A 50300-nucleotide genomic window follows, 5' to 3' on the forward strand; every position below is an offset into this window, starting at 1 on the left:
GCTCATCTAGGAGCGGAAGCAAGACCCCATACCTCGCCTGAAGCCGCTCCTCAGTCCATCTCTCAATCACCGTCACAGCTGGCCGAACAGCCAACACGCCCCGAAAATTCCTTACAGGCCCTTAGTGTTGCCCCATGACCAAGTGGGAGTACGTGACGGTGCCCGTTCTGGTGCACGTGACCAAGCAGATCCTCGACCAGTGGGGTGCCGACGGCTGGGAGCTGGTGCAGGTGGTTCCGGGCCCGAACCCGCAGAACCTGGTGGCCTACCTGAAGCGTCCGCTGGAGGACGGGTGAACGAGGAGGTCGCCGGTCCGTCGCCGTCGCAGCGGCTGGCCGAGCTCGGGCTGAGCCTGCCTCCGGTGGCGGCGCCGCTGGCCGCCTACATTCCCGCGATCGCGTCCGCCGGGCAGGTGTTCACCTCCGGCCAGCTGCCGACCGTGCAGGGCGTCCTGGTGGCGACCGGCAAGGTCGGCGCCGAGGTGAGCGTCGAGCAGGCGACGCAGGCGGCGCGGGTCGCCGTGCTGAACGCGCTGGCCGCCGCGGCGTCCGAAGTGGGCGGCATCGATCACATCCGCCGGGTGGTCCGGATGGTCGTCTACGTGGCCGGCACGCCTGAGTTCACCGCTCAGCCGCAGGTGGCCAACGGCGCCAGCGAGCTGCTCGGCGAGATCTTCGGTCCGCTCGGCCGCCACGTCCGCTCCGCGGTCGGGGTGGCCTCGCTGCCGCTCGACGCCCCGGTCGAGCTGGAGCTGGTCTTCGAGGCCAGCGCGGCGTCCTTCTGATGGCCGGTGCTCTCGTGGAGTCTCGGACGGCGCTGGTGCGGCGGGCGCGGGCGATCAACCGCACCCTCGCCGAGACCTACCCGGACGCCCGCTGCGAACTGGACTTCGGCAACCCGCTGGAGCTGCTGGTGGCGACGATCCTGAGCGCCCAGTCCACCGACCGCCGGGTCAACTCGGTCACCCCGGTGATCTTCGCCCGCTACCCGGACGCCGCCGGCTACGCGGCCGCCGACCGCGCCGAGTTGGAGGAACTGATCCATCCGACCGGGTTCTTCCGGGCCAAGACCGATTCGCTGATCAAACTGGGCGCCGCTCTCGTCGAGCGCTACGGAGGCCAGGTTCCGGGCACGTTGGAAGAGCTGGTCACCTTGCCCGGAGTGGGGCGCAAGACCGCCAACGTGGTGCTCGGCAACGCCTTCGGCGTGCCCGGCATCACCACCGACACTCACTTCATGCGGCTGTCGGCCCGCTTCGGCTGGTCGGCGTCCGCGAAACCCGAGGTGGTCGAGGCCGAGGTCGGGTCGCTGTTCCCCCGCAAGGACTGGACGCAGCTGTCGCACCACGTGATCTGGCACGGACGCCGTCGCTGCCACGCGCGGCGTCCGGCCTGCGGGGCCTGCCCGGTGGCGAAACTCTGCCCCGCCTACGGGGAAGGCCCGACCGATCCGGCGGTGGCCGCCACGCTGATCCGGGAGCCGCGCGGATGAGGCGCCTCGGGGTGCTGGTCGCGATCGTCGGCCTGCTGCTGGGCGGCTGCACCGCCGCGCCCGCGGAGTCGCCCACGCCCAGCTTCGCGCCGGTGGAGCCGGCGGCGGTCGTCGCCGCCCGCAAACAGGCCGGCATCGCCGACTGCCCGAAATCGTCGGCGACCGTGCCGGCACGCGCCGACGGGCTGCCCGACCTGGTGCTGGAATGCCTCGGCGGCGACTCGACCGTCCGGCTCGCGGGTCTGCGCGGCAAACCGATGGTGATCAACCTGTGGGCGCAGTGGTGCCCGCCGTGCCGCGAGGAATCGCCTTATCTGCGGCAGTACCAGAAGGCCGCCAAGGGCAAGGTGCTGCTGCTCGGCCTGAACTACAACGATCCGCGCCCCGAACTGGCCGTCGAGTTCGCGTCCCTGGTGGGCTGGACGTTTCCCCAGCTGGCTGACTCCGACACCCGGCTGGCAACGGCGATGACCGTGCCCGGACTGCCGACCACACTGTTCGTGGACGCCGACGGCAAGCTGGTGCACACCGTCCCCGGCAAGCTGCAGTCGTACGACGAACTGGTCCAGCTGACCCGCGACAAGCTGGGTGTGACGGTGTGACACCCGCCGAGCTGGAACGGCTCCGGACGGCGCTGGCCGGCCCGGATGCCGCGGCCCGGGTCGCCGGACGAGCCGCCACCAGCGGACGTCCGGCGGCGGTGCTGATCGCGCTCGCCGATCACCCCGAGGGCGCCCGGATCGTGCTGGTCGAGAAGGACGCCCGGTTGCGCACCCATGCCGGCCAGGTCGCGTTTCCCGGCGGGGCGATCGAGGCATCCGATGCGTCGCCGGTGGCGGGAGCTCTGCGGGAGGCCGATGAGGAGGTGGGGCTGCCGCCCGGCGAGGTGCGGGTGCTGGGCGTGCTGCCGCCGGCCTTCGTCCGGGCCAGCGATTTCGCCGTGACGGCCGTGGTCGGGCATTGGCCGACGCCGCGTCCGCTGGTGCCGGTCGACGTCGGCGAGATCGCGGCAGTGCATTCGGTCGCGGTGGACGTGTTGCTCGACCCGGCGAACCGGCTCACCTGGACCCATCCGGCCGGATTCCGCGGGCCCGGATTCGTGGTCGGCGACCTGTTCGTCTGGGGCTTCACCGCCTACCTGCTGGACGGCCTGTTCGACCTGGCCGGCTGGACGGTGCCCTGGGATGTCGGCCGGACGTCCGATGTTCCCGAGCGGTTCAGGATCGGACGCCGCCGCTGAACCGGATCAGCCGAGAGGCGCTCCGGAGGTGATGCTGGGGGCCTCCTTGCGGGCCTCCTTGCGTGCCGCGGCCTCGGCCTCGGCGTCCGAGATGCCGCGTCCGACGGCCTGCTGGACGGCCTCCACCGACTGCTGGCCCTGGGCCACGGTCGCCTGCGGACCCTTCACCGACACCTTGTTCTTGCCGATCAGCGCGAGGGCGCCGGCGATCAAGAACATCGCCACGGCCACGATCACCAGGCCCATGAATGCCGCCAGCAGTGGGTCCCAGCCGAGACCGCCGCTGGCGAAGAAGTAGCCGACCAGTGCGGAGAGGCCGAGGAACAGCAGCGAGATGCCGTTCATCGCGAAGTAGCCGGCGCCGCCGAACAGGCCGGCCCCGATGCCCACCGATTTCACCTGCGGCACCAACTCGGCTTTCGCCAACTCGATCTCGCCCCGAACGATGGTGGTCAGGTCGGTCTGGATCGCCTTGACGGTGTCCGCGATGTCTGCCTGGTTCGCCATGATGGCTGCCTTTCGTCGCTGTCGCTTCAGCCTAGTGCTCGGCTCTGACGTTGTCTGGATCCCAAAGGGGGGTCGCCCCTAGAGAGTGATGTGCAGGCCGTCGTCGGGCAGGTCGAGCGGCGCGGTGAGCTCGGTGTGGTCGACCTCGGCCAGCCAACAGGTCACCCGGTAGGGCAGCAGCAGGGGTTCCGGACGCCGCGCGGAGTTGTCGTAGACGGCGCCAACCTCGGCCAGCAGGGCGCGGCGGTCCTCCTCGCCCAGCCGGCGGGCGGACGGCGTCCGTGCCACCATGTCGATCATCGCCGGACGGTCGATCGGCACCCAGTGCCGGAATCCGCGGGTCTCGACGTGCGGGAAGTAGGCGCTCTCGTCGAGGGCGGTCAGTGCGTCGGTGCCGTACGCGCCGGACATGGCGTGCGGGTCGTACTGTCGGACGACCGTGATCAGGCGTTTCACCCACGGAACGGAGTCGTCCCGGACGGTGTAGGCGATGCCCAGCCGGCCGCCGGGACGCAGCACCCGGGCGAACTCGGACAGGGCCAGTCCGGGTGCGTAGGCGTGGAAGCTCTGTGCCAGCAGCACCCGGTCGAACGAACAGGGTGCCAGCGGCAGGGCTTCGGCGGCGGCGACCAGCGGCAGTCCGGACGGCGCGCGGCGCAGCAGCATCGAGACGGCGTCCCGGTCGCGGTCGACGAGAGTCAGCCGGTGGCGGCCGCGCAGGCCCGAGGCGAAGGCGGCGGATGAGCGGCCGAGGATGAGGGTGGGGCCCTGCGAACTGCCCACCAGCCAATCGAGGGCGCCGGCCAGGGTCGAGGTGCTCACGGAGGCATCGTACGGGTCTATCCACAGGCTTCGACGATTCTGAACACTTCCCGGAAGGCGGGCAGACACTGGGGGCGTGGAAGCGACGCAGGTGCTGGTGGTATCCGACCGCGACGAGGTGTGCGAGGTCGTCACGACGGCCGCGGCCGCGCTCGGGCATGAGGCGACGGTGTGCGAGCCCGAAGCCGTCGCCGGGCATTGGCGAACGGCGAGCACGGTGTTCATCGGCGTCGACAGCGCGGCCGAGATGGCCGCCCTGGAGCTGCCGCGACGCGAACAGGTCTACCTGGTGGGTGCCGACACCGGTGCGGCCGCGCTCTGGTCGGTGCCGCTCGGCGCCGAGGTGATCGTGCTGCCGCAGGGTCGCAACTGGCTGTCGTCGGTGCTGGCCGGGCAGTTGGGCGGTCCGGGCGAGGTGGTGGCGGTGCTGGGCGGGTCCGGCGGGGTCGGGGCGTCCACACTGGCCGCGGCGCTGGCCTGGCGAGCGGCCGACCGGGGCCGGCCGGTGGCGTTGGTGGACGCCGACCGGTTCGGCGGCGGCATCGATCTGTTGCTCGGCGCCGAGCGGGTGCCCGGCTGGCGATGGCCGCGATTCGCGACCGCCGACGGGGTGCTCGGCGACCTTCGCGAGTTCCTGCCGGTGGTCGACGGCGTCACGGTGTTGTCGATGGCGCGGGGGCCCGATCCCGACCTCGGTCGTGAGCCGACCGCTGCGGTGTTGGGGTCGCTGCAGCGGGTGTTCGACCTGATCGTGGTCGATCCGGGACGCAGCGGGCTGCCGGCCTGTCGGGAGGCGCTGCGGCAGGCGGCTCGGACGCTGCTGGTGGTGGGCGGCAGCGTCCGCGGGGTCGCGGCCGCCGCCCAACTTGTGCGGGTGCTGGCCCCGCAGTCCGCCGACGTGGTGGTGCGAGGGCTGCCGAGGGTGCGGGTGCCCGACGACGTGGTGGAAGACTCGCTGGGCCTGCCGGTGCGGGCGCGACTTCGGCACGACCCGACTTTGCCGGTCGCCGCCGAACGCGGTGAGCGTCCCGCCTTGTCCCGGTGCCGCGGTGGGCTGGGCCGGGCCTGTGATCTGCTGCTCGAGGCATCGTGAGCGAGCCTGCCGCGCCCGGGGTCCGGCTGGCGGACGTCCGGGCGGTGCTGGGGCGGGCGGGTGCCGCGCCGGGGCCGGTCGAGGTTGCAGCGGCGCTGCGGAGTCTGGGCGCGCTGGTGTCGGAGGGCAACGTCCGCGAGACGGTCGCGGCACTGCGCCGGGAGAGTGCCGGCGCCGGACCGTTGGAGCCGTTGTTGGCGTTGCGGGGCGTCACCGACGTCCTGGTCAACGGCTGCCAGCAGGTGTTTCTCGATCGCGGTGTCGGGCTGGAACCGGTGGAGGGCGTGTTCGCCGATGAGGACGAGGTGCGGCGGTTGGCGGTCCGATTGGCGGCGGCGGTCGGACGCCGGCTCGACGAGAGTTCGCCGTTCGTCGACGCACGACTGCCCGACGGCACCCGGGTGCATGCGATTCTCGGCGTTCTCACCGATGTCGGCACCTGCCTGTCGCTGCGGGTGCCGTCCCGGCGGCCGTTGACGCTGGACGACTGGGTGGCCGGCGGCACCATGCATCCGCGGGCGGCCGAGTTGCTGCGCCGCGTGGTCGAGCGACGGGTGGCATTCCTGGTGTCAGGTGGCACGGGTTCGGGCAAGACCACCTTGTTGGCGAGCCTGCTCGGCCTGGTCGATCCGAGGCATCGCATCGTGATCGTGGAAGATTCGCGTGAGTTGGCGCCGGTGCATCCGCATGTGCTGCGGCTTGAGGCCCGGCCGGCCAACGCTGAGGGTGCCGGGGCGGTGCCGCTGGTCGCGCTGGTGCGGCAGGCGCTGCGGATGCGGCCCGACCGGCTGGTGGTCGGCGAGGTGCGTGGTGCCGAGCTGACCGATCTGCTGACCGCGTTGAACACCGGCCACGAAGGCGGGTGCGGCACGTTGCACGCGAACTCGGCGGCCGACGTCCCGGCCCGGTTGGAGGCGCTCGGCGCGCTGAGCGGGTTGCCGCGCGCCGCCTTGCATGCCCAGGCGGCGGCCGCGCTCGACGTCCTGGTGCACATCGGACGCCTGTCCGACGGCACCCGCTGGGTCGAAGAACTGCATCTGGTGACCTGGGACGAGGCGTCCGGACTGTGCCGGCCGATGCCCGCCTGGCGGTTTCCGGCCGGTGGCGATCCGGTGGCCGGCGCGGGCGCCGTCCGGCTTGAGGAGTTGCTCCGATGCTGACGCTGGCGGGCCTGTTGGCCATCGGAGCGGTCTGGCTGTGCTGGACGCCGGCGTCCGTCCAGCGGCTGCGTCCGGCGCCGCCGGCTCGATCGGGGATGCGTGTCCGGCCACCCGCGGTGCTCGGACTGGCCGCGACCGGGGCCGTTGTGGTCGGCGGGCTGCTGGACGGCGTCCGGGGTGCGGTGCTCGGCTGGGCGGTCGGGGTGACGGCCGCTGCCGCCGCCTGGACGGTGCTGCAGGCGCGGACGGCCCGGCGGCGGGTGCGGACCCGCGATCAGGTGGCGAGCGGCTGCGGCGAACTGGCCGGGCTGCTGCGCGCCGGATACGTACCGGTCCGGGCACTCGAACTCGTCGCTCGCGACGCACCGCTGTTCGCCGAGGTCGCCGCCCACCATCGCGTGGGCGGCGACGTGATCGAGGCACTGCGCGGGGCGGCGCGGCGTCCGGGGGCGTCCGGACTGCTCGCGTTGGCGGCGAGCTGGCAGATCTCCGAGCGGACCGGGGCGTCGATGACCACCTCCCTCGATGACTTGGCGGCGAACCTGGCAGCTGAGCGTGAACTGGCCCGCACGGTGACCACGGAACTGGCCGCGGCCCGGCTGACCGGGCGACTGCTGGGGATGCTGCCGATGATCGGGCTGGTGCTGGGCTACGCGGTCGGCGGTGACCCGCTGGGCTATCTCACCGGATCGGCGGCCGGCCTGGCCTGCCTGGCCATCGGCGCCGGACTGGCGGCCGCCGGGGTGGTCTGGAGCGAGGCGCTGGCAGAGCGAGCGGGGAGGTTGCGATGACCGCCGACGGGCTGCTGGTGGTCGCCGTCGCGGCGTCCATGGCCGCGGTGTTCGTCACCGTCGTGCCCGATCGGCTGCTGCCGCCACGGGAAGGGCCGGTCGCCGGCAGGCCGAGCCGGCTGGGCCTTCGGGTCGCCGCTCGCCGACGATCCTCAGGTGCGGGCGCGCGGGCCGAACTGGCGTCCGCGCTTCCGGTGATCTGCGCCCAACTGGCGGTCTGCCTGGAAGCCGGTCTGCCTTTGCGCGGGGCTGTCGCCGCGCTCGCCGAGGGGTTGGACGGCGCACCCGCCGCCGCGCTGCGCCGGTTAGACGCCGCCGTCCGGCTCGGGGTGCCCGAGGACACCGCGTGGGCGGAGCTCGCCGAGGCGCATCCAGCGCTCGCCTGTCTGGTGCGGGAACTGCGGCACGCGTCCTCGTCCGGCGTCTCGCTCGGGCCACTGCTGCGCCGCCATGCCCGCGAGGCTCAGGAAGCGGTCCGCGGCGCGGCGCAGTCCCGTGCTAGGCAGGCCGGGGTGGGCATCGTGCTGCCCCTGGTCGCCTGCTTCCTGCCCGCGTTCCTGCTGGTCGGCGTTGTGCCGATCGTCGGAGGCGTCCTGGGACGACTGTTCGGCTGAGCTCCGGCTGAGCCCGAGTTATCCACAGCGCGCCACCGATCTGAACACTTTCCGGCCGTGGTGCCCATGGTGAGGGTGAACCCGGCGACAGCCGGGTTGAGAGGAGAGAAACCATGTCCAAGAAATTGCCGGTCCGCCCCCACGACGAGCGGGGAATGACCACCGCCGAGTACGCCCTGGGCACGATCGCCGTGATCGCGCTGGTCGCTGCCGTCATCGCCTACCTGACCGGCGACCAGTTCGACCAGCAGATCACCACGATCTTCAAGCAGATCACCAACTGGATTCTGAGCTTCGTCGGTTCGGGGGCGTGAGCCGAGTTGTGGCGGGCGGCGGGCAGCTGCCCGCCACAACCGTCGACCGGCGATGGCCGAAGGGAGAGAGCATGCGGAGCGAACGGGGCATGGTGAGCGTCGAGGTGGCCTTCGGCGCGATGCTGTCGGTGCTGGTGGCGTTGGGGTTGTGCTACCTGATCGCGATCGTGGTGCAGCTGGGCCAGTTGCAGTCGGTGGCCGGCGAAGTGGCGCGCCAGCGGGCCCGTGGCGATCTGCCCGCTGCCGAGCGGGCGCAGCGCGACGCCCCCGGCGGCACCAAGGTTCGGGTCCGCGAGGGCGGTGCCGACGTGGTGGTCGAGGTGGAGCTTCAATCCCGGCCGTGGGGCGGCGTGATTCCCGCGGTGGCGCTGGCCGCCCGTGCCGTGGTGGCGAAGGAGGGGTGACCGATGCGTGATGGTCGGCAGCGGGTCCGCGGCGAGGCGGGAGCGGCGGCGCCGTTGGTGGTGCTCACCGTGATGGGTCTGGTCATGGTGGCCGCGATCGGTGTTTTGGGACTCAGCTATTCGGCGGCGGCGCGCTCGGTGCGGGCGGCCGCCGATCTGGTGGCGGTCTCCGGTGCGCAGGCCCAGGCCCGCGGGGCAAACGCCTGCGCTGAGGCCCGGCGCCTCGCGGACCGCAACGAGGTGTCGATGGGGGCCTGCGAGGTGACCGGCGACCTGATCGACTTCGTGGTCGAAGTGCGGGTGTCCCGCGAGGTCGGCTGGCGCTTGCCCGGCCTTCCCGCGCAGGTCGCGGCCGTCGCCTACGCCGGCAATGTGACGGGCATCGGATGACCGGCCAGCAGTTTGCGCAGCACGGCCAGGGCGGCTCGGCGATCCAGCGGCTGATTGCCCGAGCCGCAGCGTGGCGAGACCACGCAGCGTGGGCAGCCCTGCTCGCATTCGCACGCGGCAAGCAGTTCCGTCGTCGCGGTCAGCCAGCGTTCGGCGAGACCGTAGGCCTGGTGGGCGAAGCCGGAGCCGCCGGCCAGGCCGTCGTAGACGAACACCGTGGGGGCGCCGGTGTCGGGGTGATGGGTGATCGACAGCCCGCCGACGTCGCCGGAGTCGCACGCGGTGAACCGGGTCAGCAGGGCGATCGAGGCGTGCTCGGCGGCGTGCAGGCCACCGGCCAATTCGCGCTCGGCCAGATCGGCGGCGTCCGGCAGCGTCCACCACAGGGCACAGGTGCGGAAGGTGCGTGCCGGCAGTTCGAGCGGGGTCGAGTCCCACACCGTCCCGGTGGCGGTGTCGCGCCGCAGGTAGCCGGTGACCTGCGAGGTGAGCTCGACGGTGCCGGCGCACAGCGTGCCGCCGGCCAGTTGACGACGCCGGTCGGTGCCGAGAATGCGCACGCTCAGCTGGGTGGACGGCTGGGTGAACCATTCGGCGCGGACCTGGTGGCACAACGCCACCCCGGCGTCCAGCTCGTAGTCGTCGACCAGCCATTGCTCACCCTGATGCAGATAGACGGCGCCGGCGTGCACCGTCCGGTCGGCTGCCGCGGTGTCGACCTGGCCGATCACCCGGCCGGTGGCGGACTCGATGATCTCGACGCCGCTGCCGGCGATCGAGCGCAAGTCGATCTGGTCGACCGCGCGGCTGGGCGCCGTCCAGTACCAGGAGGTTCCGCGCCGGCGCAGCACCCTTGCGGCAACCAGCCGATCCAACAGCCCGGTCATGGTCGGGCCGAAGAACTCCTCGTCGCCGGCGGTCAGCGGCAACTCCTGCGCGGCTGCCGCCAGATGGGCGCCGAGGACGGCGGGCTGCTCGGGGTGCAACACGGTGGCCTCGACGGCGGTCTCGAACAACGCCTCCGGGTGATTGCACAGCCAGCTGTCCAGCGGGTCGGGCTTGGCCAGCAGCACGGCCAGCGCGTCGCGCCCGTCGCGGCCGGCCCGCCCGGCCTGCTGCCACAGGGCGGCCAACGAACCGGGGTAGCCGACGGTCAGCACCGCGTCCATGCCGGCGATGTCGACGCCGAGCTCGAGCGCATTGGTGCACGCCACCCCACGCAGCCGTCCCGACGACAGGCCGGCCTCCAGCTCGCGGCGGTCGGCGGCCAGATAGCCGGCCCGGTACGAGGCGATCTCGTCGGGGACCATGCAGTGCCGCCGGGCCTGTTCGGCGACCAATTCGGCCTGGACACGGGAGGTGGTGAAGGCCAACGCCTGAGCCCCGGAGTCGACCAGCCGGGCCAGCATGCCGGCGGCCTCGCGGTGCGGGTCGCCGTCGCCCTGCCAGACCACGAAGTCGAGGGCCGGACGGGTGGAGGTGTCGGTGTCCACCGCGAGCACGTCGTCGAGGGCGGCCAGCCGGGCCAGATGGTTCGCCGGTTCGGCGATCGTGCCGGACGCCGAGATGAAGACCGGATCGGTTCCGTAGTGGCGACAGATCCGCCGCAGCCGGCGCAGCACGCAGGCCACATGGGCGCCGAACATGCCCCGGTAGCGATGCGCCTCGTCGACCACCACATAGCGCAGCGAGCGCAGCACCCCCTGCCAGCGCTCGTGGGCGGGAAGCACGCTGCGGTGCAGCATGTCGGGGTTGGTCAGCACGAAGGTGGCGAAGTCGCGGGCGAACCGACGCTCCGCAGGCTCGGAGTCGCCGTCGAGGGTGGAGATCCGCCACGAGGCGCCACCCAGTGCGGCCGCCCGCCGGGCCTGGTCGTGGGCAAGCGCCTTGGTGGGTGCCAGATAGAGGGCGGTGTGGGCCCGGTCGGGGCGGGCCCACCGATGCCGCCCGGCGTCGGTGCCGATCCGGCCCTCGGCGGTGGCGGCGATGATCGGCAGCAGATAGGCGAGCGACTTCCCCGAGCCGGTCGAGGTGCTGAGGGCGACATGGCGACCGTCGAACGCCGCCTGGGCAGCCAACCGTTGGTGCTGCCAGAGCGCGGTGACGCCCTGGCCGGCCAGGGTGTCGCGGACGCCCTGCGACACCCAGTCGGGCATAGTGGCGAGCACCCCTGGGCGTGCCGGACGGCGATGGACATGACGCACCTGCGCCTGTCCCTCGATCCACTCCGGCACGGCCATTGCATCAGGCTGCCACGACCGGCCGACAGAATCGTCAGCGCAACGCGTGCGTCACCGATCCGGCGCAGATTGTCAGCGCCACCGGCATGGTGCGCAGCCTCGCCGCCGCGTCGGCCGGTGATTCGGCAGGGGCGAGCTGGTCGGCGTCGAGCAGCACCAGATCGCCCGGACTGCCGGGTCGCAACCGGCGCTCGTCCACCGATGCAGCGAGCGCCTCCCGCACGGTGAGCGCCTGTTCCGGGTGCCAGGCGGGCCGGTCGTCGCCACTGCGATGCACGGCGCAGGCCATCGCCAACCAGGGGTCGAGCGGGGCCACCGGGACGTCCGAGCCGAGCGCCAGCTGGACGCCGGCGTCCAGCAGTCCGCGCAGCGGGAACGAGCGGGCAGCGCGTTCGTCGCCCCACAGTCGGTCGGTGAGGTCGCGATCGTCCACCAGATGGGCCGGTTGGACGCTGGCCCGCAGGCCGAGGGCGGCCATTCGTTGGGCGTCCGCCGTGGTGATCAGCTGAACGTGTTCCACCGAACCGCGACCGCCGCCGGCGGCGAAGGCGTCCAGCACCGCGGCGTTGGCGCGATCGCCGATCGCATGCAGGGCCACCTCGAGGCCGGCACTGGTCGCCCGGCGCACCAGCTCAGTGAGCTCGGCGACGGAGTAGTTGGCCTGCCCGCACGGGTGTTCGGTGGTGGCGGGGCCGTCGGCGTACCGATCGTGGGTCCATGCCGTCCGGCTGCCCAGCGAGCCATCGGTGATCACCTTCAGCGGTCCCATGGTGGCCAGGCCTTCGGTACCGGGCAGTGGGTCGCCGGTCCGCCATCCCGCGGCGATCACCTGGTCGAGCTGATGCGGATAGGTGGCGGTACGCACCCGCAGCGGTCCGACCCCGGCAGCCATCCGAAGCGGCCAGTCGACGAAGCTGTCGGCGAACTCGAAGTCGATCAGGCCGGTGACGCCGCGGGCGGCGAGCCTGGCGACGGGTTCGATGAAGTCCGCCGGCTCCGGGACGGCGCCGGGCAGTTCGTCGAGCCGACGGAGCAGGGCGAACCACTCGCCTTCGCTGATCGCGCCCTCGCGGGCAGGGACGCCGAGCAGCGCCATCGCGGCCGAGTTCGGCCAGCCGTTGTGCGCGTCGCCGGCGATCAGCACGACCGGTATGGCGCTGCTGACGGCGTCCAGTTCGGCCACGGTGGGTTGCCTGGGCCAGCCAGCCGACCGGAAACCGAACCCGAACAGGGTGTGCAGCGGCCCTCGCCGGCCGGCCAGGCCCGCGAGCGGCGCACGGAGCCGGTCGAGCGCATCCTCCGCGCACGTGCTGCCACCCAGCTGCACCATGCGGGCCGTCCGCACCCACTGGGAGGCATGGACATGCGCATCCCACACGCCGGGAATCGCCCAACGGCCGTCGCCGTCGATCTCCTCGACGCCGGGCACGGACGCCAGCCGCTCACCCACCGCGGCGATCACGCCGTCCGAGATCCACACGTCGCGCACCAGCGGAGACGACGACTCCGAGTCGCCGTCGAGATCCACGATCCGCACCCGTCGCACCAGCAGCGATCCGTTCACCGGCAGCAGCGTAGGGCGTCCGAGGGAGCGTATGGCAGGCTGCCGCTGTGCTCGAACCCTCCGTCGCCCAGGATCTCGCCGGCCGGCTACGGGACGCCGGCTACAGCTACGACGCCGTCGCCGACCGGCTCGGCCCGTCCGGCCTGGACGGGCTGGCCCGTAACGCCACCGTGCCCGCCGACCGGGCACTCGGCGGCGCGACCGATCCGCAGGCCACGCTGGTCCGTGCCTTCGCACTGCAGCAGGACGTCCCGACGGCCGATCTCGCAGCCGCACTGGGCGACCTCCACCGGCTCACCCCGATCCTGGCCGCCGGCGACCCGGCCGGCACCGTCCGGGCAGCCATCGAGATCCGGCCCTACGCGTTCACCGACGACGCCGGCGAGCATGCCGGCTGGCTCGCCTCCGACCTCACCCCGACCCTCGACGGACGCATGGGCGAGCCCTCCGACGACTTCGTCCTCGGCCTCTCACCGGCCTCGGTGACCCTGGCCCAGCTCACCATGCGCACCCCGCGCGGACGTGCCCTCGACCTGGGCTCCGGCTGCGGCATCCAGTCGCTGCATCTCGCCACGCACACCGAGCACGTCGTCGCCACCGACCTCAACCCGCGGGCCTGCGCTATGACTGCACTGACCGCGGCGCTCAACGGCATCGCCGTCGACGTCCGGCAGGGTTCGCTGTACGAGCCGGTGGCCGACCAGCGCTTCGACCTGATCGTCACCAATCCGCCCTACGTGATGGCACCGCCGGACGCCTCGCGACTGGTCTACCGTGAGGGCTTGTTCACCGCCGACGGCCTGGTTCGCGCCGTCGTCACCGGTGCGGCGACACAGCTCGATCCCGGCGGCGCGCTCCAGGTGCTCGGAAACTGGGCGATCACCGCCGATCAGCCCTGGCAGGAACGGCTCGCCTCCTGGATCGCTCCGACCGGCTGCGACGCCCTGGTGCTGCAGCGGGAACGGCTCGACCCCTACGAGTACATCGAGATCTGGCTGGCCGACGCTGGCCTGGTCGGCACCCCCGAATACCGCCCCTGCTACGCCGAATGGGTCGACTACTTCGACGCCCTCGGCATCGTTGGGGTCGGCCTGGGCTGGCTCACCCTCTACCACACCGGCAACGCCGACCCGGAGCTCCGCTTCGACGACTGGCCGCACCAGGTGCAGGGCGGGCTGGGTGAGGCGTTCGCCGAGTTCCCGTACGCCGTCCGCGCCGCGAAGCTGCCCGACGACCAGCTGCTGGGTGTCACCTTCACCCTCGATCCGGCGGTCACCTCCGAAGCCCTCGGACGCCCCGGCGCCGCCGACCCCGAGCACCTCGTCTTCCGCCGCGGCACCGGTTTCGGCCGGGCCGTCGAGGTCGACACCGGACTGGCCGCCGTGGCCGGCGCCTGCGACGGCGACCTGCCGCTCGGCGTCCTGATCGACGCGGTCGCCGAGCTGCTGGTCGTGGACGCCGACGAACTGCGGGCCGACCTGCTGCCCCGGCTGCGTCCGCTGATCGCCGACGGCTATCTGCGGAACGAGTAGCCGAGCGATCGCGCTTTGTGGTTACCATTCCCCCCTAGGCCGCCTTCGCGGTCAGCAATCCCGCGCATCGAGGAAATCCACGTGGCAACAGCAGGCAAGAACCGACTCGTGATCGTTGAGTCACCCGCCAAGGCGACCAAGATCGCCAGTTTCCTCGGCAACGGCTACATCGTGGAATCGAGCCGCGGTCACGTCCGCGACCTGCCCACCGGCGCCGCCGAGGTGCCCGCCAAGTACAAGGGTGAGAAGTGGGCGCGCACCGGCGTCAACGTCGAGAACAACTTCGAGCCGCTCTACGTGGTGGCGGCCGACAAGAAGGGCACCATCCGCGACCTCAAGGCGAAGCTGGCCGGTGCCGATGAACTCCTGCTGGCCACCGACGAAGACCGCGAGGGCGAGGCCATCGCGTGGCACCTGCTGGCCGAGCTGAAGCCGAAGGTCCCGGTCCGCCGGATGGTGTTCCACGAGATCACCCCGCAGGCCATCGCCGAGGCGGTCGCCAACCCGCGCGAACTCGACACCGACCTGGTCGACGCCCAGGAGACCCGCCGCATCCTCGACCGGCTGTACGGCTACGAGGTCTCCCCGGTGCTCTGGAAGAAGGTCATGCCGCGGCTGTCGGCGGGCCGCGTCCAGTCGGTCGCGACCCGGCTGGTGGTCGACCGGGAACGGCAGCGGATGGCGTTCCGTTCCGCCAGCTACGCCGGCGTCGAGGCCAGGCTCAACGCCGGTGCGGATGCCGAGCCGCCCGTCTTCGGCGCGAACCTGCAGCAGATCAGCGATCTCCGGGTCGCCCAGGGTCGCGACTTCGACCCGCTGGGCAACCTGACCGGCAAGGGCCTCTTCCACCTCTCCGCCGAGCAGGCCGAGACCCTGGCCACCGCCCTGGAGCAGGCCGCGTTCGCGGTGGCCTCCGTCGAGGCCAAACCGTACACGCGGCGTCCGTACGCGCCGTTCCGGACCACCACCTTGCAGCAGGACGCCGGGCGCAAGCTGGGCTTCACCGCCGAGCGCACCATGCGGGTCGCCCAGGACCTCTACGAGCGCGGTTTCATCACCTATATGCGCACCGACTCGGTGACCCTGTCGGCGACCGCGATCAATGCCGCACGGGCCCAGGTCAAGCAGCTGTTCGGCGGCAAATACCTGCCCGAAAAGCCGCGCGTCTACACCTCCAAGGTGAAGAACGCGCAAGAGGCGCACGAGGCGATTCGGCCGGCCGGCGAGACCTTCCAGATCCCGGCCGAGACCGGGCTGAGCGGCGACGGCTTCCGGCTCTACGAACTGATCTGGAAGCGCACCCTCGCCTCGCAGATGGCGGACGCGGTGGGCGAGACGGTAAGCGTCCGGATCGGCGCGACCCTGCCGCAGCGGATCGCGGTCACCGACGCCACCACCGGTGAGATCACCGAGACCGGACGCTGCACCTTCGGCGCCTCGGGCCGCACCATTACCTTCCCCGGCTTCCTCAAGGCCTACGTGGTCGGCGTCGAGGACGACGAGACCTCCGACGACGCACAGGCCCGGTTGCCGCAGCTGGTCGCCGGTGCCGCCCTCACCCCCGAGGAGCTGAAGGCGCTCAGCCACGACACCCGTCCGCCGGCCCGCTACACCGAGCCGTCGCTGGTGGCGAAGCTGGAGGAGCTGGAGATCGGCCGGCCGTCCACCTACGCATCGATCATCCGCACCATCACCAGCCGCGACTACGTGTTCAAGAAGGGTTCGGCGCTGGTCCCGACCTGGCTGGCGTTCGCCGTCACCAGGTTGCTCGAAGAGCATTTCCCGCGGCTGGTCGACTACACCTTCACCGCCGCTCTGGAGGAGACCCTGGACGACATCGCCAGCGGCCAGGCGGCCCGGCTGCAGGTGCTCAACGACTTCTACTTCGGCGCCGAGGGTGCCACCCACGAGGGCCTGCACGCGCTGGTCAACGAGCTCGGCGAGATCGACGCCCGTGGACTCTCCACCTACCCGCTGGGCGATTCCGGCATCGCGGTGCGGGTCGGCCGCTACGGCACCTATGTCGAGGACGCCGAGGGTCGCCGCGCCAACGTCCCCGAGGATCTGCCGCCTGACGAGTTGACCATCGAGCACGCCAAGGAGTTGCTCGACCAGCCAGCCGGCGAGGAGCGCGAGCTGGGCGTCGATGAGGCCACCGGACGCCAGATCGTCGCCAGATCGGGCCGCTACGGCCCCTACGTCACCGAGGTGCTCGAGGAGGGCGCGCCGAAGTCGGCCAAGCCGCGGACCGGTTCGCTGTTCGCCTCGATGAGCCTGGAGACCATCGGCCTGGACGACGCGCTGAAGCTGCTCAGCCTGCCGCGGGTGGTCGGCACCTCCGCCGACGGGGTGGAGATCACCGCCCAGAACGGACGCTACGGGCCGTACCTGAAGAAGGGCACGGATTCCCGCTCGCTCACCTCCGAGGAACAGATCTTCGACATCACCCTGGAGCAGGCCGAAGAGATCTACGCCCAGCCGAAGACCCGGGGACGTGCCCGTGCCGCCGCCGGCCCGCTCAAGGAGCTGGGTGCCGATCCGGCGACCGGCAAGCCGATGGTGATCAAGGACGGCCGCTTCGGCGCCTACGTCACCGACGGCGAGGTGAATGCCACCCTGCGCAAGACCGACTCGGTGGAGGCGATCACCGCCGAGCGGGCCGCCGAACTGCTCGCCGAGAAGCGGGCCAAGGGCCCGGCGCCGAAGCGCACCACCACCCGCCGGACGACCACGCGCGCCACCACGACCAAGCGGGCGCCCGCCAAGAAGAGCTGACCCGTGGGGCGAGGGCTGCTGCGGTTCGACCTGCCGGTGGCCGCGGAGGTCGCCGGCCTGACCGGTCCGGCGACCAGCATCCACCGGTTGGTCGGACGCCCGCCCGTCGAGTCCACCGCGACCGTGATCGACACCGCCGACCACCGCCTGCTGTCCTGGGGCCTGGAGCTGTCGCGGGTGGCCGAGACTGGCCGCTGGACGCTGCGCGCCGCCGGGTGGGAGCCGCTGCTGAACGCCGAACGGACCATGCCGCAGGCCGAGGACGACATTCCGCAGGAGTTCGCCGGACTGCTGGTGCCGTTCCGCCGCGGCGGCATCCTGGGACCCAGCCTGGAGGTGGCGTCGGTGCGGCGCCGCTTCACGCTCACCGACGAGTCGGGGCGTCCGTTCGGCGACCTGACCGATGAGCGGGTCCGGATCGGCCACCATCCGGGTCAACTCCGCGCCTTCCGCTGCGTCACCCTGCAGACCCCCGACGAGCTCGAGCCCGACATCCGGGACGCCGTGGTCGCGGCCTTCGCGGCGGCCGGCGGCACCCGTGTCAAGAATCTGCCGACGCTGGCCACCCGGCTGGGGCTGACCAGCCACGCCGACCGGGGCGCCCGGCTGTCGGCCCGGACCCCGATCGAGGACTTCGTCAGTGCTCACCTGCAGGCCCGCTGGCGGGGGCTGCTGCGTGCCGATCTGGCCGTCCGGACCACCGGACGCGACGACGCCGAGTTACGGGCCGGCGTCCGGTTGCTACGGCAGGAACTCGCGGCGCTGGGTCCGCTGCTGACCGCCGACTGGCTAGGATCGGCGCGACGATTGCTGGATGCCGCGCTGGCCGACCCCAGGACGTTGCAGAACACCGAACGCTGGCTGCGCATTCTCGACCTGCTCGCCGATGGTGTGGCCGAGCCGCCGCTGCTGCCGCATGTGGCCGGACGGATCACCGGCCCGGTCCTGGCCCAGGAGATCGAGGCGGTGGTGCGCACCATGCGCGACCAGTGCCGCACCCTCGACCCCTACAGCGACGACGTCCGCTGGGTGCAGGCCCACGAGGTGGCGAATCGGGCCTGGGCGTTGAGCACGCTGTCCTGCGATGTGTTCGGCAAGCCCGCCCGGCGGTTGCGTAAACGCCTGACCGCCATCGCCACCGCGCTGCACCGCACGGTGCGGCCCGAACCGAGCAGCCTGGCCCGCGACCTGCACGACCTGACCGCCACGGAGATCTTCGAGGCCGGACGCGCCTACGAGCGAGCCATGCTCTCGGTCGACTACGCCCGCGAGCAATTCCTGCGGGAATGGCCGCTGCTGTGGGATAATCTGCGCGCCCGGGTGATCCGACCAAGGGTTCCGCACCAGCGGGCACCACTGACCGAGGCGGTGGTCCCGTGACCGGCCGGTTCGTGGTCTTCGAGGGCGGCGACGGGGTGGGCAAATCCACCCAGTGCCGACTGCTCGCCGCCTGGGCTCGGACCCACGGTGTCCCGGCTCGGCTGACCTTCGAGCCCGGCGACACCGCGACCGGACGGCAGATCCGGCAGATCCTGCTCGACCCTGCCACCGGTGACCTGGACGCTCGCGCCGAGGCCCTGCTCTACGCCGCTGACAAGGCCCATCACCTGCATGAGGTGGTGCGTCCGGCACTGGCCCGCGGCGAACTGGTGGTCTGCGACCGCTACGTCGACTCGATGCTCGCCTACCAGGGCGCCGGACGCGTCCTCAACCTGGCCGAGGTCTCCGAGATCGCCCGCTGGGCCACCGTCGGGCTGGTTCCCGATCTGACCGTGCTGCTCGATCTGGAGCCGGAACGGGCGGTCGGCACCATCGCCGAACCGGACCGGCTGGAGAGCGCCGGCGCCGACTTCCACCAGCGGGCACGGGCGCTGTTCCTGGAACTCGCCGCACAGGCGCCGCAACGCTACCTGGTGTTGCCGGCGCGCCGTCCGGCCAAATGGATCGCCGACCAGGTGCAGGCACGGGTGGCGGCCATGCTGCCGAAAATGTCGGAGCCGGCTGACAGGATCGGCTCATGACGGTGTGGGCCGACCTGGTCGGGCAAGAGCGGGTGGTCGAGGTGCTGCGCCGTGCCGTCGCCGGCGACGCCCACGCGATGACCCACGCCTGGCTGGTGACCGGTCCGCCGGGTTCAGGCCGGTCCAACGCGGCCCGCGCCTTCGCCGCCGCGCTGCAATGCGAACGGGGCGGCTGCGGCGAGTGCTCGGCCTGCCGGACGGCCTTGTCGGGCGCCCATCCCGACGTCACCCTGGTGCGCACCGAGCAGTTGTCGATCGGCGTCGACGAGGTGCGCGAGTTGGTCCGCCGGGCCGCCATGTCGCCCACCCTGGGCCGGTATCAGGTGCTGGTGGTCGAGGACGCCGACCGGGTCACCGAACGTGGCGCCGACGCCCTGCTGAAGAGCATCGAAGAGCCGGCCGCGAAGACGGTGTGGCTGTTGTGCGCGCCGACCCCGGACGAGGTGGTGGTGACCATCCGGTCTCGCTGTCGCCGGGTCGAACTCGCCACCCCGAGCGCCGCGGCGGTGGCCGAACTGCTGGTGCGCCGCGACGGGGCGTCCCCGGAACTCGCCGAGTTCGCCGCCCGCGTCGCGCAGGGGCACATCGGCCGGGCCCGGATGCTGGCCCGCAACGAGGCGGCCCGCACTCGCCGCGCCGAACTGCTCGAGCTGCCCGGACGCCTCACCTCGCTGTCCGGGTGTCTGCATGCGGCTGCCGGCCTGGTCGATGCGGCCGCACAAGAGGCGTCCGCGACCACGTCCGAACTGGACGACCGCGAGAAGACCGCGCTGTCCGAGGCGCTCGGCTTCGGCGCCAAAGGCGCCCGGCCGCGCAACGCGCAGGCGGCCCTGCGCGAACTCGACGAGCAGCAGAAGGCGCGCGCCAAACGGCTGCAGCGCGATGCCCTCGACCGGGTGCTGACCGAGCTCACCACCTACTACCGCGACGTGCTGCTGGTGCAGGCGGCGGTGTCGTCGGAGCTCATCAACGCCGAGTTGCGATCCGAGATCGAAGAGGTCGCCCGGCGCGACACACCCGAGGCGACATTGCGCCGGATCGACGCGATCCTGGCCTGCCGCGAGGCGCTGGAGGGCAATGTGGCGCCGCTGCTGGCGATGGAGTCGCTGCTGGTCTCGGTGGCGTCGGTGCGCTGATCGCTGCCGAGCCAATCGGCGTCCGGCGAGTGTCGGTATGGGGTGCGGGTGGCGGCCGGAGGCACGATGGAGGTCACCCCCACAAACGAAACCAAGGAGGACCATGACTGAGTCCACCGCGCCCACCGTCGTCTTCGAGACCCCGGCAGAGCCGTCTGAGGAAGAGCGCAAGCTCGCCGCCGAGCGGGCCGCCCGGCGCGAGGCCCGCGAGGCCGCGCTGGCCGCACCGGACGTCCGGGCCGTGCCGAAACCGGTGCCGGTGCTGATCACCCAGCGCACCACCGACCGGTTCCTGGGCGGCTTCGGCCTGTTCCTGCTGCGCCTGGTGGTGGCGGTGATCATGACCGTGCGCGGACTCGACATCGTGATGGACCCGGCGGCGGCCCAGCAGCTGTTCGCCAGCACCGTCCTGCCCGAGCCGGGGATCACGGCCATGGTGACCGGCATCGCCGGTCTGGCGATCGCGGTGGCGCTGGTGTTCGGGCTGCTCACCCGGGTGGCCGGTGTGGCACTGACACTGATCGCCGCCGGTGCGCTGGTCTTCGTGCAATGGGGCAATTGGAGCCCGTTCGTGCCGGGCCATTCCGGCTTCCTCGGCGAATTCGAGTTGCTGCTGGCGGCTGTCGGTGTGCTGCTGGCGTGCCTCGGTGGCGGCGGCTTCAGCCTCGACCGCAGCTTCCGGGCCAGCCGCGAGCGCAGCCGGCAGGCCGACGCCGACCTCTGACGAACACCACTAGATTGGGTGGGTGCGCACTCCGTCCCGCTGGATAGTCGGCGTTGTCGCGTTGTTCGCGTTCGCGGGTTGCCTGCCGGGCACCGCTCCGAGCCAGTCGGCGTCCAGTCCGCCGGCCGTCGCGTCGTCCGCGTCGCCGACCCCGACCGGACCGCTGATCGGCATCTCGCAGACTCCCGGTTTCGAGATCGACCGGCTACGGCTTCCGGCCACCACGGCGCGTCCAGACGGCGTCGTCGACCCGCCCTCCGGCGACGGCCTCAACGCCTACCTGCGGCAGACCATCCAGTGGCGGCAATGCGCCGAGCGGTACCAGTGCGCCACCATCCTCGCCCCGCTCGACTACGCCAACCCGAATCGTGAGGCGGTCACCTTGGCACTGGCGCGGAAGCGGGCCACCGCTTCGCCGAAGCTCGGCACCCTGTTCGTCAACCCCGGCGGACCGGGCGCCTCGGGCCGCAACCTGGTCACCTACTTCGCCTCGAAGGGTCTGGAACAGTACGACATCGTCGGCTGGGATCCGCGTGGCACCAACGCGTCCACCCCGGTGACCTGCTTCGACGACGCCGCCACGGACGCCTTCAACCAGCTCGACTCCTCGCCGGACGACGCCGCCGAGACAGAGGCGCTGATCGCCGGCACCTACGAGTTCGCGAAATCGTGCTGGGAGCACAGCGGCGAACTGCTCGAGCACATCTCCACCATCGACACCGCCCGCGACCTCGACCTGATGCGGACACTGGTCGGCGATTCGACGCTGTCGTATCTCGGCTACTCCTACGGCACCCAGATCGGTGCCGTCTACGCCGACCTGTTCCCGCAACGGGTCGGACGTCTGGTGTTGGACGCCGCCGTCGACATCACCGACGACGACACCGTCATCCAGGCGCAGGGCTTCGACCTGGCGCTGGGGAATTTCGCCTCCTGGTGCGCCCGGCAGAACTGCGGACTCGGCACCAGCAAGGACGAGGTGCTCGGCACCATCACCGGCTTCCTCGACCGGCTGGACGCCCAACCGGTGCCGGCCGGCGTCCGGAAGCTCACCCAGAGCCTGGCCGTCACCGGGATCGCCGGCTACCTGTACGGCGGAATTCCGTCCTGGCAGGCGCTGGCCAGGGACCTGCAGGCTGCGATGGCCGGGAACGGCGTCCGGCTGCTGCGGTCGTCCGACGGCCTCAACGGTCGCGGGGACGACGGCCACTACGGCTCGCTGTTCTACTCGTTCCCGGCGATCGGATGCGTCGATTCGAAGGACGAGGGGGTCGTCGAGGCCGAGCAGCGCTGGCTCGCCGATCAGCAGAAGGCGCCGATCTACGGCAAGTACTTCGGCCCCATCTACACCTGTGCCCTGTGGCCGGTGCGCAGCGCCCCGCAGTTCCAGCCGACCGGCGATGGCGCGGCCCCGATCGTGGTGGTCGGTGCCACCGGCGATCCGGCCACCCCGTACCAGAACGCGGTGACCATGGCGCAGCAGCTGACCTCGGCCGTCCTGCTCACCTACGAGGGTGAGGGCCACGGCACCTTCGGCGGCAAATCGGAGTGCATCGACAGCGCGGTGATCGCCTATCTGACGCAGGGCACGGTTCCCGCCGACGACACTCGATGCCAGTAGCTCTCGTGGAACGCCGGGACGGGTCTCCTCGGTCCACTCGTCGCTGCGCCGAATCGCTTCGGAACAGGCTGCTGGCCTATAGTGGGACGTCGCCGGCGCGTCCGGCATGCCGCCTTAGCTCAGTTGGCAGAGCGATTCACTCGTAATGAATAGGTCTGGGGTTCGACTCCCCAAGGCGGCTCCACCAGTTGGATTTCCGCACATCACGGGTTGATCGTGTTGTCGGCCACCTCCAACGGTCCGGCGTCCTGTTCGTCGATCGTCGTCTCGACCTGGACGGTTCCGGACCTGGTCAATGTGTTCCCGGTGATCGTGGTCGCGCCCGGGCCGGCTCGCAGCACGAAGATCCCTCCGTCGCCGAACAGGCCGGCGGCGTTGTCGACCAGGTCGGAGTTGGTGACGCGGAATGTGGTGTCGACGCCAGGGGCGGAGACGATTCCGCGTCCGTAGCGCAGGGTCAGACCGGTCACGGTGATCGAGGCGGGGCCGTTTGCGATCTGGCCCCGTCCGGCGTTGAACAATCCGGTGACCATGACGCCTCCCCAGTCGCCGGCCTGGGGGCTGGTGGCGTTCCCGTCGCCATTGGTGTCGCCTCGCACGGAGTCGTCGCGAATGCTGGTGAAAACAGCGGGCGTATCGGCCGTGCCATTCGCCACTAGCGCACCGTTGTAGCCGATCTCGAGGCTCCCGGCGAATTTGAGGACGGCTCCGGCCGGAACGGTGAGGGTGCCGAGCACCGTGACCGGTCCGCTGACGACGTATTGCAGTCCGGTGGTGGGCACCGTCCAGCTGCCGATCCGGCCGCTGATGCCAATGGCATTGACCTTGTTGTCGCTGCCGGTGTTGCTGCTCAGGCTGGCGGGATCGAAATCCTGCTCGGAGTAGAAATAGGCCGGTTGGTCCGTGGTGTTTCCGGTGACATGGTTCCCGGTGACCTGGACCGCGGTAGCGTATCCGTCCAGCCGGGGATCCGGGGGATAGGATTCGACAGAGATGCCGCCGGAGGACGTCAGCGTGTTGCCGACGATCACGATCTCACCGGCGACGCTGAACCCCATCCACAGGCTCCGGTCGGCGGTGATGCCGCCGCTGTTGTCGCTGAGGGTGGAGTTGGTCAGCCGGAAACCCGCCGCGCTGGACGAGGTGATCCCTGAACTGTAACGCTGGTCGAGTTCGTTCGCCGTGAGCGTGCCCGTGGTGTTATACGTCTGCGTATCGGTCGAATAATTGCTGCTGGACACACTGAGGCCACCCCAGCTTCCCGGCTCGGGCGAGGTGCCGTTGCCGTTGCCGTTGGTGTCGCCCCCGGCGTCGTCGTCGTGAATGCTGGTAAAGATCACCGGTTGGGTTTGGGTGCCGTTCACAATGAGGGACCCATCGGTCACATCCAGACGTGCCCCGTCGTCGAATTTGACGATCGCACCGGCCGGAATGGTGAGGGTCGCCCGCGGCGTCAGCGGAAATCCGGGGATCCCGCCGAGTTTGAGACTACCCATGATGTACGGCAGGCCGGTGGTGGGCAGCGCCCAATCCTCGACGAGGGTGCCGCAGAGTCGGATGGCGTTCACCGTGTTGTCGCTGCCGGTGTTCCCGGTGAGCAGGGACGGCTGCAGCGTGCCGTCACAGATCGAATACGCGGGTTGGGCGCTCGTGGCGCCGCTCACCGAATTGCCCGAGACCTGGACCGGAACGGGCACGTCGTTGGGGGTGGCGGCGTTGTAGCTGCCCATGCTGGAAACAGCGATGGTGCCTGAATCGACGAGCGTCGTCCCGGTGATGGTGATCGCGCGCTCCGGGTCCACATTCTCGTCACTGTGGTAGGCGACGACTCCCGCGGTGTTGTGCGACAGCGTGGAATCGGTCAGCTCGAACACCGACAGATCCGCATCCTGACCGGCCACACCACTGCCGTCGATCCCGCTGCCGTAGCGCACGGTCAGTGCGTTCGCTCGGAGGATCGCGTCGTCGTTGAGTCGGATGCTGCCCCAGTCGCCGGCCTTCGGGCTGGTGGCGCTGCCATCGCCGTTGGTGTCGCCACCGAGTGAGTCGTCGCGGATGCCGGTGAAGACGGCCGGGGCGGCCGTGGTGCCCTCGACCACCAGTGAGCCGTCCACCGACATCGACGCCTGGCCGTCGAATTTGACGACGGTGCCTGCCGCGACGGTGAGGGTGGCACTCTTGGCGACCGTCACCGTGCCGCTGACCCGGTAGACCGTGCCGCAGCCAGCCGGCTGCCAGGTGGTGTCGGCGGCAATGGTGCCGCTGACCGGGACCACCGTCGGGACGCAGGTCGAGGCGTAGCTGTAGCGGGCGGCGACGTGGGGCTTGCTGCTGCCGTACCGGCCGGTGACCACGACGTCCGCGGTGGTGCCGGGTTGGCCGGCCGGCGCGGTGACGGTGAGCTTCCGGTCGGTGAGGACTTTCAGGTTCGCGGCGGGTGTGCCGCCGAAGGTGACCCGGGTCGCCGTGCTGAATCCAAGGCCGACGACGGTGACGGTGGTGCCACCCGCGGCTGGACCGGTGGTGGGGGAGATCCCGGACACCCGCGGTGATGCGACGAAGGTGAAACGGGCTTGCCTGCCCGACTTGGAGCTGCCGTAGGCGGTGATCACCCGGACGGTGGTCGTCCCCGCCTCGCGCGGCGGCGTGGTCACGGTGAGCTTGTGCTCCGACCACACCCGGAGGTCGGTGCCTGCGGAGTTGCCGAACATCACCGTGGAGACGTCGAGGAAGTTGTCACCGACGATGGTGACCTTGGCGGGGTTGTCTGTGCCGGCCGAATCCGGACGCAGCGCGAACACCCGCGGTGCGGCGACGTAGCGGTACCTGGTGTGTTCGGAGACCTTCGAGATGCCCCTGTCGGTGACCACGCGGACGCCGACGGTGCTCCATCCCGGTGGCGCCGTCACGGTGAGCCGGGTGTCGGTGAGCACCTTCAGGTTCCAGCCGGTCTTCCAGCCGAACAACACACGTTTCGCGCCGGTGAACCCGCTGCCGGTCACGGTGATCTGGGTCCGGCCAGCCACCGGTCCGCGCGCCGGGGTCAGGGCGGTCACCGTCGGTGCGGTGGCCGGTGTGGCAGTCGGGGACGGCGTCGGTGTCGACGTAGACACCGGAGTCGGTGCCGGCGACGGTTGTGGCTCAGCCCACGCCGTAGACGAACTGGCCACGCCGCTCAGGGAGATCGCCACCGCGATCACACTGGAAAGCCACACTCGTACTTTGGATGACCGCATTGTCGTTCCCCCTGAGGTAATGCACGGCCCCGGGAACATCTCGGTGCCGAAGCGTCCCGACGACGGTGTGGGGGCGCCTCGGATAAAGATAGTGGAACTAGAGCACCGGTGGAAGAGGGTCGGGATCTCGGGAGAGGAGGTGCCGCCGGGATACTGGTTCTATTCGAAGGACCCCGCCGGGTCGGTGGCGAAGCGTTCCGAATATCCCGCGGGTGTACTCACCTTTTTTCAGCACCCAAGGAATTGTCTTCGTGGCGAAGGTGCACGTCGTCGAGTCGATCATCCGCAGCTGCTGGAAGAACACCGGTTCAACTCCGCCGTTGGGTTCGGCCCGCTGGTGGCGCTGGAGCAGACGACGGTTCCGCCGGGGCCCACGCCGAAATGAGCGTTATCGGCGGTCGCCGTGTCCGGAGATGACTTCCTCGCCCCGAAACGAGCGTTATGCCCGTCCGGTGACCGTGGGATAACGCTCATTTCGCCGCGGATGCGCCGGCGTTCGGGATGGGGCGCACTTTATAACGCAGGTCTCGGCGCGTGCCAGCAGAGCGGGGCAGTCCCGACAACCAGTTTGGGCCTACTCGGCGTCGTGGTAGGTCAGGTCGGTCTCGACCAGGTCCTCGGGGAAGACGTGCGCCGGGTAGCTCACCGGACGGGCCGGAACCCCGGCCACTGTGGTGAACGGGGCCACGTCTTCGAGCACTACCGATCCGGCGCCGATCTTGGCACCCTCGCCGACCTCGATATTGCCCAGCACCTTGGCGCCGGCGCCGATCATCACGCCGCGACGGATCTTCGGGTGCCGGTCGCCGCCCACCTTGCCGGTGCCGCCCAGGGTCACCTCGTGCAGCATCGAGAAGTCGTCCTCGACCACCGCGGTCTCGCCGATCACGATCGAGGTGGCATGGTCGAACAGGATCCCCTTGCCGATCCGGGCGCCGGGGTGGATGTCGACCGCGAACACCTCGGAGATCCGGCTCTGCAGGTAAAGCGCCAGCGATTGCCGGCCGGCCAGCCAGTAGTAGTGCGCCACCCGGTACGACTGCAGCGCGTGGAAGCCCTTGAAGTGCAGCAGCGGGATCGAGTAGCCCCTGCATGCAGGATCGCGGCTGAGCACGGCCCGCAGGTCTTCGCGGAAGGCCAGCCCGATCGTCGGATCGTTGGCGAATGCCTCGTCGATCAGCGAGCGCAGGCTGAGCGAGGTGATGGTGGGGCTGCCCAGCTTGGACGCCAGCAGGTAGCTGAGCACGTCTTCGAGCCGGTCGTGAGCCAGCACGACGGTGTGCAGGTAGCTGGCCAGTGCGGGTTCGCTGTCGGCGGCGGCGGTGGCTTCGGAGCGGATACGGCGCCAGATTTCATCGGTCGGCATGGCATGCCTTTCACGGGAGAAGTTGCGGTTGGAGAGGGTGAACAGGTGAGAAACGGTCGTTCAGCCGAGTCGACAACAGCAACACATGCACATCAGCACGCGGGTGTCGCGCGCAGTGATCATCGTCACGTTCGTGTGCATGGCGGCCAATCTAGCAGCGGAAGCCCGGAAAGCCGAGAGTCGGGCGACCCTCGCCTGCGACAACGCCGCGATCGGCCGGGGTATTTCCTGGTCATGCGGGGGAGGCGATCCGATCGGTTCAGCGGGTGATCCGATCGGCGCTCTCCAGGTACAGCCGGCCGCGGCCAGCGGACGCCCGCGACAGCCAGGCGTCCTCGATCACCTCGGCCAACTCGTCCCGGCTCAACTCGGGCAGCCGGCTGAGCCGCAGCAACACCGACGGGTGCCCGTCGAAGTGTGGCGTGGTGAAGAACGGGGTCGATTCGTCCTGGACCAGTGCCTCCTTGGCGGCCAGGTCGGGCACCCAGAACACCACCACGTCGTGGTAGCGCTCGCCGGTGACCGGGTCGACGGCGACCGGCCGCGGCGTCCGGAAGAAGACGAACGACTTGCCACCCACCTGGTAGACGGGGGTGGACGAGTCGGGGTCGTAGACCGTCACATAGGGCAGGGCGGACGCCAGCGCGTGAATGTCGGCGACCCGAGCCCGCCGGCTGTTCATCGCAGTTCCGCCAGTGCGCCGGCCACCCGCTCAGCCACTCCACCGATCACCACGTACTCGGTGTTGCGGGTGTGCGAGACCTTGCCCACCTTCTCGCCGAGGTGGTTGTAGATGCCGATCCGGGAGCCGATGTAGCGCCGGGATTCGAAGGCGAGCAACTCGACCGTCTCGTGCCCGGCGTCGGTCAGCCAGCCGACGATCTGTTCCGGCGTGACCCAGGCCTCGTCGTTGTAGGAGACCATCACCACCTCGGCGCGGGCGGCACCGATCACCGTGGCCAGCGCGTCCGGCATACTGCGGCGAGAGTTGAAGGCGCTGGCGTTCTGGCGGCCCTTGGCGTCCGCGCGCTTGCAGGCGATCCCGTAGTGGTCGGGCGAATCCCAGCGGACCAGCGTCTCCCAGATGTGGTAGTAGCTGAAGTAGCGGTGCTGGTTGTACGGCGGATCGAGGTAGATCAGGTCGACCGGCGGCAGCGTCCGCACCACGTCGAGGGCGTCGCCGCGCACCGCCTGTCCGGTACCGGTGAGCAGCACGGGCGCCCGCAGTCGCAGGTGATTGGACGCCCGCGGCGCCCACGACTTCAGATACGCCATGTGCTGGCCGGTGGTGTTGTCCACCCGGTCGGCGGCCTCCATCAGGGCGGTCAGCAGCACCGGGTACAGCGGGTGCCCGTCCCACTCGACCAGGTGCTCCCGGATCGCGTCGATCCGCTCGCCGTTGTGCGGCTGGAAGAACCGGGCGTTCTCGCAGAAGGTCTCGGTGACGTAACCACGGCGTCCGGGCAGGGCGTTGAGCTCGGCCAGCAGGGCGTCCAGCTCGTCGGCGTCGACCGCGTCGGCGTCGGTGGTGATGTAGCAGTGGGCCAGCACCTCGCTGTAGCTGGCCAGGTCGGCCGCGATCACCGACAGCCCGCGCCGCTTGAACTCCTGCGCCACCCGCGTGGTTCCGGTGAACAGGTCCACCGCCGTCCGGGCACCCGCACCCTGGGCCAGCGTCCCCAGGACGCCGGCCAGGGCCCGTTTGGAGCCCAGGTACTTGATCACAGCCGAAACCCTAACCCGGGTAACCCATTGGACGTTCAGACCACCTCGACCGATATCCCAGGAAGTCCGGCGGCGAGCGCATCAAGATCGTCCGGGTCGCCGGTGGCGATGACCCCTCCGCCGGCGGCGAGCGCGGTGGCCACGACGGCGGCATCCACATGGTCGACCGAGCCTCGACCGGCTCGCGCGAGGAGATTGCCGATCGTGCGGGCGAGAGTCCGGGTCGTGTCGACGACATCGATGCCGCTGTGGCGTCCGAGGCAGGAGTCGACGATCTGATCGTGCCGTCCGCCGCGATACTACCCGGCCAGCACCGCCGCCGGCACGTGGACGTCGATGCCGCTCAGCACGGCTGCTTTGAGGGCTGCGTGGACGGCGCCGGGCGCCTGTCCGGAGCGGCTGCGGGCAAGTTGTGAGAACGCCTCGGAATCGAGGATCAGCGCGGTCATCCGAGTGCGCGGCGGAATCGCTCGACGTCGGCGGGGTCGGGTTCGCCGAACTCGGCGTCCAGCGTGGCGACGAAATCAGCCAGAGCGGCGTGACGGGCCCGCCGCTCCATCTCGGCGCGCAGCACCGCGTTCACTGTGGCGGAGAGTGCGGCGGCATCGTCGCCGAAGGTTTGCACCACGTCGGGGTCCAGGGTGAGGGTCTTGCGGACCTTGCTGCTCATACTGCGATCCTACTTCTCGCACGTCGTGGACGTCTTGCCACGAAATCAAACTGAACCGTACAGTTTGATCCGTGGAGGAGTTGAGCCCTCGAGCCCAGGCCAAGCGTCGGCAGATCACCGACGCCGGTCGTGCGCTCTTCCTCAGCCAGGGCTACGCCCGCACCTCGATGGACGCCGTCACCGCCGCGGCCGGGGTCAGCAAACAGACCCTCTACGCCTACTTCCCGAGCAAGGACGAGTTGCTGATCGCGATCCTGGCCGAGGCGCTGCAGGCGTTGGGCCCGCAACGCGGCATCGAACCTCCACGGACCCGCGCCGAGCTTCGGGACGCCCTGATCGGCTTCGTCGGGCGGCTGCTCGACACCATGCTGCGCGACGAGTCGATCGCCATTTTGCGGCTGCTGGTCGGCGAGGCCGTGCACGTCCCCGAACTGCGTCACACCTTCCTGGAAGCGTTGCCCTATCAACTGCTGGAACGCGCCACCGCGATCCTCGCCGGGGCCGCGGCCAACGGGGTGATCGTGCCCGACCATCCCGAGATCAGCGTGCGGCTGCTGGTCGGGCCGTTGATGAGCTACGTCGTCTTCGGCGGTCTGATGAGCAACGACGCCCCCGAACATCCGGGCACGGGGACCATCGAATGGCTGGTCGACGCCTACCTGCGCACCCTCGACTTCGGCGGTGACGCATGAGTTGCCGACAGCTGGCCGTCCTGGGCGTCGCCCTTGGTCTGGTGCTCACCGGGTGCGCGCAGCCGTCCGAGACCATCGCGGTCACCGGACGGGTCAGCGCCGACATGCTCACCGTCCAGGCCCCGACCCTGGCGATTCCGGCGGGCACGTCGCCGCGGGTCGTCGCCGTGCCGGTCCGGCTCGGCGACCAGGTGAAGGCCGGCGACGTCCTGCTCCGCTTCGACGACACCACGCTGGCCGCCAAGCTGACCATCGCCAAGAAGAACGCCGCGGTCGCCAAGGTGCAGGTTGGGGTGGTCGACGCCGGCCTCGACACCCTGGCTGACAAGGAACGAGACCTGCGCGACAAGCGCAGCGAGGTCACCGACGGCATCGCCAAGGCCACCAAGGCGCGCAAGGACCTGTCCGGCAAGCTGGCCGACGCCCGCAAGGCGTCCGGCACCCTGCCCAAGCAGCTGGCCACGGTCGAGAAGAACCTCAGCGAGCTCAGATCGAAGCTGGCTGGGGTCGAGCAGGAGCTCGCGCAGGTCACCGCCGCGCTGCAGGCTTTGCCCCCGGACGCCGGACCGGAGGTTCGCGAACCGTTGCTGCAGGCCAAGCAGCAGCTCACCGCGGTACGGGCTCAGCTGACCGGGGGCATCGCCACACTCAGCACCGCCCGCGCCAAGCTCACCGCCGGCATCGCCGCGCTGAAGAAGGGCGTCCGGCAGTTGGGCAAGGCGATCGCCACCATCGACGCGAACCTGGTCAAGGCCCGTGACGGATTGCGGAAGATCGATGACGGCCTGACCAAGCTCAGCGACGCCCGCGCTGACCTCAACCGTGCCCGCACGCTCGCCGTGATCGCCGCCGCCGACACCACCGGCGTCGACACCGCGACCCTCGAGCGCACGCAGGCTGTCGTCCGAGCCCCCGCCGACGCTCTGGTGACCGCCGTCGCGCACGTCGGCGACGTCGTGGCACCCGGCGCCATGATCGCCGAGCTCGCTCGTCCGGCATCGGTGGTGACCACCTGGCTGGCGCCCGAACAGGTGGCCCAGACCTGTCTGGACGCCCCGGCGACGGTCAGTCTCGACTCGCTCGCCATGCCGGCGTCCGGTCGGGTCAGCCGGATCGTTCCGGCCGCGAACTACCCGCCGACTTACCACACCACCGACCAGGTGCATCTGACCCGCGCGGTTCCGGTGGAGGTCACCGTGACCTCCCCACTGCCGCCCGGCGTGCCCGCCGACCTCCGAATCTCCACCTGCCCGACCGAGGGGTGACCATGAAGTCTCACAAGCGTCCGCCGATCCCGGTGATCGTCGTCGTGCTGCTGCTCGTCGGTCTGGGCGGCTGGTGGTGGTGGAGCGCCACCCGGCCCGCGCCGGACGCCGGACTGACGCTGACCGGGCAGGTCGAGACAAGCCAGATCGCCATCGCCCCCGCCACCGCAGGCCGGATCACCTCGATGAAGGCGTCCGAGGGCGACCAGGTCAGCAAGGGTCAGGTGCTGGTGCAACTCGACACCGCCGCGCTGAAACTGCAAGTCAGCCAGGCCAAACGGGGCGTCACCGCGGCGAAGGCGGCGGTCACCAACGTCGAGAACGACGACGACGCCACCAAGGCCGACCTGAAGGCCGCCAACGCCCGGCTGGCCCAGGCCGAGGCCGCCGTGAAGCTGGCTCAGGTGCAGCTCGGCTACGCCACCATCAAGGCGCCCAGCGCGGGCACCGTGATCAACGTGGTCGGCAACGCCGGCGGCAACGCGGCCCCCGGCCGCACCCTGCTGACCATGACCGACCCCGCCGATCTGTTCGTCCGGGTCTTCATCTCAGAGCCCCGGATCGGCCAGGTCAGCGTCGGCGGAACCGCCACGATCACCACCGACTCGGCCACCGGCAGCTTCACCGGCACGGTCTCGTTCGTCTCCGACACCGCCGAGTTCACCCCGAACACCATCGACACCCCCGACCAGCGCACCAAGCTGGTGTTCGCCGTCCGGATCCGGATCGACGACCCGTCCGGCACCCTGAAGTCCGGCATGCCGGTGGACGTGCGACTGTCATGACCGCCGACCAGGCCGCACCCGCGGCCATCGAGGCGTCCGGTCTGCGCCGGACGTTCGGCGACGTCGTCGCCGTCGACGGGGTCGACCTTGAGGTGCCGACCGGCGCGGTGCTCGGCCTGCTCGGTCCGGACGGCGCCGGCAAGTCGACGCTGATCCGGATGCTTGCCACGGTGCTCCGGCCGGACGCAGGCGATGCTCACGTCCAGGGCTTCTCGGTGACCCGGCAGCCCGGCAAGGTCACCCCGCGGATCGGCTACATGTCCCAGAAATTCGCGCTCTATCCCGACCTGAGCGTGGCCGAGAACATCGAGTTCTTCGCCCGGCTGCGCGGCGTCCCGGCCGCTGAACGCAAAGAACGGTCGCGGGCCTTGCTGACCGGGATGGGGCTGGCCGACTTCCTGGACCGGCAGGCCGGACGGCTCTCCGGAGGCATGAAGCAGAAGCTGTTCCTGGCCACCACGCTGATGCACCGGCCCGAGGTGCTGCTGCTCGACGAGCCGACCACCGGCGTCGACCCGGTCTCCCGGCGCGAGTTCTGGCGCATCCTGGCCGACCTGCGCGGGGCCGACCGGCATGGGGCCGGCACCACCGTGCTGGTCGCCACACCGTACATGGACGAGGCCGAGCGCTGCACCGACGTGATCTTCCTGGACGGCGGACGCGTCCGGCACCACGGCAGCCCGGCCGAGATCAAGGCGCTGGTGCCTGGACGCCTGTTCGAGTTGCGCGCCGCCGAGCCGCGGACGGCGCTGGGGGCGGTCGAGACGGTGCCGGGCGTGCTGGCCGCGCATCTGTACGGCGACATCGTCCGGGTGCTGGCCGACACCGGGGACGCCGCCGAGGTGGAGGCGCGGTTGGCCGCCGCCGGCGTGCTGGGCCGCGTCCGGGCGGTCGCCGTCGACATGGAGACCGCGTTCGCCGTCCTCGCCGAGCTGAACCGGGCCGGATCGAACCGGGCCGAATCGAACCGGGCCGAACCGAATCGGGAACGGACGGCGCCATGAACGCGTGGAACCGGATCGGCGCCCTGATCGCCAAGGAATTCCGCCACCTCGGACGGGACCGCCGCACCCTCGCCGTGGTGCTGGCGCTGCCGGTGCTGCAGATGATCCTGTTCGCCTACGCGATCAGCTTCGACGTCAAGAACGTCTCCACCATCGTCATCGACCAGGATCGGACGCCGGCCAGCGCCGCCTACCTGCGCAGCTACGCCAGCTCGGACTTCTTCCGCGTCGTCGGCAACGCCGACAACCTGACCGACGTCGACGAGATCTTCGACCGCAACGAGGCCCGGATTGCCGTAGTGGTGCCGGCCGGCTTCGGGCGCAGCCTGGCCGCCGGCGAGCAGGCCCCGGTCGCGGTCTACCTGGACGGCAGCGAACCCACCGCGGCGCGGGTCGGGCAGGCCTTCGCCACCGCGCTCAACCAGTCCTACGGGCAACAGGTGACCATCGAATGGGCTGACCGCCAGGGCCTGGACGTCACCGCCGCCGGCCAGCTCGAACCGCGGGTGCGCACCTGGTACAACCCGGAAAGACGAAGTTCGGACTTCCTGATCCCCGGCCTGATGGTGGTGATCATCATGGTGGTCGCCGTCCAGCAGACCGCGGTCAGCCTGGTCCGGGAACGGGAACAGGGCACCGACGAACAGCTGGCGATCAGCCCACTGGCCGGTTGGGAGACGATGATCGGCAAGCTGGCGCCCTGGACGCTGCTGGCCTTCGCCGAGCTGGCGGTGATCACCGCGGTCGGGGTGTGGTTCTTCGGCCTGCCGTTGCGCGGCAGCCTGGGGGTGCTGGCACTCGGTGCCGCGCTGTTCGTGTTCTGCTCGCTCGGCCTGGGGCTGGTCATCTCGGCGGTCGCGCCCAGCCTGGAGAGCGCCAACATGCTCGGCTTGCTGCTGTCGATCTTGCCGGCGTTCATCCTGTCCGGGTTCGCCTTCCCGTTGAGCTCGATTCCGGGCTGGCTGCAGGCGGTGAGCTGGCTGTTCCCGGCCCGGTTCATGGTGACCATCTCGCGCGGGGTGTTCCTGAAAGGCGCCGGGGTGGATGAGCTCTGGCCCGAACTGGTCGCGTTGACCGGCTATGCGGTGGTCGTGATCGCCGTCGCGGTGGTGCTGTCGGCGAGGAGGCGGCGATGAGAAGCCCCGGCGCGCGGATCCGGCGGCGGATCCGGCTGTTGATCTGGAAGGAGTTCCTTCAGCTGCGCCGCGACCCGCTGTTGCTGCGGCTGCTGTTCCTGATGCCGATCATGCAGCTGATTCTGTTCGGCTACGTGGTGGCGGCCGATGTGACGAACCTGAATACGGCCATCGTCGACCTCGACCGGACGTCCACCTCGCGGGCACTGGAGGCGCACTTCGCGGCGTCCGACTATTTCGTGATCACCGCCCACGCGTCCGAACCCGACCTGCAGTCGCTGATGGACACCGGGAAGATCGCGATCGCGATCGTCATTCCCGAGGGCACGCAGGCGGCGCTGGATCGTGGCGAGACCGCCCCGATCGGGGTGGTGGTGGACGGCTCGGACAGCCAGGTGGCGTCCGTGGGCAGTGGCTATGCCGCCCAGATCATCGGCCGGTTCAACGCCGAGCGGATGGCCGCCCAGGGCGTCCAGTTGGCCGCGCCGGGCATCGACGCCCGCGTCCGGGTGATGTTCAACCCGACTCTGGCTTCGGTGAACACCATGATTCCCGGATTGGTGGCGGCGATCGTGATGCTGTCGATCATGGCGGTGATGGGGCAGGCCGTGGTCAAAGAGCGCGAACGCGGCACGCTGGAGCAGATGTTCGTCACGCCGATCCGGCCCACCGAGTACCTGATCGGAAAGGTCACCCCATATGCGCTGGTGGCGACCGTGCAGCTGCTGCTGGTGGCGTTCGTCGGGATCTTCTGGTTCGGCGTCCCGTTCGCCGGGCAGATCTCGGTGGTGGCGGCCGGGCTCGCCCTGTTCATGCTCACTTCGATCGGGCTTGGGCTGCTGATCTCGCTGGTGTCGCACACCCGGCAGCAGGCGCAGCAGCTGATGATGCTGTTCATGCTGCCCAGCTTCGTGCTGTCCGGCTTCATCTTCCCGATCGACTCGATGCCGGCGCCGATCGTGCCGCTGACCTGGTTTGTGCCGCTCACCTGGGCGATCGAGATTCTCCGCGGGGCGTTCATCAAGGGCAGCGGGTTCGAGGCCCTCGGAATGCAATTCGCGGTGCTGAGCGCGTTCGCCGTGGTGATCTTCGGTGCCGCCGTCGCCGCCACTCGCAGGAGGTTGACCGAATGACCACCGCACCCCGGCGTGCTCTGCCCCCGGACGACAACCCGCCCGCCGACCCGCTCTACTGGGGCCGGCACGCCGTCGACAGCCAGCCGACCGACAGCGTGCGGGGCACGCCGCCGAACCCGGACGCCGCCATCTCGGTGCGTGGCCTGACCAAGCGCTTCGGCAGCTTCACCGCCGTCGACGGGATCGACTTCGACGTGGCTCGCGGCAGCATCGTCGGCTTCCTCGGCCCGAACGGCTCCGGCAAGACCACCACGATCCGGATGCTCACCGGTACGTCGGCCCCCGACGCCGGACAGGCGCTGGTGCTAGGCGAGGATGTGGTGGAGCACCCCGAGCGGGTACGGCAACGGTTCGGCTACATGTCGCAGAAATTCGCCCTGTTCGAGGACATGACGGTCGAGGAGAATCTGCGCTTCTATGCCGGCGTCTACGACTTGAGCCCGGAACGGTTCGCGCAGCAGCGCGCCTACGTGTTGCAGATGGCCGACCTGCAGGGACGCGAGAACGAGCTGACGGCGAACCTGTCGGTGGGCTGGCGGCAGCGGCTGGCCCTGGGCACCGCCACCATTCATGACCCCGAACTGCTGTTCCTCGACGAGCCGACCGGTGGTGTCGACCCCGTCGCTCGCCGGCAGTTCTGGGATCTGCTCTACGAACTCGCCGGACGCGGCGTGACCCTGTTCGTCACCACTCACTACATGGACGAGGCGAGCCATTGCAATCGGCTGGCGTTCATCTACCGCGGCGGGCTGATCGCCGAAGGGGCGCCGGCCGAGATCCGGCACGATCTGCTCACCGAGCGGGTGATCGAGGTGCGGGTGGCCGACGTGGACGGTGCGCTTGCCTGGCTGGAGCGGGCCCCCGGAGTTGAGGAGGCGTACCTGTCCGGCGTATCGCTGCACGCGGTGATCGACCCTGCGGCGACCGCCGTCGACGGCGTGCTGCCCACCTTCACCCGCGGCCTACGCGAGGCGGGGTTCTCCGACGCTGTGGTTGGGCTGGTCGAACCGACCCTGGAGGACGTCTTCGTGAACCTGGTGGCCCGGGCGAAGTAGACCAGCTCGGCAACTTCCGCCACTGCCAGTGGACCAGGTTAGTTAGATTGGCTGCGCTACATCTCGGCAGTTTGGTTGCTCAACTATGCCCATGGCAGGGGGCCCAGGGCCCCGGAAAGGTCGGCTGATGTGGCTGTGGCTTGGGAAGACGTCGGGGTGTGGCCGGCGTGGGGTGTGGGACGGGCGTGGCCTGTGGGTTTGGGATGGGAGTTGCGAGACAACCTTCCCCGACTCAGGACCACACCCGCCGATGCCATCTTCCCCGAAGGCCGGCGCGAGCAAGATCGAACGCGCCGATGACCTGATGACCGCCTTGTCCACTGTTCCCGATCCCCGCGATCCGCGCGGGGTCCGCTACCGGCTGGCCGCAGTGCTGACGGTCGCTGTCTGCGCGGTGCCCACGAAGCGACGCAGTTGGCTGCTCCACCGTCAGATCTCCCGCAAGCTCGGGATGAGTGGCATCGACGACTTCGGATGGGGACGCATGCAGCGCAACCTGGATCGGGTGCGGTTTGACCGTTCAGGGCCCGGTTCATGAGCGCAACCTGGACCGCTGGCAGCGCATCATCGAAAGTCGAAGCGAGCGGGGCCTGCAGCGTGTCCTAGTCGACACGTCCACCGACGGCATCGAGATGCCTGAGGTGTCACCCATGACCGGCTTCCACCGAGGATGAGCGTCTTGGCGTTCTGGCCGGGATCCAGCGGTGATCGCTGCCGTAGACTTCAGGTGTGCTCGCTATAGATGTCGATCGAGAGCGCTTGCGCGAAGTATGTGAGCGCTACGGTGTCGTTCGCCTTGAGGTCTTCGGCTCGCTTGTGCGCGGCACGGTTGGGCCCGACAGCGACATCGACTTGCTCTACACCCTAGCCACGGGGGCTCGGCTGGGTTGGGCGATCGAAGACCTCAGCGAGGAACTCGCGGCTGTGTTTGGCCGGCCGGTCGACTTGGTCTCGCGTGGCGGCTTGAACTCTCGGATGCGTGAGTGTGTGCTTGCCGAAGCCCAACCCTGCTATGCCGCGGCGTGAGATTCTCCTGCTCGGTGAGATGATCGACGCCGCTGAGCAGGCCCAGCAACTGGCCACGGGCCACGACGTTGAGGCCATCCAAGCCGATCGGCAGCGCCGTGATGCGCTGCTGTGGAACTTTACTGTGCTGGGCGAGGCCGCTGCCCAGCTCTCCGACGAGTTCAAGGCGGAGCATCCCGGCGTGAAATGGGGACGGCCCAGCCAACTGCGCAACAGAATCGTGCACGGCTATTGGTGGCGCCGCCCACAGCAAGCTCACAGAAAGAGCACAGCTGGCGTCCGGTTGGCCGCGGGATTATCGTCTGGACAGCTTCTACCCGTCCAGATTGGAGCAGCGCGATGACCAATCACCGCACCGACCCGCCCAGCTATGAAGGGCGTCCGCTCGCCCGTCCCGAGGAGGAGCTGGTCGACCAGGGCCTCCAGTTCGACATCGGCACGCTCCTCAGCCGGCGCGGCATGTTCGGCATTGCCGGTGCCGGCGCTCTCGGGCTGACCCTCGCCGCGTGCAGCACGGGTGCGTCTGCAAGCTCGAGTTCCAGCACGACGGCGTCCGGGACGGCGTCGGCGACCGCGACCGCGACCAGCTCCACCGGGCTCACCGAGATTCCGGACGAGACCAACGGTCCCTACCCGGCCGACGGCACCAACGGCCCGGACATTCTGGAAGAGAGCGGGGTGGTCCGCTCCGACATCACCAGCAGCTTCGGCACCAGCACCACCAAGGCCGAGGGCGTGCCGATGACGTTGACCTTGACGATCCTCGACATGGCGGGCGGTGGCGGGGCATTCGCCGGTGTCGCCGTCTACGCCTGGCACTGCAACGCGAGCGGCAACTACTCGATGTACTCCGAAGGGCTGGAGAACGAGAACTACCTGCGGGGTGTGCAGATCGCCGATTCCGCCGGCAAAGTCACCTTCACCAGCATCTACCCGGCCTGCTATTCCGGACGCTGGCCGCACGTCCACTTCGAGGTGTATCCGGACGAGGCGAGCATCACCGACGCAGACAAGCGGATCTGCACCTCGCAGCTGGCCTTCCCGAAGGACGCCTGCGACGCGGTCTACGCCACCTCCCTCTACTCGGCTTCGGTGGCCAACTTCGCCGCGGTCAGCCTGACCACCGACAACGTCTTCGGCGACGATGGTGGCGCACACCAGATGGGCACCGTGACCGGCAGCGTCGCCGACGGCTACCAGGTGGCTCTCACGGTCCCGATCGACACCACCACGACGCCGACCGGCGGGAGTACGCCGGGGCCGGGACGCTGACCGGCGGGTCTGTGGGACGGACACGTGTTGCCGCCGCACTCGTGCCGGCCTGCGCACGGGATGGCGAAGGCTGATTGGTGCGCGGATTTGGCGCACGTCTGTGAATACTTCTCGACACGCTCGACCAACGGCGGCTGATGTCATCCCGGCCAATGCCGAGATCTCTGCGGTGGGGGCGCGAATGACGCAGACCCTGAGACAAGCCCGGCATGAAGAGGGGTCTCGGCAAGGGCGACCTGCGGTGGCCGTCCAGGTTTCAGCAGAGCGGACCAACGGTCGCCGTCGGGATTGCCAGCTCTGCCAACGAACGCCGCAAGCGCTGCTGGATTCAGGCTCAGTTCGAAGGCTGTTGCCTGAGCGGCGTGGTCTCGGCCATCCTGATCCTGAGTCTCACCCTTCCCGAGCCCGTGGGAGCGGACGGGTGGCGTCCAGCAGCCGCAGCAGGGCGCCCATGCCGCCGGCGCATACGCCGATCAGCGCGGAGACACCGCCGGCGTAGGCGATCAGCCCGGTCATCCGGTCGGCGGTGTTCGGGTCGCCGTCCCAGACGATGTAGCCGGCGGCGATCGCCAGGGTGACGCCGCAGATGCCCAAAGCCACCAGCAGTACGGACGCGGCGCCAGGGTCGTGCCGGACGTCGCGGAGGCGTCCGTGATGCTCGGTCAGTCGAATCGCGGCCACCGCCAGATAGCCCCAGGCGCAGGAGACCAGGATCGCCGCCAATACGTCCGAGGGTCGATGCCACTGATTGACCAGGGTCGCCAGGCCGTAGGCGCAGACCGCCAGGGTGCCCACCACCGCGGTCAGCGACCGCAGCGCGGGGGGCACCACCAGGAGCAGACCGACCAGTGCCGCCGCGGCGACAGTGGTGTGACCGGACGGCAATGTGTTCGTGCTGTTCCAGCCGCCGAGGTCGAGCAGATCGTCGCGTTCCAAGACGCGGTACTTGAGTACCTGAGTGGTGACATTGGCACCGCCGACAGCGGCCGCGGCGGCGACGCCGGCCACCCAGCGTCCGCGCACGATCCCGATCACCAGCACCATAAGCAGGATCGCCGCCACCATCGGCACCGACACCGTGGACAGCAGTTGGTCGGCCTGCGCGTCGATCCGCCAAGCGCCGATGTGCGAGCCCTGCATCGCCAGTGCTTCCAGCACCTGGCCGCGGTAGCGGGTGACGAACGCCCACCAGATCAGCACCACCAGAACCGCGGTCAGGGTGGCAGCCGCCAAGGGTGAGCCAACGCCAGGGAGCTCGCGGGCCTGGGGTGGCGGGGGTTGGGTCACGGACCAATGCTCTCAGGCCCGGACAAGTATGGTTGGGAAGATGTTCGATCACACGCGGGTGATCCGCACCGAGACCGAGCGTTTCGCCGAGGCGATCCTCGCCGCCGATCCGACGGCTACCGTTCCGAGTTGTCCAGCCTGGACGACTGCCGACCTGCTCTGGCACCTGACCGAGGTGCACGGGTTCTGGGCACGGGTCCTGGCCTCCGGCGCGCAAAGCGACCAGGACGCCGAAGCAATCCAGGAAGAGAAGCCGGAGCGACCCGACGATCCGGTCGCCGGCGTCGCACTGCTCAACACCGAGACCGACGCCCTGTTGGCGCAGCTGGACAAGAGAGTCGATGAGCAGCCGGCCTGGACGTGGTTCACCACCGACCAGACCGTCGGCTTCACCCGCCGGATGCAGGTGCACGAGGCGGTGATGCACCGGATCGACGCCGAACTCGTCGCCGGCCGGACGCCGACCCCCATCGACCCCGAGGTGGCCGCCGACGGCGTGCTGCACGCGGTCGACGTGATGTTCGCCTGGTGGGGCACGCAGCCGGGTTTCGAGTTCGTGCCCTCCGATCATGTGGTCGCGCTGACCCCCAGTGACGCGGAACCCACCGTGCTGGTCCGCCCCGGACGCTGGCGTGGCGTCGGTCAGTCCGGCAAGAGCTACGACGAGCCCGGCATGCTGCGGATCACCGACCTGCCGCCCACCGCGGGATTCGCCGGTACTTCCGAGGAACTCGACCGTTGGCTGTGGGGGCGCGGCCCCGAACCCGAAGCGGACGGCGACCAGGCTGCCCTGGACGCCGTCCGGTCCCTGCAGGCGGTGGGCATCCAGTAGCGCAGCGGACTTATCGCTGGTTGAGCTTGTCGAAACCAAGGCGTCCGGGGTCTCGACAAGCTGGACCAACGGGTTCCCCAGTCGCGCGGCCCATTCCCCGGCACGCCCTCGTGATCCCGTGCGTGCCACGGGACGACGACGTGGTGTCCAGGTGAGGGGATATCCGGGCTTTCCATAGGATGACGAAAACACCTAGCCGCGGCACGCGCTGGGGCGGCGGCGGCCTAGTCGAGGCCTAGTCGCGGGGCACTTGGCGCAACTCCGCGAACGGACGCGGCGCGCCCTTGCGCAACACCGCCGGTTGGGTGGTGCTGTGCCGGGCCGGGGCCAGCAAGCCGGCCAGTTCGTCGAAGAACTCGGACGCCTCCGGCCGGTACCAGTCGGCGGCCGGGTCGGCGGCGTCCGGCGGTGCGACCGGCGGGTTCGGGTCGGCCTGGCCGGCCAGATGGTCGCGGAGGGCGTCCAGCGCAGCCCACGGCCGTCCGCCGCCCGACTCGGGGATCAACGTGGTGTAGCTCTGTTCCCGCAACGACACCCGCAGCCGGGCGGAGAAGCCGGCCAGGCTCTCGGCGGCCACCCGCAACCGCAGCCACTGCTGGCGTTGCCATTGCGCGTCGCTGGCGAACCGTCGCCGCAGCCGGATGCCGGCGACCACCCCGCGCACCGCGAGCGAGGCGATGTCGCTCCTTGTCATGAACAGGTTGTTGCCGCCTTCGTAGCCGCGCTGCCGGACCACCGCGATCCTGGCCTGGAAGGCGGGCATCCACAGCTGGGCGGTGTCGCGCCACTGCAGTCCGGTGCCGATCACCGCGCCGATGAAGCCGCTCATCGCCCGCGCGAGAGGTCGGCCGAGTTCCTTGGCGGCGCCGGTATCGCCGAGCAGGTAGACGTCCTGATGTCCGGCGCCGGCCGGGTAGCTGCCCAGGTCGATGCCGACCGTCGGCCACAGCGGCAGCGGCGAGTCGAACAGGTGGATCGGGAAATTCGAGGTGACGCCGCCGTCGGTGAGCCACAGCTCCTGTGCGATCTGGGCGGCGGCACCGTCGGCACCCGGCCAGCGCAGTTCGGTGTCGCCGCGCGCCAACCGGGCACCGTACTCGGTGCGGACCGGTGCCGACCCTTCGCGCAACTCGTACAGCCGGACGGCCTGGAACAGTGCCGGCAGGGCGAGCGAGGCGCGGGTGGCGAACACCACCGGCAGGTCCCACGGCTGCGGGAACGGGTGGAGGACGACGTCGGCGCCGGTGGCCAGCGACCGGACCCGCAATGGCATGGTGCCGGCGGTCATCGCGGTCACCACCCGCTCGGGCAGCAGTCCGGCGAGGTCGCGAGGGTCGAACCAGAGCTGGTCCTGCGCCGACTCGGCCGGCGGCAGCGGGAACCGGTACGGTGCCCGCCGGATCAGCTCGGTGCTCATCAACTCGAGGTTGATCGACCGCAGCCGCGGGTTGTTGGCGGCCTGGCGGGCGCTGCCGTCCGGGTCGCCGGGGACATAGTCGCCGCCGGCCCACAGATGGCCGAAGCGCAGCACCGCAGCGGAGTCGAGGCCGCTCAGGTCGGCCATCGCGGTGGTCAGCCAGTCGGTCAGGTTCGCTCGCACGGTGGTCTCGGGGAGAATGCCGGCGGCGCGGTCGAACAGCTGGATCAGTTGCGCCAGCCGGCCCCGCCAGGTGTTGTCATCGGTGGCTGCGCCGGAGCCGCCGATCAGCCCGTAGCGATGGTCTTTCGCGGTGGTCGAGAACATGCCGATGCCGATGCCGAAGCCGATCAGCACCAGCGCCATCTCGGCCACCAGGAACACCAGGGTCATCAGCAGCCCGCGAGGACCCAGGGCGTACAGCGTGAAGCCCAGCCAGGCCACGGCGTCCGCCGCGACTATCGCCAGCGTCCGCATCCAAGGACGAGGCTCGACCGGCGGCGGCGCGATCGGGATCGGCTCCTCGAAGCCGCACAGCGGCGCTGCCGGCTTCCGCTTCGGCCGGGTCAACCACAGCGCCACCAGGGGAATCACCCAGCCGAAGGCCAGCCAGAGCAGCAACACCGACCACCAGTAGTTGTCGACGCTCAACCAGTCGCCGCCCCACCGCCACCCGCCCGCCGCCGACAATCCGAGCGGCGCCAGGACGAACGGCACCAGGGTCAACGCCAGCGCCTTGACGTCGAGGCTGAACAACAACAGCAGGGCACCCCGCACGTACTGGTGCCGCATCGCCGTGGCCAGCACCCGGAACAGCGGCAGGCCGCCCAAGGTGGGTTTGAACAGCTGCACCAGCCGGAATTCGTCCTCGGTCTGCGGCCGGTCGCGCTGGGTCAGCCACGAGATCACGTCGGCCAGGCCGGCGAAGCCCTGCCGCAGCCGGCCCTGGGCGACCTGTTCGGCGTCCCTGCTGTCGTCGCGGACGGCACCGGACGCCCGCCGCGTCCGGCCGAGCTCGGCGGCCGCGGCCAACGAGGCGGCGATGGCGCCGGCGGACGCGCCGCCGAGATTGCGGAACCGGAAGTGCCGGGCCAGCTCGCACAGCGCCAGCGGGTAGATGACACCGCTGGTGGTGCCGCCCTTCATCGTCACGTCGAGGCTGCGCCGGCAGTATTCCTGCTGCTCGGCGGTGAACGGTTCGGTGCCGCCGGCGGTGTCCAGAGCCACACCCGGCGAGTCGTGCAGCGCCGCGCCCGACAGGGCGTCGACGAGGTCGTAGGCGTCCGCCTGTTGCAGCGGCGGCTGCGGCTGCGGTTCGCTCCACAGCCAGCCCTCCGGCTCGTGAGCCTCGTAACCGGTGTAGTCGACCAGCTCATCGGGCCGGTCGTGATGGCCCTGGGTGAGCAGCCTGGACAGGACGTCGATCGCGAGGTCGTCGCGGGGAACGGGCATGGCTCCTCCTGCCGTCTGGGCGGACACGGTAAGGAGTCCGTGGCCACTGGATAAATACTGCCTCGCACAGGGCAGGATGGGGCCCATGACCTCCGAGCTTCCCGGTGGCGCCCAGCGAGTCGCCGACCGACTGGCCGAACTCGGCCACCCCCATGCCCCGACCATGCTGGCCGATTCGGCCCGCACCGCACAGGACGCCGCCGACGCGCTCGGCGTCGAACTCGGCCAGATCGTGAAGAGCATCATCTTCCGGCGCCGGGCCGACGACGCCGCCGTGCTGGTGATGACGTCCGGGGATCGGCGGGTGGACGAGACCAAGGTCGCGATGAAGGTCGGCGAGTTGGCGCGGGCGGACGCCGCCTTCGTGAAGGCCGCCACCGGCTTCTCGATCGGCGGGGTGTCGCCGGTGGCGCACGCCAACCCGAGCGTGGAGCTGATCGACACCGAACTGTTCCGGTTCGACGTGATCTGGGCCGCCGCGGGGCATCCGCATGCGGTCTTCCGGCTGACCCCGGACGACCTGATCCGGCTCACCGGCGCCCCGGTGGCCGACGTCACGGTCTGACCGGTTTCACCGCCTGACCCGACTCACCGCCTGACCGGATCGGCCGCGCTGACCGGTTGCGATGCAGCGGGCTGCGGGATCGGGAGTTCGACGGCGGCGGTGAAGCGGTTCTGGTCGACAGTGACGGTGAGCCGTCCACCCATCAGCTGGGTCAGCCGGTCGGCGATGAACAGGCCCAGCCCGCTGCCCTCGCCGGTGCGGGCGGCGTCCCCCCGGACGAATTGCGCGGTCAGTTCGCCGGGCGCGAGGGTCAGCGGCTCGACGGTCAGGTTGGCGATCCGCAGCCGCAGCCAGCGTGGCGAGCGATCCAGGTCGGCGTGCACGCAGCTGCCCGGCGCGGCGTATTTGGCGGCGTTGCCGACCAGGTTCTCCAACACCCGGCACAGATGTCCGCCGTCGGCCAGGACGAGGTCGGCGGCGGGCGGCGGCCCGACCCAGCTCAGCCGGCGGGCGGTCAGGGCGTCGTCGAAGTCGCCGGCCACCTGACTGAGGATCTCGGTGATGCCGATCGGCTGCAGCCGCACCGGCAGGTTGCCGGCGCTGGCGCGCGAGGCGTCCAACAGGTCGCCGATCAGGCCTTTCAGGCGGTCCGCTTTACGGGTCAGCACCCCGGTGTATTCGACCAGCCGCGGCTCGGGCAGATCGAGTTTGGCGATCAGGTCGACGTAGCTGACGATCGAGGTCAGTGGGGTGCGCAGGTCGTGGGTGAGGTTGGTGATCAGCTCGGCCCGGAACCGCTCCTCACGCAGCCGCGCCTCCACCGCGGCCTCTTTGGCCGCCGTGATCGACAGGATGCTGTGGCACAGCACCGCCACTGCGACCAGGGTGAGGCCGGCCAGGCCGACCTTGGTGCCCCATTCCCCGATCAGCCACCACGTCAGCGACAAGTCCCGGTAGGGCCCGGAGCGAACAGCGGCCTGGACGGCGGACTGGGCGCCGGCGACCAGCACGAAGGTCGCGATCGCCACCACGGCGAGCACGAAGATGCCGGCGAACTGATTCAGCGGCAGGGTGCGGAACACCTTGGGCCAGAAGATCGTCTCCGCCAGCGTGCCGGCCCGCAGCCGGATCACCATGGTCGCCCACAGGTACCAGCCGGACGCCGCCAGCACCGTCAGGCAGCACAGATGCCAGACCCAACGGTCCCGGCCGCTCTCGAAGAAGCCGGCGACCAGCGCCCAGATCGCCGCCACCCCGACCAGGGCGAAGAACCAGTCCAGCCGGTGAATCCAGTGCTGGGCCGTCCGCCGGGCGTCGACCAGGCAGGCCGCGGTGGCCAGCGCCGTCCCGGCCACGAACAGCGCGAGCCCCGCGGTGGAGTTCGGCAGGAACTGGGTGGACCCGAAGCGGATTCCGTAGTAGGTGAACGGCTCCACCCCTTGGTACAGCACCGCGATCAGGCCCACCGACGCGACGGCGAAGCCGGCGACGGCCATCCAGGACCAGCCGATCGTGCGTCTCATGACAGTGCGACCACCTTGTAGCCCAGACCGTGCACCACCCGCAGGTAGCGCGGACGGCTCGGATCGGCCTCGATCTTCTCGCGGATGTGCCGGACGTGGACCGCCACCGTGCGGCCCGGGTCGTAGGCGGGTTCCCGCCACACCGCCTCGTAGATCTGGGCCGAGGAGAACACCCGGTCCTGGTGGGCGATCAGGTGCCGCAGGATGCCGAACTCCAGCGCGGTCAGCGTCACCGGGGCACCGTTCACCTGGACCTCCTTGCGGTCGTCGTTGAGTTCCAGGCCGCCGGTGCGCCAGACCCGTTCGGTGCTGTCGGCGGGCAGCCCGCCCAGCCGGGTGTAGCGACGCAGCGCGGACCGGATCCGGGCGAACAGCTCGGCCGGCGAGAACGGTTTCACGATGTAGTCGTCGGCACCAGCGTGCAGGCCGAGGATCCGGTCGGACTCCTCACCCTTGGCCGACAGGAAGATGATCGGCACGTTCGACTCCTGGCGGATCCGGTCGGCGGCGCCGATGCCGTCCAGGCCGGGCATCATCACGTCCAACAGCACCAGATGGACGGTGTGTGAGCGCACCGTCTCGACGGCTTCGACACCGTCGGACGCCTCCAGGACGGTGTATCCCTCACCGCTCAGGTAGATCCGCAGCGCGCGGACGATGTCGGCGTCGTCGTCGCAAACCAGGATGGTGTGCCCGGTCTCCCGGCCGTCATCGTTCATGCCTGCCTCACGTATTCCTCCAGCACCAGACCTCGATCGTGACACGTCCGGGCCACCTCACGGCCGACATAGCGGTAGTGCCACGCCTCGTACGAGATTCCGGTCAGGTCTGCTTTGCCCGGCGGATAGCGCAGGACGAACCCGTACCGCCAGGCGTTGTCGGCCAGCCAGCGTCCGGCCCGGCTGTCGCCGAACTCGCCGTCGCCGACCCGGAGATCGGCGAGGTCGACAGCCAGCCCGGTCTGATGCTCGCTGCGTCCCGGACGCTGCACGTACGACTTGTCCTCGGCCTGCTGCCACAGTGCGCGCTGCTCGGCGGCGGTGCGGTAGCCGCTGGCGACGTACAGCTTGGTCAGGCCCGCTTTCGTGGCGGCGGCGAACAGTTTCCGCAGTGGTCCGGCGACCTCGGACGCCACCTTCACCGCCGAGCCGGAGACCGGAACGGTGCCGGCCAGCGTGACCAGCTTCGGTGGTCGATAGTCGTCCGGCAGCGGATGGTCGGCGTTGACCAGCAGCACCGTGGGACGGTCATTGTGGTTGCCGTCCTGGCCGCGGGCTTCGCCGGCCGGCGCCCACAGCCCGGCCAGCCAGGTCATCGCCAGGGCAGTCACGGCGAGGACGGTCAGGCAGGCCAGTGCCCTCACCTGCCGCACCCGGCGTGCGGCGCGAACTCCGATCGTCATGACGACGATGGTTCCGGCCGCGGATTAAGGCCCGGGCCGGAGGCTTCTTAAGGTTTGGCTAAGTGCCCCGGCAGCGGCGGGCCACGGCGGCGAGCATGTCTATCCGGATCAGCCCACTGAACGGCTCGATCAGCCGCCAGTAGCGGGCGAACTTCCGGTGCGCGGCCTGGTCGGTCGCCTCACACAGGGTCGTGGTGGTGAGCACCGTCCGGCCGTCGGCGAGCGGCTGCAGCAGGAACTCCATACCGAACTTCAGCCAGCCCGGTTCGTCGAACGCGCGCAGTTCCTCCAGCCCGGCGGGGTCGGGAGCCAACGTCGGCACCGGTCGCCACGGCTGACCGATCCGGACGCCGACCCAGCGCGCCTCGGGCTCCACCTGGACGGCGACCACCGGTCCCTCGCGCAACATTGAGCGGCGTCCGGTGCGGGGGTCGGCCAAGCCACGGACGACCAGCAGCGGTGCGGTCAGTCGCAGATCGCCCCAGCGCAAGGCGAGCAGGGCATCCCAGACCCGGGCCGGCGAGGCGTCGATCACTCGGTCGTGCCGTTCGCGGAAGGACGCGCCGGGCAGCCCTTCGGCCAGCGTTCTGAGTTTTAGAGGCTGCGTTCTAGATTCCATGCTCACAAATGTGCCCTACCATCGGTGCCGTGGCAAGACCCGCGAAGTTCAGCGACGACGACGTCCTCGACGCAGCCCGTGCCGCGGTGGCCTCGCACGGCAAGGCGGCGTCGATCGCGCAGATCGCGGCGGCCCTCGGTGCGCCGGTCGGATCGATCTACCACCGGTTCCCATCGCGGGAACACCTGATGGCCAGGCTGTGGCTGCGCTCGATCGAGGAGTTCCACGTCGGCCTGCTGGAGGCGTCCGAAGCGGACGACGCCCGCGACGCCCTGCTGCAATCGGCGCTGCACGTCTCCCGGTTCTGCCGAAAGGAGCCTGCGACCGCGCTGGCGCTGACCCTCTACCGGCAGCCGGAACTGCTGGCTGCGGCGCCGTCCGGACTGGCCGACCACGTCCGCCAGATCAACGACACCGCCGATGCCGCTCTGGCGGCGTGCCTGCGCCGGGGCTGGGGCCGACTGACCCCGCGCCGCACCCGGCTGGGCATGATCGCGTCGCGGCAACTGCCGTACGGCCTGGTCCGGCCGTACGTCGGAGGTGCCGTCCCGGACTGGCTGGACGAGGTGATCGAAGCCGCGGTGCTGGGGGTGATCGGCCTACTGGACGCCGATGCCGGCAGCCGCTGAAGCCATTTGGTGGTCGAGCTTGTTGTGGACCGCTGGGGACGGTTCTTTTCGGTCCACTCAACACAGTTCGGCTCGCCGTCGAGCGACGGCCTCCCGGCACCCAGGTCTCGACAAGCTGGACCACCGGTGGCAAAGCGGAACGAAAAGAACCGTCCCCTCGTACCATCGGCGTTCAGAGCCTGTCATCCCGGTGAATGCCGGGATCTCCCAACGGCACACCTGAACGGCTCGGCCTGCTTGAGGTGTTGTCCCAGTGTTGTCCGAAACAGCGAGGGTGTTGTCCGTTGAAAACGAGTCCGTCGGGCAGGCTTGCTGGTGCGAAAAGTGTCAGAGCCACCGTTTAGCGTAGTTGTCATGAACAGCACGGCGGGCACGGTGACGGCAGCGGAGTTCGCTACTGCTGTGACCGGTCTGCTCAACCACATCGATCTGGACGATGTGACGCTGCTGCCGGATCGGAAACAAGTCGACCTGGTGACGGACCTGCTGCAGATCCAGTCGCGAGTCGCGGGGGTGATCCACACCGTGCTGGGTGCGGTTGATCGGGCCGAGGCCGCGATGACCGCGCACGGTGTGCCGACCGTGTCGTGGTTGGCGGGTGAGTTGCGTTACACCCGCACACAAGCCTCCGGGATGCTGCATCAGGCCAAGGATCTGTATCGGTTCAGCCAGATCGGTAGGGCGCTGATCGAGGGACGGATCCATGACCGGCAAGCGGCTGCTGTGACGCAGGTGTTGCGGAAGCTGCCCACCGATCTCGGGGTTCAGGCTGAAGCCGAGGCGCAGACGACGATGATTGGGTTCTGTGACACCTTCGACAGCCAGCACCTCGCCGGCTTGTCCCGGCACTTGTTGGAGGTGGTGGCGCCCGAGATCGCCGAAGAGACCGAAGCGGAACGGATCGCCCGCGACCTGCGCGACGCCCGCCGGGATCGGCATCTCACCTTCTCCGACAACGGTTGTGGCTCCACCCTGATCAAAGGCTCCCTACCGACAGCGGATGCTGCCCTACTGAAGGCACAGATCGAGGCGATCGCGCAGCAGATGCACCGCACCGCGCTGGAACTGCACGATCCGGGGGTGGAGCAGCCGTCCTGGCCGCAACGCCGCGCTGACGCCCTGGTCGAGCTCGCTCGCCGCACCGCGGTGCAGCAGGCCGCACCCAAACACGGCGGTGACCGACCCCACGTGGTGGTCACCATCAACTACCACGATCTCCTCGCTGATTGCCATGGCGCGGGGCTCGTTGACGGCACCGGTCTCACCCCCGGCCAGCTGCGGCAGTTCGCCTGCGACGCCGGCATCCTGCCCGTCATCCTGGGCGGCGCATCCGAGCCGCTGGACGTCGGACGCGAAGAACGCTTGGTGACCCCAGCGATCCGGCACGCCCTCCACGTTCGTGACCAAGGCTGCATCTTCCCCGGCTGCATCTTCCCCGGCTGCAACCGCCCAGCCGCTGATTGTGACGCCCACCACATCATCCCCTGGGCCGACGAAGGGCCGACAGCACTGCACAACCTGTGCTTGGTGTGCAAACACCACCACAATCTGCTCGAACCCGACAAGAAACGAGCCCCCGAACTGCAATGGGAGATCAGAATCGCCACCGACGGTATTCCCGAGATCATCCCACCACGCTACGTCGACAAACACCGACAACCCCGAAGACACCAACGATTCCGACAACCCACCGGATGAATAGTCCCTGTCATCGTCGTTGCGCAGATAGCGAGTGCTGCGGGTCCGGGGTTCAGGCCGGTGCCGACGATATGCGTGCCCGGGCAGAGAGCGAGGGGGGCGAGGGGAGTGAGTGCGGATGGCACCGAC

Annotated in this window: 52 protein-coding genes and 1 tRNA gene; 36 read left to right on the forward strand and 17 right to left on the reverse strand. The window is 70.0% G+C overall.

Annotated features, from left to right (window positions below; genetic code table 11):
- The first annotated feature begins 134 nt into the window (after positions 1-134).
- Genes QM619_RS00005 through QM619_RS00025 form a run of 5 tightly spaced genes read left to right on the forward strand, consistent with a single transcriptional unit; the run spans position 135 to position 2731 of the window.
- Positions 135-296, forward strand: a complete 162-nt coding sequence (locus QM619_RS00005; protein WP_197709991.1) for a DUF4177 domain-containing protein — start codon at positions 135-137, stop codon at positions 294-296.
- A complete protein-coding gene (locus QM619_RS00010; RefSeq protein ID WP_415103078.1) occupies positions 293-784 on the forward strand; it encodes a RidA family protein in 492 nt (163 codons plus the stop codon). The genes QM619_RS00005 and QM619_RS00010 overlap by 4 nt, the downstream gene beginning before the upstream one ends.
- Entirely contained in the window at positions 784-1491 is a 708-nt protein-coding gene (nth, locus tag QM619_RS00015) for an endonuclease III (RefSeq protein ID WP_415103079.1), read from the forward strand. The genes QM619_RS00010 and nth overlap by 1 nt, the downstream gene beginning before the upstream one ends.
- Complete coding sequence (locus QM619_RS00020) at positions 1488-2093, forward strand: TlpA family protein disulfide reductase (RefSeq protein WP_415103080.1); 606 nt, start codon at positions 1488-1490, stop codon at positions 2091-2093. The genes nth and QM619_RS00020 overlap by 4 nt, the downstream gene beginning before the upstream one ends.
- Complete coding sequence (locus QM619_RS00025) at positions 2090-2731, forward strand: NUDIX hydrolase (RefSeq protein WP_415103081.1); 642 nt, start codon at positions 2090-2092, stop codon at positions 2729-2731. Before QM619_RS00020 ends, QM619_RS00025 begins: the two co-directional genes overlap by 4 nt.
- Before the next feature lie 6 nt (positions 2732-2737).
- On the opposite strand, the gene QM619_RS00030 is transcribed toward QM619_RS00025, so the two are convergent.
- Both QM619_RS00030 and QM619_RS00035 read right to left on the reverse strand, forming a co-directional pair.
- Positions 2738-3238 (reverse strand): phage holin family protein, encoded by a 501-nt coding sequence (locus QM619_RS00030; RefSeq protein ID WP_415103082.1) that lies wholly within the window; start codon positions 3236-3238, stop codon positions 2738-2740.
- 78 nt (positions 3239-3316) lie between these two features.
- Positions 3317-4060 carry a class I SAM-dependent methyltransferase gene (locus QM619_RS00035; protein ID WP_415103083.1) on the reverse strand — a complete coding sequence of 248 codons (744 nt, stop codon included), beginning with the start codon at positions 4058-4060 and terminating at the stop codon, positions 3317-3319.
- A 76-nt stretch (positions 4061-4136) separates the two neighbouring features.
- Between QM619_RS00035 and ssd the strand changes: the two genes are divergently transcribed.
- The 7 genes from ssd to QM619_RS00070 all read left to right on the forward strand — a co-directional run bounded on the left by ssd (position 4137) and on the right by QM619_RS00070 (position 8826).
- On the forward strand, positions 4137-5153 hold the full coding sequence (ssd, locus tag QM619_RS00040; protein ID WP_415103084.1) for a septum site-determining protein Ssd: 1017 nt from the start codon (positions 4137-4139) through the stop codon (positions 5151-5153).
- A complete protein-coding gene (locus QM619_RS00045; protein ID WP_415103085.1) occupies positions 5150-6313 on the forward strand; it encodes a TadA family conjugal transfer-associated ATPase in 1164 nt (387 codons plus the stop codon). The genes ssd and QM619_RS00045 overlap by 4 nt, the downstream gene beginning before the upstream one ends.
- Positions 6307-7104 (forward strand): type II secretion system F family protein, encoded by a 798-nt coding sequence (locus tag QM619_RS00050; protein ID WP_415103086.1) that lies wholly within the window; start codon positions 6307-6309, stop codon positions 7102-7104. Before QM619_RS00045 ends, QM619_RS00050 begins: the two co-directional genes overlap by 7 nt.
- Positions 7101-7718 carry a type II secretion system F family protein gene (locus tag QM619_RS00055; protein WP_415103087.1) on the forward strand — a complete coding sequence of 206 codons (618 nt, stop codon included), beginning with the start codon at positions 7101-7103 and terminating at the stop codon, positions 7716-7718. The genes QM619_RS00050 and QM619_RS00055 overlap by 4 nt, the downstream gene beginning before the upstream one ends.
- Before the next feature lie 113 nt (positions 7719-7831).
- Positions 7832-8032: a DUF4244 domain-containing protein gene (locus QM619_RS00060; protein WP_415103088.1), complete on the forward strand. Its 201-nt coding sequence runs from the start codon at positions 7832-7834 to the stop codon at positions 8030-8032.
- 71 nt (positions 8033-8103) lie between these two features.
- Positions 8104-8436: a TadE family type IV pilus minor pilin gene (locus QM619_RS00065; RefSeq protein ID WP_415103089.1), complete on the forward strand. Its 333-nt coding sequence runs from the start codon at positions 8104-8106 to the stop codon at positions 8434-8436.
- A 3-nt stretch (positions 8437-8439) separates the two neighbouring features.
- Complete coding sequence (locus QM619_RS00070; protein WP_415103090.1) at positions 8440-8826, forward strand: hypothetical protein; 387 nt, start codon at positions 8440-8442, stop codon at positions 8824-8826.
- On the opposite strand, the gene QM619_RS00075 is transcribed toward QM619_RS00070, so the two are convergent.
- Positions 8796-11066 (reverse strand): DEAD/DEAH box helicase, encoded by a 2271-nt coding sequence (locus tag QM619_RS00075; protein WP_415103091.1) that lies wholly within the window; start codon positions 11064-11066, stop codon positions 8796-8798. The two genes, QM619_RS00070 and QM619_RS00075, sit on opposite strands and share 31 nt — an antisense overlap.
- 34 nt (positions 11067-11100) lie before the next feature.
- Positions 11101-12630: an amidohydrolase gene (locus QM619_RS00080; RefSeq protein WP_415103092.1), complete on the reverse strand. Its 1530-nt coding sequence runs from the start codon at positions 12628-12630 to the stop codon at positions 11101-11103.
- Positions 12631-12677: 47 nt separating this feature from the next.
- On the opposite strand from QM619_RS00080, the gene QM619_RS00085 reads away from it, so the two are divergent.
- From QM619_RS00085 to QM619_RS00120, 8 genes are all read left to right on the forward strand, one after another.
- Positions 12678-14162, forward strand: coding sequence for a methyltransferase (locus QM619_RS00085; RefSeq protein WP_415103093.1), 1485 nt, complete (start codon positions 12678-12680; stop codon positions 14160-14162).
- An 81-nt stretch (positions 14163-14243) separates the two neighbouring features.
- Complete coding sequence (topA, locus tag QM619_RS00090) at positions 14244-16937, forward strand: type I DNA topoisomerase (RefSeq protein WP_415103094.1); 2694 nt, start codon at positions 14244-14246, stop codon at positions 16935-16937.
- Between the two features lie 3 nt (positions 16938-16940).
- Positions 16941-18317: a hypothetical protein gene (locus QM619_RS00095; protein WP_415103095.1), complete on the forward strand. Its 1377-nt coding sequence runs from the start codon at positions 16941-16943 to the stop codon at positions 18315-18317.
- Positions 18314-18958, forward strand: a complete 645-nt coding sequence (gene tmk, locus QM619_RS00100; RefSeq protein WP_415103096.1) for a dTMP kinase — start codon at positions 18314-18316, stop codon at positions 18956-18958. Before QM619_RS00095 ends, tmk begins: the two co-directional genes overlap by 4 nt.
- On the forward strand, positions 18955-20094 hold the full coding sequence (locus QM619_RS00105; protein ID WP_415103097.1) for a DNA polymerase III subunit delta': 1140 nt from the start codon (positions 18955-18957) through the stop codon (positions 20092-20094). The genes tmk and QM619_RS00105 overlap by 4 nt, the downstream gene beginning before the upstream one ends.
- Positions 20095-20197: 103 nt before the next feature.
- Entirely contained in the window at positions 20198-20818 is a 621-nt protein-coding gene (locus QM619_RS00110; protein ID WP_415103098.1) for a DoxX family protein, read from the forward strand.
- A 22-nt stretch (positions 20819-20840) separates the two neighbouring features.
- Complete coding sequence (locus QM619_RS00115; protein WP_415103099.1) at positions 20841-22439, forward strand: alpha/beta hydrolase; 1599 nt, start codon at positions 20841-20843, stop codon at positions 22437-22439.
- Positions 22440-22547: 108 nt separating this feature from the next.
- A tRNA-Thr gene (locus tag QM619_RS00120) sits at positions 22548-22623 on the forward strand.
- Positions 22624-22642: 19 nt separating this feature from the next.
- Here QM619_RS00120 and QM619_RS00125 read toward each other — a convergent pair.
- Positions 22643-25495: an IPT/TIG domain-containing protein gene (locus QM619_RS00125; RefSeq protein ID WP_415103100.1), complete on the reverse strand. Its 2853-nt coding sequence runs from the start codon at positions 25493-25495 to the stop codon at positions 22643-22645.
- A gap of 10 nt (positions 25496-25505) precedes the next feature.
- On the opposite strand from QM619_RS00125, the gene QM619_RS00130 reads away from it, so the two are divergent.
- Positions 25506-26060: a hypothetical protein gene (locus tag QM619_RS00130; RefSeq protein ID WP_415103101.1), complete on the forward strand. Its 555-nt coding sequence runs from the start codon at positions 25506-25508 to the stop codon at positions 26058-26060.
- A gap of 189 nt (positions 26061-26249) precedes the next feature.
- Here QM619_RS00130 and cysE read toward each other — a convergent pair whose 3' ends face one another.
- The 6 genes from cysE to QM619_RS00160 all read right to left on the reverse strand — a co-directional run bounded on the left by cysE (position 26250) and on the right by QM619_RS00160 (position 29436).
- Positions 26250-27041 (reverse strand): serine O-acetyltransferase, encoded by a 792-nt coding sequence (gene cysE, locus QM619_RS00135; protein ID WP_415103102.1) that lies wholly within the window; start codon positions 27039-27041, stop codon positions 26250-26252.
- Positions 27042-27300: 259 nt separating this feature from the next.
- Positions 27301-27723, reverse strand: coding sequence for an MmcQ/YjbR family DNA-binding protein (locus tag QM619_RS00140; RefSeq protein ID WP_415103103.1), 423 nt, complete (start codon positions 27721-27723; stop codon positions 27301-27303).
- A complete protein-coding gene (locus QM619_RS00145) occupies positions 27720-28766 on the reverse strand; it encodes a DNA adenine methylase (protein WP_415103104.1) in 1047 nt (348 codons plus the stop codon). Before QM619_RS00145 ends, QM619_RS00140 begins: the two co-directional genes overlap by 4 nt.
- A gap of 35 nt (positions 28767-28801) precedes the next feature.
- Positions 28802-29041 carry a PIN domain-containing protein gene (locus QM619_RS00150; RefSeq protein ID WP_415103128.1) on the reverse strand — a complete coding sequence of 80 codons (240 nt, stop codon included), beginning with the start codon at positions 29039-29041 and terminating at the stop codon, positions 28802-28804.
- A gap of 24 nt (positions 29042-29065) precedes the next feature.
- Positions 29066-29215, reverse strand: coding sequence for a hypothetical protein (locus QM619_RS00155; RefSeq protein WP_415103105.1), 150 nt, complete (start codon positions 29213-29215; stop codon positions 29066-29068).
- On the reverse strand, positions 29212-29436 hold the full coding sequence (locus QM619_RS00160) for a hypothetical protein (protein ID WP_415103106.1): 225 nt from the start codon (positions 29434-29436) through the stop codon (positions 29212-29214). Before QM619_RS00160 ends, QM619_RS00155 begins: the two co-directional genes overlap by 4 nt.
- Before the next feature lie 71 nt (positions 29437-29507).
- Between QM619_RS00160 and QM619_RS00165 the strand changes: the two genes are divergently transcribed.
- The 11 genes from QM619_RS00165 (at position 29508) to QM619_RS00215 (ending at position 38807) form a co-directional block, all read left to right on the forward strand.
- Positions 29508-30128, forward strand: a complete 621-nt coding sequence (locus QM619_RS00165) for a TetR/AcrR family transcriptional regulator (protein ID WP_415103107.1) — start codon at positions 29508-29510, stop codon at positions 30126-30128.
- Entirely contained in the window at positions 30125-31393 is a 1269-nt protein-coding gene (locus tag QM619_RS00170) for an HlyD family secretion protein (protein ID WP_415103108.1), read from the forward strand. Before QM619_RS00165 ends, QM619_RS00170 begins: the two co-directional genes overlap by 4 nt.
- Before the next feature lie 2 nt (positions 31394-31395).
- Entirely contained in the window at positions 31396-32178 is a 783-nt protein-coding gene (locus QM619_RS00175; RefSeq protein WP_415103109.1) for an efflux RND transporter periplasmic adaptor subunit, read from the forward strand.
- Positions 32175-33182: an ABC transporter ATP-binding protein gene (locus QM619_RS00180; RefSeq protein ID WP_415103110.1), complete on the forward strand. Its 1008-nt coding sequence runs from the start codon at positions 32175-32177 to the stop codon at positions 33180-33182. The genes QM619_RS00175 and QM619_RS00180 overlap by 4 nt, the downstream gene beginning before the upstream one ends.
- The gene (locus QM619_RS00185; protein WP_415103111.1) at positions 33179-34318 is read left to right on the forward strand and encodes an ABC transporter permease; all 1140 of its coding nucleotides are present in this window, start codon (positions 33179-33181) and stop codon (positions 34316-34318) included. Before QM619_RS00180 ends, QM619_RS00185 begins: the two co-directional genes overlap by 4 nt.
- The gene (locus QM619_RS00190) at positions 34315-35451 is read left to right on the forward strand and encodes an ABC transporter permease (protein ID WP_415103112.1); all 1137 of its coding nucleotides are present in this window, start codon (positions 34315-34317) and stop codon (positions 35449-35451) included. The genes QM619_RS00185 and QM619_RS00190 overlap by 4 nt, the downstream gene beginning before the upstream one ends.
- The gene (locus QM619_RS00195) at positions 35448-36509 is read left to right on the forward strand and encodes an ATP-binding cassette domain-containing protein (RefSeq protein ID WP_415103113.1); all 1062 of its coding nucleotides are present in this window, start codon (positions 35448-35450) and stop codon (positions 36507-36509) included. The genes QM619_RS00190 and QM619_RS00195 overlap by 4 nt, the downstream gene beginning before the upstream one ends.
- 250 nt (positions 36510-36759) lie before the next feature.
- The gene (locus tag QM619_RS00200) at positions 36760-37047 is read left to right on the forward strand and encodes a transposase family protein (RefSeq protein WP_415103114.1); all 288 of its coding nucleotides are present in this window, start codon (positions 36760-36762) and stop codon (positions 37045-37047) included.
- Between the two features lie 191 nt (positions 37048-37238).
- Positions 37239-37535, forward strand: coding sequence for a nucleotidyltransferase family protein (locus tag QM619_RS00205; protein WP_415103115.1), 297 nt, complete (start codon positions 37239-37241; stop codon positions 37533-37535).
- Positions 37536-37554: 19 nt separating this feature from the next.
- On the forward strand, positions 37555-37878 hold the full coding sequence (locus QM619_RS00210) for a DUF86 domain-containing protein (protein ID WP_415103116.1): 324 nt from the start codon (positions 37555-37557) through the stop codon (positions 37876-37878).
- Complete coding sequence (locus tag QM619_RS00215) at positions 37875-38807, forward strand: intradiol ring-cleavage dioxygenase (protein ID WP_415103117.1); 933 nt, start codon at positions 37875-37877, stop codon at positions 38805-38807. Before QM619_RS00210 ends, QM619_RS00215 begins: the two co-directional genes overlap by 4 nt.
- Positions 38808-39197: 390 nt before the next feature.
- Here QM619_RS00215 and QM619_RS00220 read toward each other — a convergent pair whose 3' ends face one another.
- Positions 39198-40094: a phosphatase PAP2 family protein gene (locus QM619_RS00220; RefSeq protein WP_415103118.1), complete on the reverse strand. Its 897-nt coding sequence runs from the start codon at positions 40092-40094 to the stop codon at positions 39198-39200.
- A gap of 40 nt (positions 40095-40134) precedes the next feature.
- Between QM619_RS00220 and QM619_RS00225 the strand changes: the two genes are divergently transcribed.
- Positions 40135-40926, forward strand: coding sequence for a maleylpyruvate isomerase family mycothiol-dependent enzyme (locus QM619_RS00225; protein ID WP_415103119.1), 792 nt, complete (start codon positions 40135-40137; stop codon positions 40924-40926).
- A 235-nt stretch (positions 40927-41161) separates the two neighbouring features.
- On the opposite strand, the gene QM619_RS00230 is transcribed toward QM619_RS00225, so the two are convergent.
- Positions 41162-43795, reverse strand: a complete 2634-nt coding sequence (locus tag QM619_RS00230; RefSeq protein ID WP_415103120.1) for a hypothetical protein — start codon at positions 43793-43795, stop codon at positions 41162-41164.
- An 85-nt stretch (positions 43796-43880) separates the two neighbouring features.
- On the opposite strand from QM619_RS00230, the gene QM619_RS00235 reads away from it, so the two are divergent.
- Positions 43881-44360 (forward strand): YbaK/EbsC family protein, encoded by a 480-nt coding sequence (locus QM619_RS00235; RefSeq protein WP_415103121.1) that lies wholly within the window; start codon positions 43881-43883, stop codon positions 44358-44360.
- A gap of 23 nt (positions 44361-44383) precedes the next feature.
- Here the strand turns inward: QM619_RS00235 and QM619_RS00240 are convergent, their stop codons facing one another.
- From QM619_RS00240 to QM619_RS00255, 4 genes are read right to left on the reverse strand one after another with little or no spacing between them, the layout of a single operon-like run.
- Positions 44384-45823 carry a sensor histidine kinase gene (locus QM619_RS00240; protein ID WP_415103122.1) on the reverse strand — a complete coding sequence of 480 codons (1440 nt, stop codon included), beginning with the start codon at positions 45821-45823 and terminating at the stop codon, positions 44384-44386.
- Positions 45820-46542, reverse strand: coding sequence for a response regulator transcription factor (locus tag QM619_RS00245; RefSeq protein WP_415103123.1), 723 nt, complete (start codon positions 46540-46542; stop codon positions 45820-45822). The genes QM619_RS00240 and QM619_RS00245 overlap by 4 nt, the downstream gene beginning before the upstream one ends.
- Entirely contained in the window at positions 46539-47225 is a 687-nt protein-coding gene (locus tag QM619_RS00250; RefSeq protein WP_415103124.1) for a M15 family metallopeptidase, read from the reverse strand. Before QM619_RS00250 ends, QM619_RS00245 begins: the two co-directional genes overlap by 4 nt.
- A 58-nt stretch (positions 47226-47283) precedes the next feature.
- Positions 47284-47844, reverse strand: coding sequence for a hypothetical protein (locus QM619_RS00255; protein WP_415103125.1), 561 nt, complete (start codon positions 47842-47844; stop codon positions 47284-47286).
- Between the two features lie 29 nt (positions 47845-47873).
- Here QM619_RS00255 and QM619_RS00260 point away from each other — a divergent pair, with 29 nt between their 5' ends.
- Complete coding sequence (locus QM619_RS00260) at positions 47874-48473, forward strand: TetR/AcrR family transcriptional regulator (protein WP_415103126.1); 600 nt, start codon at positions 47874-47876, stop codon at positions 48471-48473.
- A gap of 354 nt (positions 48474-48827) precedes the next feature.
- Positions 48828-50171 (forward strand): DUF222 domain-containing protein, encoded by a 1344-nt coding sequence (locus QM619_RS00265; RefSeq protein ID WP_415103127.1) that lies wholly within the window; start codon positions 48828-48830, stop codon positions 50169-50171.
- The last annotated feature ends 129 nt before the right edge of the window (positions 50172-50300 follow it).

The sequence above is a fragment of the Micropruina sp. genome (assembly GCF_047606665.1).
GTDB lineage: Bacteria > Actinomycetota > Actinomycetes > Propionibacteriales > Propionibacteriaceae > Micropruina.

What these genes read in the sequence shown, in the direction of transcription:
- QM619_RS00005 (WP_197709991.1), top strand. Translation starts at nt 135, where the DNA reads ATGACCAAGTGGGAGTACGTGACGGTGCCCGTTCTGGTGCACGTGACC.
- nth (WP_415103079.1), top strand. Translation starts at nt 784, where the DNA reads ATGGCCGGTGCTCTCGTGGAGTCTCGGACGGCGCTGGTGCGGCGGGCG.
- QM619_RS00020 (WP_415103080.1), top strand. Translation starts at nt 1,488, where the DNA reads ATGAGGCGCCTCGGGGTGCTGGTCGCGATCGTCGGCCTGCTGCTGGGC.
- QM619_RS00030 (WP_415103082.1), bottom strand. Translation starts at nt 3,238, where the DNA reads ATGGCGAACCAGGCAGACATCGCGGACACCGTCAAGGCGATCCAGACC.
- QM619_RS00050 (WP_415103086.1), top strand. Translation starts at nt 6,307, where the DNA reads ATGCTGACGCTGGCGGGCCTGTTGGCCATCGGAGCGGTCTGGCTGTGC.
- QM619_RS00055 (WP_415103087.1), top strand. Translation starts at nt 7,101, where the DNA reads ATGACCGCCGACGGGCTGCTGGTGGTCGCCGTCGCGGCGTCCATGGCC.
- QM619_RS00060 (WP_415103088.1), top strand. Translation starts at nt 7,832, where the DNA reads ATGTCCAAGAAATTGCCGGTCCGCCCCCACGACGAGCGGGGAATGACC.
- QM619_RS00065 (WP_415103089.1), top strand. Translation starts at nt 8,104, where the DNA reads ATGCGGAGCGAACGGGGCATGGTGAGCGTCGAGGTGGCCTTCGGCGCG.
- QM619_RS00070 (WP_415103090.1), top strand. Translation starts at nt 8,440, where the DNA reads ATGCGTGATGGTCGGCAGCGGGTCCGCGGCGAGGCGGGAGCGGCGGCG.
- QM619_RS00075 (WP_415103091.1), bottom strand. Translation starts at nt 11,066, where the DNA reads ATGGCCGTGCCGGAGTGGATCGAGGGACAGGCGCAGGTGCGTCATGTC.
- QM619_RS00105 (WP_415103097.1), top strand. Translation starts at nt 18,955, where the DNA reads ATGACGGTGTGGGCCGACCTGGTCGGGCAAGAGCGGGTGGTCGAGGTG.
- QM619_RS00110 (WP_415103098.1), top strand. Translation starts at nt 20,198, where the DNA reads ATGACTGAGTCCACCGCGCCCACCGTCGTCTTCGAGACCCCGGCAGAG.
- cysE (WP_415103102.1), bottom strand. Translation starts at nt 27,041, where the DNA reads ATGCCGACCGATGAAATCTGGCGCCGTATCCGCTCCGAAGCCACCGCC.
- QM619_RS00140 (WP_415103103.1), bottom strand. Translation starts at nt 27,723, where the DNA reads ATGAACAGCCGGCGGGCTCGGGTCGCCGACATTCACGCGCTGGCGTCC.
- QM619_RS00155 (WP_415103105.1), bottom strand. Translation starts at nt 29,215, where the DNA reads ATGACCGCGCTGATCCTCGATTCCGAGGCGTTCTCACAACTTGCCCGC.
- QM619_RS00160 (WP_415103106.1), bottom strand. Translation starts at nt 29,436, where the DNA reads ATGAGCAGCAAGGTCCGCAAGACCCTCACCCTGGACCCCGACGTGGTG.
- QM619_RS00170 (WP_415103108.1), top strand. Translation starts at nt 30,125, where the DNA reads ATGAGTTGCCGACAGCTGGCCGTCCTGGGCGTCGCCCTTGGTCTGGTG.
- QM619_RS00175 (WP_415103109.1), top strand. Translation starts at nt 31,396, where the DNA reads ATGAAGTCTCACAAGCGTCCGCCGATCCCGGTGATCGTCGTCGTGCTG.
- QM619_RS00180 (WP_415103110.1), top strand. Translation starts at nt 32,175, where the DNA reads ATGACCGCCGACCAGGCCGCACCCGCGGCCATCGAGGCGTCCGGTCTG.
- QM619_RS00185 (WP_415103111.1), top strand. Translation starts at nt 33,179, where the DNA reads ATGAACGCGTGGAACCGGATCGGCGCCCTGATCGCCAAGGAATTCCGC.
- QM619_RS00190 (WP_415103112.1), top strand. Translation starts at nt 34,315, where the DNA reads ATGAGAAGCCCCGGCGCGCGGATCCGGCGGCGGATCCGGCTGTTGATC.
- QM619_RS00195 (WP_415103113.1), top strand. Translation starts at nt 35,448, where the DNA reads ATGACCACCGCACCCCGGCGTGCTCTGCCCCCGGACGACAACCCGCCC.
- QM619_RS00200 (WP_415103114.1), top strand. Translation starts at nt 36,760, where the DNA reads ATGCCATCTTCCCCGAAGGCCGGCGCGAGCAAGATCGAACGCGCCGAT.
- QM619_RS00210 (WP_415103116.1), top strand. Translation starts at nt 37,555, where the DNA reads ATGATCGACGCCGCTGAGCAGGCCCAGCAACTGGCCACGGGCCACGAC.
- QM619_RS00215 (WP_415103117.1), top strand. Translation starts at nt 37,875, where the DNA reads ATGACCAATCACCGCACCGACCCGCCCAGCTATGAAGGGCGTCCGCTC.
- QM619_RS00225 (WP_415103119.1), top strand. Translation starts at nt 40,135, where the DNA reads ATGTTCGATCACACGCGGGTGATCCGCACCGAGACCGAGCGTTTCGCC.
- QM619_RS00230 (WP_415103120.1), bottom strand. Translation starts at nt 43,795, where the DNA reads ATGCCCGTTCCCCGCGACGACCTCGCGATCGACGTCCTGTCCAGGCTG.
- QM619_RS00235 (WP_415103121.1), top strand. Translation starts at nt 43,881, where the DNA reads ATGACCTCCGAGCTTCCCGGTGGCGCCCAGCGAGTCGCCGACCGACTG.
- QM619_RS00240 (WP_415103122.1), bottom strand. Translation starts at nt 45,823, where the DNA reads ATGAGACGCACGATCGGCTGGTCCTGGATGGCCGTCGCCGGCTTCGCC.
- QM619_RS00245 (WP_415103123.1), bottom strand. Translation starts at nt 46,542, where the DNA reads ATGAACGATGACGGCCGGGAGACCGGGCACACCATCCTGGTTTGCGAC.
- QM619_RS00250 (WP_415103124.1), bottom strand. Translation starts at nt 47,225, where the DNA reads ATGACGATCGGAGTTCGCGCCGCACGCCGGGTGCGGCAGGTGAGGGCA.
- QM619_RS00255 (WP_415103125.1), bottom strand. Translation starts at nt 47,844, where the DNA reads ATGGAATCTAGAACGCAGCCTCTAAAACTCAGAACGCTGGCCGAAGGG.
- QM619_RS00265 (WP_415103127.1), top strand. Translation starts at nt 48,828, where the DNA reads ATGAACAGCACGGCGGGCACGGTGACGGCAGCGGAGTTCGCTACTGCT.